58 protein-coding genes, 1 rRNA gene and 2 riboswitches (1 of these 61 running past the window's edge) are annotated in these 57,671 nt (G+C 48.5%); of the genes, 2 read left to right on the top strand and 57 right to left on the bottom strand.

The window, feature by feature from the left end; all coding sequences use genetic code 11:
• The 46 genes from folB to RQP50_RS28670 form a co-directional block, all read right to left on the bottom strand.
• Positions 1-338, bottom strand: the 5' portion of a protein-coding gene (gene folB, locus RQP50_RS28895) for a dihydroneopterin aldolase (RefSeq protein WP_072732108.1). Its footprint begins 76 nt before the window's first position; 338 of the gene's 414 nt are visible here — the first part of the coding sequence; the start codon lies at positions 336-338; its stop codon lies beyond the left edge, outside the window.
• Between the two features lie 44 nt (positions 339-382).
• Positions 383-1,249 (bottom strand): dihydropteroate synthase, encoded by an 867-nt coding sequence (gene folP, locus RQP50_RS28890; RefSeq protein WP_315747455.1) that lies wholly within the window; start codon positions 1,247-1,249, stop codon positions 383-385.
• 124 nt (positions 1,250-1,373) lie between these two features.
• Positions 1,374-2,258, bottom strand: a complete 885-nt coding sequence (locus tag RQP50_RS28885; RefSeq protein WP_072732110.1) for an aminotransferase class IV — start codon at positions 2,256-2,258, stop codon at positions 1,374-1,376.
• A complete protein-coding gene (gene pabA, locus RQP50_RS28880) occupies positions 2,258-2,833 on the bottom strand; it encodes an aminodeoxychorismate/anthranilate synthase component II (RefSeq protein WP_021260676.1) in 576 nt (191 codons plus the stop codon). Before pabA ends, RQP50_RS28885 begins: the two co-directional genes overlap by 1 nt.
• A 49-nt stretch (positions 2,834-2,882) precedes the next feature.
• The gene (locus tag RQP50_RS28875; RefSeq protein ID WP_072732111.1) at positions 2,883-4,526 is read right to left on the bottom strand and encodes an anthranilate synthase component I family protein; all 1,644 of its coding nucleotides are present in this window, start codon (positions 4,524-4,526) and stop codon (positions 2,883-2,885) included.
• 231 nt (positions 4,527-4,757) lie between these two features.
• On the bottom strand, positions 4,758-5,696 hold the full coding sequence (gene cysK / locus RQP50_RS28870; RefSeq protein ID WP_315747453.1) for a cysteine synthase A: 939 nt from the start codon (positions 5,694-5,696) through the stop codon (positions 4,758-4,760).
• 204 nt (positions 5,697-5,900) lie between these two features.
• A complete protein-coding gene (locus RQP50_RS28865) occupies positions 5,901-6,842 on the bottom strand; it encodes a SurA N-terminal domain-containing protein (protein ID WP_072732112.1) in 942 nt (313 codons plus the stop codon).
• A 57-nt stretch (positions 6,843-6,899) separates the two neighbouring features.
• Complete coding sequence (gene hslO, locus RQP50_RS28860; protein ID WP_142546946.1) at positions 6,900-7,832, bottom strand: Hsp33 family molecular chaperone HslO; 933 nt, start codon at positions 7,830-7,832, stop codon at positions 6,900-6,902.
• Between the two features lie 63 nt (positions 7,833-7,895).
• Positions 7,896-8,666: a type III pantothenate kinase gene (locus tag RQP50_RS28855; RefSeq protein ID WP_021255197.1), complete on the bottom strand. Its 771-nt coding sequence runs from the start codon at positions 8,664-8,666 to the stop codon at positions 7,896-7,898.
• 508 nt (positions 8,667-9,174) lie between these two features.
• Positions 9,175-11,328: an ATP-dependent zinc metalloprotease FtsH gene (gene ftsH / locus RQP50_RS28850; RefSeq protein ID WP_315747452.1), complete on the bottom strand. Its 2,154-nt coding sequence runs from the start codon at positions 11,326-11,328 to the stop codon at positions 9,175-9,177.
• 91 nt (positions 11,329-11,419) lie between these two features.
• Complete coding sequence (gene hpt, locus RQP50_RS28845) at positions 11,420-11,965, bottom strand: hypoxanthine phosphoribosyltransferase (protein ID WP_021255195.1); 546 nt, start codon at positions 11,963-11,965, stop codon at positions 11,420-11,422.
• A gap of 90 nt (positions 11,966-12,055) precedes the next feature.
• On the bottom strand, positions 12,056-13,648 hold the full coding sequence (gene tilS / locus RQP50_RS28840) for a tRNA lysidine(34) synthetase TilS (protein ID WP_315747451.1): 1,593 nt from the start codon (positions 13,646-13,648) through the stop codon (positions 12,056-12,058).
• Positions 13,649-13,954: 306 nt separating this feature from the next.
• The gene (locus RQP50_RS28835; RefSeq protein WP_315747450.1) at positions 13,955-15,022 is read right to left on the bottom strand and encodes a protein kinase domain-containing protein; all 1,068 of its coding nucleotides are present in this window, start codon (positions 15,020-15,022) and stop codon (positions 13,955-13,957) included.
• Positions 14,976-15,743 carry a VWA domain-containing protein gene (locus tag RQP50_RS28830; protein WP_315747458.1) on the bottom strand — a complete coding sequence of 256 codons (768 nt, stop codon included), beginning with the start codon at positions 15,741-15,743 and terminating at the stop codon, positions 14,976-14,978. The genes RQP50_RS28835 and RQP50_RS28830 overlap by 47 nt, the downstream gene beginning before the upstream one ends.
• Before the next feature lie 150 nt (positions 15,744-15,893).
• Positions 15,894-18,413 carry a stage II sporulation protein E gene (spoIIE, locus tag RQP50_RS28825; RefSeq protein ID WP_072732116.1) on the bottom strand — a complete coding sequence of 840 codons (2,520 nt, stop codon included), beginning with the start codon at positions 18,411-18,413 and terminating at the stop codon, positions 15,894-15,896.
• Positions 18,414-18,861: 448 nt separating this feature from the next.
• A complete protein-coding gene (locus RQP50_RS28820) occupies positions 18,862-19,335 on the bottom strand; it encodes a S1 domain-containing RNA-binding protein (RefSeq protein ID WP_021255190.1) in 474 nt (157 codons plus the stop codon).
• Between the two features lie 129 nt (positions 19,336-19,464).
• Entirely contained in the window at positions 19,465-19,797 is a 333-nt protein-coding gene (locus RQP50_RS28815) for an FtsB family cell division protein (protein WP_021255189.1), read from the bottom strand.
• Between the two features lie 44 nt (positions 19,798-19,841).
• The gene (yabQ, locus tag RQP50_RS28810; protein ID WP_072732117.1) at positions 19,842-20,486 is read right to left on the bottom strand and encodes a spore cortex biosynthesis protein YabQ; all 645 of its coding nucleotides are present in this window, start codon (positions 20,484-20,486) and stop codon (positions 19,842-19,844) included.
• On the bottom strand, positions 20,483-20,770 hold the full coding sequence (yabP, locus tag RQP50_RS28805; RefSeq protein WP_021255187.1) for a sporulation protein YabP: 288 nt from the start codon (positions 20,768-20,770) through the stop codon (positions 20,483-20,485). The genes yabQ and yabP overlap by 4 nt, the downstream gene beginning before the upstream one ends.
• A gap of 156 nt (positions 20,771-20,926) precedes the next feature.
• Complete coding sequence (queF, locus tag RQP50_RS28800; protein ID WP_072732118.1) at positions 20,927-21,418, bottom strand: preQ(1) synthase; 492 nt, start codon at positions 21,416-21,418, stop codon at positions 20,927-20,929.
• Between the two features lie 123 nt (positions 21,419-21,541).
• Positions 21,542-22,267 (bottom strand): 7-carboxy-7-deazaguanine synthase QueE, encoded by a 726-nt coding sequence (queE, locus tag RQP50_RS28795; RefSeq protein ID WP_072732119.1) that lies wholly within the window; start codon positions 22,265-22,267, stop codon positions 21,542-21,544.
• Positions 22,264-22,752 (bottom strand): 6-carboxytetrahydropterin synthase QueD, encoded by a 489-nt coding sequence (queD, locus tag RQP50_RS28790; RefSeq protein WP_315747449.1) that lies wholly within the window; start codon positions 22,750-22,752, stop codon positions 22,264-22,266. Before queD ends, queE begins: the two co-directional genes overlap by 4 nt.
• On the bottom strand, positions 22,749-23,516 hold the full coding sequence (gene queC / locus RQP50_RS28785; protein ID WP_315747448.1) for a 7-cyano-7-deazaguanine synthase QueC: 768 nt from the start codon (positions 23,514-23,516) through the stop codon (positions 22,749-22,751). Before queC ends, queD begins: the two co-directional genes overlap by 4 nt.
• A 164-nt stretch (positions 23,517-23,680) precedes the next feature.
• Positions 23,681-23,724, bottom strand: a riboswitch (PreQ1 riboswitch).
• A gap of 257 nt (positions 23,725-23,981) precedes the next feature.
• Entirely contained in the window at positions 23,982-24,260 is a 279-nt protein-coding gene (locus RQP50_RS28780) for an RNA-binding S4 domain-containing protein (protein ID WP_005545548.1), read from the bottom strand.
• Entirely contained in the window at positions 24,260-24,532 is a 273-nt protein-coding gene (locus RQP50_RS28775) for an HU family DNA-binding protein (protein WP_021255231.1), read from the bottom strand. The genes RQP50_RS28780 and RQP50_RS28775 overlap by 1 nt, the downstream gene beginning before the upstream one ends.
• 187 nt (positions 24,533-24,719) lie before the next feature.
• Positions 24,720-26,240: a bifunctional methyltransferase/pyrophosphohydrolase YabN gene (locus RQP50_RS28770; RefSeq protein WP_072732122.1), complete on the bottom strand. Its 1,521-nt coding sequence runs from the start codon at positions 26,238-26,240 to the stop codon at positions 24,720-24,722.
• A gap of 63 nt (positions 26,241-26,303) precedes the next feature.
• Positions 26,304-27,941, bottom strand: a complete 1,638-nt coding sequence (locus RQP50_RS28765; protein ID WP_227775207.1) for a putative polysaccharide biosynthesis protein — start codon at positions 27,939-27,941, stop codon at positions 26,304-26,306.
• A 301-nt stretch (positions 27,942-28,242) separates the two neighbouring features.
• Positions 28,243-28,785, bottom strand: a complete 543-nt coding sequence (gene spoVT / locus RQP50_RS28760; RefSeq protein ID WP_021255234.1) for a stage V sporulation protein T — start codon at positions 28,783-28,785, stop codon at positions 28,243-28,245.
• 624 nt (positions 28,786-29,409) lie between these two features.
• Entirely contained in the window at positions 29,410-30,474 is a 1,065-nt protein-coding gene (locus RQP50_RS28755) for a peptidylprolyl isomerase (RefSeq protein WP_072732124.1), read from the bottom strand.
• Positions 30,461-33,991: a transcription-repair coupling factor gene (mfd, locus tag RQP50_RS28750; protein WP_072732125.1), complete on the bottom strand. Its 3,531-nt coding sequence runs from the start codon at positions 33,989-33,991 to the stop codon at positions 30,461-30,463. The genes RQP50_RS28755 and mfd overlap by 14 nt, the downstream gene beginning before the upstream one ends.
• Positions 33,992-34,126: 135 nt before the next feature.
• Complete coding sequence (locus RQP50_RS28745) at positions 34,127-34,357, bottom strand: anti-sigma-F factor Fin (RefSeq protein ID WP_021255237.1); 231 nt, start codon at positions 34,355-34,357, stop codon at positions 34,127-34,129.
• A 308-nt stretch (positions 34,358-34,665) separates the two neighbouring features.
• Positions 34,666-35,226, bottom strand: coding sequence for an aminoacyl-tRNA hydrolase (gene pth, locus RQP50_RS28740; protein ID WP_072732127.1), 561 nt, complete (start codon positions 35,224-35,226; stop codon positions 34,666-34,668).
• A 171-nt stretch (positions 35,227-35,397) separates the two neighbouring features.
• Positions 35,398-36,351: a ribose-phosphate diphosphokinase gene (locus RQP50_RS28735; protein WP_005545532.1), complete on the bottom strand. Its 954-nt coding sequence runs from the start codon at positions 36,349-36,351 to the stop codon at positions 35,398-35,400.
• 151 nt (positions 36,352-36,502) lie between these two features.
• Positions 36,503-37,897 (bottom strand): bifunctional UDP-N-acetylglucosamine diphosphorylase/glucosamine-1-phosphate N-acetyltransferase GlmU, encoded by a 1,395-nt coding sequence (gene glmU / locus RQP50_RS28730; RefSeq protein WP_072732128.1) that lies wholly within the window; start codon positions 37,895-37,897, stop codon positions 36,503-36,505.
• Positions 37,898-38,020: 123 nt separating this feature from the next.
• Positions 38,021-38,305 (bottom strand): septation regulator SpoVG, encoded by a 285-nt coding sequence (spoVG, locus tag RQP50_RS28725; RefSeq protein WP_005545528.1) that lies wholly within the window; start codon positions 38,303-38,305, stop codon positions 38,021-38,023.
• A gap of 137 nt (positions 38,306-38,442) precedes the next feature.
• On the bottom strand, positions 38,443-38,826 hold the full coding sequence (locus tag RQP50_RS28720; protein ID WP_021255240.1) for a RidA family protein: 384 nt from the start codon (positions 38,824-38,826) through the stop codon (positions 38,443-38,445).
• Between the two features lie 37 nt (positions 38,827-38,863).
• The gene (gene purR / locus RQP50_RS28715; RefSeq protein WP_065292159.1) at positions 38,864-39,694 is read right to left on the bottom strand and encodes a pur operon repressor; all 831 of its coding nucleotides are present in this window, start codon (positions 39,692-39,694) and stop codon (positions 38,864-38,866) included.
• A 149-nt stretch (positions 39,695-39,843) separates the two neighbouring features.
• Positions 39,844-40,698, bottom strand: coding sequence for a 4-(cytidine 5'-diphospho)-2-C-methyl-D-erythritol kinase (gene ispE / locus RQP50_RS28710; RefSeq protein ID WP_072732129.1), 855 nt, complete (start codon positions 40,696-40,698; stop codon positions 39,844-39,846).
• Between the two features lie 166 nt (positions 40,699-40,864).
• Entirely contained in the window at positions 40,865-41,041 is a 177-nt protein-coding gene (locus tag RQP50_RS28705) for a protein sspF (RefSeq protein ID WP_072732130.1), read from the bottom strand.
• 214 nt (positions 41,042-41,255) lie between these two features.
• Entirely contained in the window at positions 41,256-41,531 is a 276-nt protein-coding gene (gene veg / locus RQP50_RS28700) for a biofilm formation stimulator Veg (RefSeq protein WP_021255244.1), read from the bottom strand.
• 158 nt (positions 41,532-41,689) lie between these two features.
• On the bottom strand, positions 41,690-42,595 hold the full coding sequence (gene yabG, locus RQP50_RS28695) for a sporulation peptidase YabG (RefSeq protein WP_315747447.1): 906 nt from the start codon (positions 42,593-42,595) through the stop codon (positions 41,690-41,692).
• Positions 42,596-42,667: 72 nt separating this feature from the next.
• Positions 42,668-43,579 (bottom strand): 16S rRNA (adenine(1518)-N(6)/adenine(1519)-N(6))-dimethyltransferase RsmA, encoded by a 912-nt coding sequence (gene rsmA / locus RQP50_RS28690; RefSeq protein ID WP_072732132.1) that lies wholly within the window; start codon positions 43,577-43,579, stop codon positions 42,668-42,670.
• 5 nt (positions 43,580-43,584) lie between these two features.
• A complete protein-coding gene (rnmV, locus tag RQP50_RS28685; protein ID WP_028532547.1) occupies positions 43,585-44,151 on the bottom strand; it encodes a ribonuclease M5 in 567 nt (188 codons plus the stop codon).
• 166 nt (positions 44,152-44,317) lie between these two features.
• On the bottom strand, positions 44,318-45,445 hold the full coding sequence (locus RQP50_RS28680) for a 3D domain-containing protein (protein ID WP_021255248.1): 1,128 nt from the start codon (positions 45,443-45,445) through the stop codon (positions 44,318-44,320).
• Positions 45,446-45,763: 318 nt separating this feature from the next.
• Positions 45,764-45,967, bottom strand: a riboswitch (cyclic di-AMP (ydaO/yuaA leader).
• 193 nt (positions 45,968-46,160) lie between these two features.
• Positions 46,161-46,928: a TatD family hydrolase gene (locus RQP50_RS28675; protein WP_072732133.1), complete on the bottom strand. Its 768-nt coding sequence runs from the start codon at positions 46,926-46,928 to the stop codon at positions 46,161-46,163.
• A gap of 35 nt (positions 46,929-46,963) precedes the next feature.
• The gene (locus tag RQP50_RS28670; protein WP_315747446.1) at positions 46,964-48,247 is read right to left on the bottom strand and encodes an HD domain-containing protein; all 1,284 of its coding nucleotides are present in this window, start codon (positions 48,245-48,247) and stop codon (positions 46,964-46,966) included.
• Positions 48,248-48,554: 307 nt separating this feature from the next.
• On the opposite strand from RQP50_RS28670, the gene RQP50_RS28665 reads away from it, so the two are divergent.
• The gene (locus RQP50_RS28665) at positions 48,555-48,809 is read left to right on the top strand and encodes an AbrB/MazE/SpoVT family DNA-binding domain-containing protein (protein ID WP_005545514.1); all 255 of its coding nucleotides are present in this window, start codon (positions 48,555-48,557) and stop codon (positions 48,807-48,809) included.
• A gap of 176 nt (positions 48,810-48,985) precedes the next feature.
• Here the strand turns inward: RQP50_RS28665 and rsmI are convergent, their stop codons facing one another.
• The 10 genes from rsmI to RQP50_RS28615 all read right to left on the bottom strand — a co-directional run bounded on the left by rsmI (position 48,986) and on the right by RQP50_RS28615 (position 56,648).
• Complete coding sequence (gene rsmI, locus RQP50_RS28660) at positions 48,986-49,879, bottom strand: 16S rRNA (cytidine(1402)-2'-O)-methyltransferase (protein WP_072732134.1); 894 nt, start codon at positions 49,877-49,879, stop codon at positions 48,986-48,988.
• 1 nt (position 49,880) lies between these two features.
• On the bottom strand, positions 49,881-50,654 hold the full coding sequence (locus RQP50_RS28655; protein ID WP_072732135.1) for a tRNA1(Val) (adenine(37)-N6)-methyltransferase: 774 nt from the start codon (positions 50,652-50,654) through the stop codon (positions 49,881-49,883).
• Positions 50,655-50,818: 164 nt separating this feature from the next.
• A complete protein-coding gene (gene yabA / locus RQP50_RS28650) occupies positions 50,819-51,202 on the bottom strand; it encodes a DNA replication initiation control protein YabA (RefSeq protein WP_021255898.1) in 384 nt (127 codons plus the stop codon).
• Between the two features lie 33 nt (positions 51,203-51,235).
• Positions 51,236-52,036, bottom strand: coding sequence for a PSP1 domain-containing protein (locus RQP50_RS28645; protein ID WP_021255897.1), 801 nt, complete (start codon positions 52,034-52,036; stop codon positions 51,236-51,238).
• Entirely contained in the window at positions 52,037-53,017 is a 981-nt protein-coding gene (gene holB, locus RQP50_RS28640) for a DNA polymerase III subunit delta' (RefSeq protein ID WP_315747444.1), read from the bottom strand.
• Between the two features lie 94 nt (positions 53,018-53,111).
• The gene (locus RQP50_RS28635) at positions 53,112-53,555 is read right to left on the bottom strand and encodes a YaaR family protein (RefSeq protein WP_021255895.1); all 444 of its coding nucleotides are present in this window, start codon (positions 53,553-53,555) and stop codon (positions 53,112-53,114) included.
• Between the two features lie 99 nt (positions 53,556-53,654).
• The gene (locus RQP50_RS28630) at positions 53,655-53,984 is read right to left on the bottom strand and encodes a cyclic-di-AMP receptor (RefSeq protein WP_021255894.1); all 330 of its coding nucleotides are present in this window, start codon (positions 53,982-53,984) and stop codon (positions 53,655-53,657) included.
• 57 nt (positions 53,985-54,041) lie between these two features.
• Entirely contained in the window at positions 54,042-54,716 is a 675-nt protein-coding gene (gene tmk / locus RQP50_RS28625) for a dTMP kinase (RefSeq protein ID WP_315747443.1), read from the bottom strand.
• A gap of 2 nt (positions 54,717-54,718) precedes the next feature.
• Positions 54,719-56,332, bottom strand: a complete 1,614-nt coding sequence (locus RQP50_RS28620) for an aminotransferase class I/II-fold pyridoxal phosphate-dependent enzyme (protein ID WP_315747442.1) — start codon at positions 56,330-56,332, stop codon at positions 54,719-54,721.
• A 133-nt stretch (positions 56,333-56,465) separates the two neighbouring features.
• Entirely contained in the window at positions 56,466-56,648 is a 183-nt protein-coding gene (locus RQP50_RS28615; RefSeq protein ID WP_021260716.1) for a sigma factor G inhibitor Gin, read from the bottom strand.
• Between the two features lie 255 nt (positions 56,649-56,903).
• Here RQP50_RS28615 and RQP50_RS28610 point away from each other — a divergent pair, with 255 nt between their 5' ends.
• Positions 56,904-57,440, top strand: coding sequence for a hypothetical protein (locus RQP50_RS28610; RefSeq protein WP_072732139.1), 537 nt, complete (start codon positions 56,904-56,906; stop codon positions 57,438-57,440).
• A 129-nt stretch (positions 57,441-57,569) separates the two neighbouring features.
• Here the strand turns inward: RQP50_RS28610 and rrf are convergent.
• Positions 57,570-57,671 (bottom strand): 5S ribosomal RNA (gene rrf, locus RQP50_RS28605); the annotation flags it as partial.

The following is a 57,671-nucleotide window of genomic DNA, read 5'->3' as shown; positions in this document are numbered from 1 at the left end:
TCGAACGGCGGGTTCGGCTTCGTTACGCGTACTGTTGCTTCTGAAATCAATGCATATTGCTCGAATAGGACGGCTGCAATACGTTCTGTCAATGCTTCGACAAGCTGATAGGACTCTTCTTCAACAATCTGCTTCACTGTATTATAGATTTCGGCATAATTGATCGAATGCTCAAGCTGATCAGATTCGCCAGCCGTGCGCAGATCTATTTGCAAGTCAAGATCGACAATCCAGCGCTGACCCAATCTCCGTTCCTCTTCGAATACACCATGCCGCCCGAACAATTCAATCCGATGCAACTGCATACGGTCAGGTTTCGATACTTTCGTATTCACCATGAATATACTCCCCTTCTATGACAAAATAGGGTAATGTCACACCATTACTTCTCTGCGGCTCCATTTCGTCCTCTTGGATATAGCATAGCATCACACATCCGAACGGTCTGAACGATTTCCGATACATCGTGTACCCGCACAATTTGGCAGCCTTGGGCTACTCCCAACACAACCGTAGCTGCCGTCCCTTGAATAAGAGCATCCACAGGAAGCTGCAGTGTCTCACGGATGAACCGCTTGCGTGAAGTTCCCAGCAATACTGGGTACCCAAGCTCAACAAGCTCATCCAAATGATGCATGAGTTCCAAGTTATCCTCGTAGTCCTTGGCAAAACCAATCCCCGGATCCAGCCAAATATTTCGTTCTTCGACACCCGCTACCTTGGCAATCGCCACACTCTCCAGCAAATCCCGCTTCACATCATCCACATACTGCTCATAATTCCGTTCAGTACGGTTATGCATTAGAATGATGGGACAGTCATAAGAAGCTGCGACACGTGCCATCTCCGGCTCCCGCTTGCAGCCCCAAATATCATTCAAAATATGAGCTCCCGCTTCTAACGCTTGTCTACCGACTTCCGCCTTGTACGTATCGATGGACAATGGGATATGAGGCATTGCCTCATGAAGCGCCTCTATAACGGGAATAACGCGGCGCAGCTCCTCTGCTTCTCCGACCGGTTCATGGCCAGGGCGTGTTGACTCTCCGCCTATATCGATAATGTCTACGCCTTGCGCGACCATTTCCTTGGCATGCTCGATTGCACGATCGATGCGATCATAACATCCTCCATCGGAGAAGGAGTCCGGCGTAACATTCAATATCCCTTGCACCAAGGTACGGTCGCCCAGTATTAATTCTGCTTGATTCCATTTATACGTGTGCTTCCAAAATGTTGGCTGCAACATATACGCATCCCCCTCCCTGCCATCGTAGCCGATCCAACTTAAAATTCCTTATACCGTCATCACCGGGCATAACGGAACTTACTATTCGCAAGTTTCATGCACTCTCTAAATCAATCTCGTTAACCTACATCCTGTGAACTGTAGAGGTGCGATACAGATTCAGCAGCTCGCGCGTACAAGCACCTATCCGTCCGTTGCCCACCTGTCTCTTCTCACCTTCTGCATCGACAAGAGTCGTCACCGGTACAAGTTCCTGAATGGAGGTTGTCAGGAATACTTCATCTGCCTTCCATAGCTGTCCCCAACCATACTTACCTTCCTCAACATGCATACCTGCCTGGCCCGCTAGCTCCATGACCCACTGCCTTGTAATACCAGGCAGAATGCCGGTCGATACATCTGGTGTGTACAGACGACCATCCTGAACAAAAAACACATTGCTCACGATGCCTTCGGATACATGTCCATTGCAATCCAACATGAGCCCCTCAGCTCCTAATGCGGATGAATCCATTTGTGATAACTCCCGCTTTGCAACGATATTATTCATGTATTGTCCTGACTTAAAGCGCACGTCTGTCTCGGGCCCGCTCCGCCGTGTACGAAGCAGTTGCAATGGCTTGCCGCATTCATACAGTTCTTCCTGCAAGGCAGGCAGCGACTTCACAAGCACTAACACATTCGGTTGCGTATACGCTTCCTGTGGCAGGCCAAAACCATTCTCGCCCGCACTTACGGTGTAACGAATATATGCCTCCATCAGGCCGTTCGCATCCACCACTTCTCGAATATGACGTTCAACCTGCCCCATATCCACTACATAGTCGATACCAAGCAATCTGCAAGCCGATGTCAACCGCTCCATATGCCGCTCCAACAAGAAGGGCTTCCCTCCGTAGGTGCGCATCGTTTCAAACAAGGTCATGCCGTATAAAAAGCCGTGGTCCATGACAGAAACCGCGGCTTGATCAACAGGTACTACCTTCCCATTCCAACCGATAACATCCATTATACGCTCGCCTTCGACTTTAAAAAGTTGCGCAGCATCTGATGCCCGTGATCCGTAATGATCGACTCCGGGTGGAATTGGACACCTTCAATCGGATATTCTCTATGCCGAAGCCCCATAATTTCGCCTTCTTCCGTAGAAGCCGTAATCTCGAGACATTCTGGCAGCGACTCCCGCTCCACCAATAAGGAATGATAGCGAGTTGCTGTAAACGGGCTTGGCAGCTCTTCAAACACCGACTGTCCCTCATGATAGATTGGGGATGTCTTCCCGTGCATCAATCGCTGTGCACGGACAACCTTCCCGCCGAATGCCTGTCCAATTGCCTGATGACCTAAGCATACACCGAAGATAGGGATCTTGCCCTTGAAATGTGCAATGACATCAAGTGTTATTCCTGCTTCGTTCGGTGTGCACGGCCCAGGTGACAGCAGCAGATGATCCGGTTGCAGCTTCTCAATGCCTTCAATGTCGATTTCGTCATTGCGGTATACTTCCACCTGCTCCCCAAGCTCCCCTAAATATTGAACCAAGTTATACGTAAAAGAATCATAATTGTCGATAACAAGTATCATGCTAAGCTCATCCTCTCTCGGCCATGCCTGGCGGCATGCCTTACCTAATCTAGTCTCCCCGCTCCATCATGTCGCGTTCGCTCAACTGTACTGCCTTCCACAAAGCCTTCGCCTTGTTCCAGCTCTCCTTATATTCACGCGCTGGATCGGAATCAATAACAATGCCCGCTCCCGCCTGAATATGGCCTACACCATCCTTCACGGTCATGGTGCGGATAATTATATTAAATTCCATGTCGCCATTATAGTCAATCCAGCCGAATGATCCCGTATACGGCCCTCTTCGTACTGGCTCCAATTCTTCGATGATTTCCATCGTTCTCACTTTCGGAGCTCCTGTAATCGTCCCTCCAGGGAATGTCGCTCGCAGCACGTCGAAGGCGTCTTTGCCGGCCGCCAGCTTCCCTTTCACCTCAGAAACCAAATGCATAACATGCGAGTAATATTCAATTGTCATTAACTCATCCACCCGCACGGAGCCGTATTCCGATATGCGTCCAACATCATTGCGCTCTAGATCAACGAGCATAATATGCTCGGCCCGCTCCTTCTCATTCGTACGCAGCTCTTCTGCCATGCGGGCATCCTCTTCCGGGGTATGCCCTCTCCGTCTCGTGCCTGCAATCGGACGAGTGCTCACTTCCCCATCCTTCAGGCCAACCAGAAGCTCGGGGGAACAAGAAACAAGCTGGAAGTCAGGGAAACGAAGCAGTCCCATGTATGGAGATGGGTTAAGCACCCTCAACCATTCATAGAGCCGTTCCGGAGTTTCACGCAGCGCACGCATCTGTCTCATGGACAGGTTTACTTGAAAGACATCACCTTGACCAATATATTGCTGAATCTGCCGTACAGCCTCCTCAAAATCCTCCTTCGGAAATGCCGTCTGTACACCTTCCAGCACATCCACATCGAGAAGATTGCCTTCCTCCAGACAGCGGCGACGAAGCTCAGCGGCCTGCTTCGCCTCATCTGTACGGCAAGATTCCCACCAGACATCCCAGCGCTTCTTCAACTTATCTGCACGCTGGTGAGCAAGCTCATAGTGGTTAGATACCCATTCCTCATATATGGATTCAGCGGTCTGACTGGAGGACTCATCCTCCTTCATTTGGCGCTTGTACGCCGGTGATGCGCATGGATCAACCTCCGTCATGACCGCACAGTATAGCGCTTGTTCCTCATGATCGACAATCCATAGCTCATTCATTTGCATAAACACATAATCGGGAAGATCCAAATCATCCGCCGCCAATTCGGGGAGCCGCTCAATGGATCTAGCAATGTCATAGCTTATATAGCCAACACATCCCCCAGTGAACTTCGGAAGCCCCTCTATGCGCGGCCCACGGTAAGGTGACATCCATTCCTTCACCATTTCTAACGGAGCTCCCTTGCGTACCTGTTCATTTCCGTCTGACAGGACGATGTGTGCGGAATACCCCTTCCCTCTAATCATAGATACGGGGTCTAACCCCACAATCGTATAGCGTCCACCCTTCCCGCTCTCCAGTACGAAGGTGCTCTGCCCTGCATCTGCCCATGCCGATTCCCAAGAAGGAATGTGCGTACTTCCTTCCTGCAACTCATACTTAACCACGTACGGAAGGATCGTGTATTGATTATCGATATAGCAGCGCCATTGCTCTTGTGCGATAAGCGCCTGTCCACTTAGTACTGTTGATTGAACCATATGACCACCTCTTCACCCTAGTCCATCATTCCTGCTTATCGATCCCAACTTTCCTTGGATGATAATCATTATCGGATTACTGATTAGTATAAACAATGAAACTACGGATGAAAAGATGAACCACTTACATTTTCTGCATTTTCCTTCATATAAAAATCCCCCCATCTCAGCTATCGTATAGAAGCATTATGCTTCCAAGTACACAGTTGGATGAGGGGATGTGTTCATTTCTTAATCTTCAAAATTAAATAACGGTGTGCTTAAATAACGTTCGCCGTTGCTTGGTACGACTGCAACAATACGCTTTCCGGCTCCCAATTCCTTCGCAAGCTGCAATGCAGCATAGATCGCAGCCCCCGAGGAGATGCCGACTAAGATGCCTTCTTCCTTCGCAACACGGCGCGCTATCTCAAATGCATCTTCATTCTCAACCGTAATAATTCGATCATAAATCTCACGGTTCAATATATCAGGTACGAAGTTTGCCCCGATCCCTTGGATTTTGTGGGGGCCTGGCTTGCCTCCAGACAATAATGGAGATGAGGCTGGCTCCACCGCTGCAATTTGAATGCCGGGGAAGTTCTCCTTCAGCACTTCACCAGCACCAGAGATTGTTCCCCCAGTGCCAATGCCAGCGATAAACGCATCCAGCTTGCCATCGAGCGATTGAATCGCTTCGACAATTTCTGGACCTGTCGTCTCCCGATGAATCTTGACGTTCGCTTGATTCTTGAATTGTTGCGGAATGAAATAAGTAGGGTTCTCTTGTGCCAGCTCTTCAGCCTTGCGAACCGCACCATTCATTCCTTCTGCCCCCGGAGTAAGCACAAGCTCAGCCCCATATGCGCGCAGGAGATTGCGGCGCTCAATGCTCATCGTCTCAGGCATAACCAATATGGCCTTATATCCCTTCGCAGCAGCTACCATTGCAAGTCCAATGCCCGTATTGCCGCTCGTCGGCTCTACAATGGTATCTCCCGGCTTCAATATGCCTTCCTGCTCGGCTACCTCAATCATACTTATTGCGATCCGGTCTTTGACACTGGAGCCCGGATTCTGATATTCCAGCTTCACATAAATTTCGGCGCTGTCTTCCGGTACAATTCGATTCAGGCGTACAAGTGGAGTATCCCCGATTAGTTCGGTCACGCTATTGACGATTCTTTGCATAGAGAGCCCTCCCACAGGTTAATAGGAATTGAAATATTTCCGACTAATTCACTAGGTTTTAACTTATATTAGCAAGCCAATAGTCGAATGTCAATAGACCTACTCAAAAATATTCCAAGATTTCTCGTTCTTTGTCTGAAAAATAACAAAAAGCCCGCCCGAATAAATCATCTTATTCGGACGGACTACTATTCATGTCAACACTTACTGTGATGAAAAGGCTGCATCTGCAATTGACGCGCCGTATTTCTCTCGGAGCGCTTTTCTCCATTGTACTAATGGAGGAGACTTCTCCAGCGCGATTTCTTTGCGAATACGCTCACGCATCTCATCATGTTGTTCAGGCCTTACTTCCTTCTTGCCAGTAAGCTGGATAATCGCATATCCATCCTTAATCTTAACCGGCTTCGAAGTATCGCCTACTTCCATCAAGGACACTTGGTTCAGTTCCGCGTGATCGATGAATGGATCATCCTCATCAATCCACCCTATTCTCCCACCCTGCTGTGAAGAGAAGGAGTCAAGAGAAAGCTCGCCTGCAAGGAAACCGAAAGATTCTCCTTGCTTAATGCGGCCAATAATTGCTTCCGCGTCAGCGACGTTCGATACTGTGATATGTGCCATTTGATAGGAGTTGATTGGCTCGTATTCACCCTTATGTTCACGCATGTACTCGTCAATATCAGCATCACCGATATCAATGCCGTACGTTGCGATTTTTTCCAATAGGAGTTGATTGCGCATGTCTTGGCTTAATTGTTCCGGACTCATTCCTAGTTGTTCTTTCATTGCTTGGTAATAAGCCTCTTCACTTTCATAACCCTTCATTTGACGCTTAATCTCTCGGGTGACTTCTTCAGAAGTCACCTCAACCCCCAGCGACTTCGCTTCCTGCTCAGCCGCTCGGTTCGTCAGCATCTGCTCCAGTACTAACCCACCGTACTGCTGCTCCAATTCTCTGTTCCACTCTGCACGCGTAATCTTATGCGACCCAACTGACGCAACGACTGATGAGGAATCGGATGAAGCAGGCTCGGGGGGCCCGACCGGAACATCGAGCCGTGAAATAAGTATGCCTGCAAGCACGATCACACAGGCAAACAATACAATAATACAGCCCCATAAGCTCTTGACTTCTCTCGTCATATCGCTTGCTTCCCTTACCTCATATTTCCTTGTAGCACGCCTGTGCTTACACTTACTTTACGATTGCGTCTTCTTCGTTACTGCCGCAGCAGCCAGCTTCTCAAGATCATCACGATTGAAGGCATACGCCTCGTTGCAGAAATGACATACAACTTCAGCTTTATGATCCTCATTTATAATCGCTCGCAGCTCTTCCTGTCCCAAGCTAATAAGCGTGCTTTCCACGCGTTCTCTTGAGCATTGGCATTGGAACACAAGCGGCATCTGATCCATAATGTGAACATCCTTCACGATCCATGTTACCAGCTCTTCAAGCTCCATGCCTTGATCAAGCAAGGCTGTTACCGGAGGCAATGTGCTTAACGATTGCTCAATCTCCGTTATTTCCTCATCAGACAAGCCTGGCAGCAATTGAATAATGAATCCACCTGCATGTAGTACAGAATTGTCAGTGTCTACGAGTACGCCAAGCCCGACTGCGGATGGCGTCTGCTCCGAGGTTGCAAAGTAATACGTAAAGTCCTCACCCAGTTCACCCGAAATAATCGGAGAGCTTCCACGGTAAGGCTCCTTCAAGCCCAGATCCTTCGTTATGTGAATGAAGCCGCTGCGGCCTACTGCTCCCGCAACATCCAGCTTGCCTTCTGAGTTGCTTGCCAAATGAACTTGGGGATGTGTCACATAGCCGCGAATCTCTCCACGCGCGTTGGCATCCGCAACGACCTGACCAATGGGGCCATCACCCTTCACCTGTACCGTAAGCTTCTCTTCACCCTTCAGCATCGCACCCATCATTGCAGCAGCCGTTACTGTACGCCCTAATGCAGCTGTTGCTGTTGGGTATGTACCGTGGCGACGTTGCAGCTCATTAACCAAGTTAGTCGTGCGCGCAGCAAAAATCCGTACCTTTCCACCTAATCCAGTCCCACGGATAAGCATATCCTGCACGGTATCTTGAGTGATGTTCTGTTGTTGCTTACTCTCTTCCATGAGTGCCTCCTGTTGCCTTACATATTTAAAATACGAATGACAGTTTACAACGATTTCTCTATATTATTGGTTACGATTGTAAATGAGACGCAGTCCTTCAAGGGTCAGCAAGGGATTCGTCGTATCAATTGTACGCGATTCGCTTGCAATGAGCTCCGCCAAGCCACCCGTTGCAACGACCTTAGGTTGTGCGCCTAGTTCTTGGCTTATGCGATCCACGATCCCATCAACTTGTCCGGCGTATCCGAATATGATGCCTGCCTGCATGGAATGAACCGTATTGCGGCCAATAACGGACTTCGGCTTCGTCAGTTCAATACGAGGGAGCTTCGCTGCACGCTGATAGAGCGCCTCCGTAGAGATGCCAATCCCCGGAACGATTGCCCCGCCCAAGTAATTGCCTTGCACATCAATCACATCAAAAGTTGTCGCTGTACCGAAATCGACAACTACAAGCGGCATCTCACCACCGTATTGGTCGATGGCAGCAACCGCGTTCACGATGCGGTCTGCACCAACCTCACGCGGGTTTTCATATCGGATATTCAACCCTGTCTTCACGCCTGGCCCTACGATAAGCGGAGTCTTGTACAAGTACGTCTCACACAAGAGTTCCATCGTAGACATAATCGGAGGAACGACAGACGAGATAATAACTCCGTCGATATCCTTAACCGAAAGCCCTGCCAGTGAGAATAAGTTGTGGATCATGACACCATATTCATCCGCTGTCGCTTGACGATTCGTAGACAGCCTCCAAAAATGCTGCAGCGTCTCCTGCTGATATACACCTAGAACAATATTTGTATTTCCTACATCGATAACGAGAATCACAGTTCTATCCCTCTTTCTTCGCATTCAAGTCAAGATTGATGTCGACCGTTATAATCATGGAAACGCTTATACGGAATTGACATCGACACCGATCAACGCTTTGCCGCGAACGGTAGAGCGTGGACTCGCCCGTTGCTTCAATCTTGATGTATTCTTTACGCAACTAGCAGGACAGTAGAACACCTGCATGACGCATCATCAACGGTGGCAACGTTGTACGATGACAGGTTATAGTATCGCTCGTACCAACAGAACTTCCATCATTCCATCAGACACGAGCTCCCACATCCAAGTGAAAAATCTATCATGCAGAACGGCACAAAAACCGTGATTATGATCTGCACGTATGGACTCCCGCTTGTTGTAGTCATTAACACTTAATTTACACAACGCCTATGGCTGTGTCAATTCACAATCGAGACTGCGCCAATATTTCAATAGGCATAAAAAAAGAGTGCACGCTATGGTGCACTCTTTACAATCGCCGAATCGGCGAATGAGGGCTATTCTATTGGTTGTTGTTCTTGTTGTCATCTGGATTGCCTGTGGCATCTGTATTCGTCTCTGACTGCTCGGAAGGAGCATCTGGACGTTCAACCGCCTGTGGCTCATTGCTGCGGAAGTCCTCTGGAGAGGTTCCGTTCGGAATGTCGCCTTCCGGCTTAGCATCAGCTGGGGAATCCCACTGCGTAGGGCCAAGCTTCTCTGGCTTGCCAACAAGGTTCACCTTCACATCGCCAGTTGTCTCAATAATTGGCGTACTGGAAGATGTGCCGCCTGTCACCGATGTGCTGGCAGAATCATCTCCATCCGACTTCTTATCGGAGATATGGCCATTCTCGATCAATTGCTTGATTTGATCAAGTTCGAGTGTCTCCAACTCAAGCAATGTATTGGCGATGAGGTTCATTTCGCGAGTATGCTTCGTCAGCAATGTCTTCGCACGCTCGTAGCACTCGTTCATGATACGCTGCATCTCCTGATCGATTTCGTATGCAATCGCATCAGAGTAGTTCTGTTCATGACCAAGGTCACGACCAAGGAATACTTCTCCTTGACGGTTGCCGAACTGCATTGGGCCGAGCTTCTCGCTCATACCGTACTCCATAATCATGCTGCGCACAATACGTGTTGCTTGCTGGAAGTCACTATAAGCGCCTGTGCCGATTTCGCCGATGAACAATTCCTCAGCAACCCGACCACCAAGCAAACCTGTAACTCTGTCCAGAAGCTCTTGCTTTGTTGTAAGCATACGATCTTCCTTCGGCAGCATGATGACGTATCCGCCAGCACGTCCGCGAGGAATAATCGTAACCTTGTGCACCATATCTGCATGTTCCAAGAAGTATCCGATAATGGTATGACCGGCTTCATGGAACGCGACAATACGTTTTTCTCGATCGCTGATCATGCGGCTGCGCTTCTCTGTCCCTACGATAACGCGGTCGATTGCTTCGTCCACATCTGTCATCGTAATGTCTTTATGGTTTTTGCGCGCTGCAAGCAATGCTGCTTCGTTCAGCAAGTTCTCCAAGTCGGCACCCGTAAATCCAGTTGTACGCTTGGCAATTGTATTCAACTTCACGTCCTTGTTCAGCGGCTTGTTGCGCGCGTGAACCTTCAATACAGCTTCCCGGCCCTTCAAGTCAGGGCGATCCACTGTGATTTGACGGTCGAAACGACCTGGACGGAGCAATGCTGGATCGAGAATATCCGGTCGGTTCGTTGCTGCGACAATGATGATTCCTTCATTGGCGCCGAAGCCGTCCATCTCGACGAGCAATTGGTTAAGCGTCTGCTCCCGCTCGTCATGACCGCCGCCAAGACCGGCGCCGCGCTGACGACCAACAGCATCGATTTCATCAATAAAGATAATACAAGGTGCATTTTTCTTAGCATTTTCGAACAGGTCACGCACACGGGATGCACCGACACCGACGAACATTTCAACGAAGTCAGAACCTGAAATGCTGAAGAAAGGAACTCCTGCTTCGCCTGCAACAGCACGTGCAAGCAATGTCTTACCTGTACCTGGAGGACCGTTCAGAAGAACGCCTTTCGGTATGCGTGCGCCGAGTGCTGCGAACTTGCGCGGATCCTTAAGGAATTCGACGACCTCGACCAATTCCTGCTTCTCTTCATCCGCCCCTGCGACATCCTCGAAGGTAACACGCTTCTTCTCTTCATTATACAACCGAGCACGGCTCTTGCCGAAATTCATGACCTTGCCGCCGCCACCCTGGGCTTGATTAAAGAAGACAAAGAACAGGATGAACATGATCACAAATGGAATGAATGAAGTCAGGACCGTCAGCCATAGGCTTTGCTCCTCCATCTTCTTCCACGTAAGCTTGAGGGATTGCTGTGCCGTATCGGCCTTCATAATCTCCTCAATAGCTGGTGAGCTATCTGGAATATACGTTACGAACTGCTGAGATTTCTGTCCATCTGGAATTTTCTTATATTTACCGATGACCAAATATGCCCGACCTTCATATTGAATCGTCATTTCGTCTATATTGTTGGCCGCTAACTCTTTGCGAAACTGGTCATATCTCGGGGTTTCCGTGGCTTCTCCGCCGTTGCCAATGAATTGGACAATGCCGACCACGACTAGAAAAAGAATCAGATAAAAACCAGAGTTCTTAAAAAAGCGATTCATCCCCAACCTCCTCTCAAAGACACGAAATTATTGTATCATAGCACGTATTGCCATCACAACTTGACCATCTAAGCGATGAGAATGAATGATTCTACACCTCGTCGGAATAAATCTCACGCTTCAATACGCCAATGTATGGAAGGTTGCGATACTTCTCTGCAAAATCAAGTCCGTATCCAACGATGAACTCATCCGGCAGAACGAAGCCTTTGTAGTCTGCTTCCATATTAGTGGTGCGACGCGCCGGCTTATCGAACAGAGTAACTACACGGATCGAGTTCGCCTTGCGACCCTGAAGCACCTCAATTAAGTAACTGAGGGTCAGCCCTGTATCAATAATGTCCTCCACAATGAGAACGTCGCGGCCTTCAACCGATACATCCAAATCCTTCATAATACGCACAACGCCCGAAGACTTCGTCGATGCGCCATAGCTGGATACCGCCATGAAGTCCAATTCCAACGGTACTGTAACATTCTTGACCAAATCGGCCATAAAAATGAACGCGCCCTTGAGCACGCAAATAACGAGTGGACATTTACCAGCGTAATCGCGGCTAATCTGTTCACCCAATTCCTGTACTTTTGCTTGAAGCTGTTCCTCGCTAAATACTACCTTCTCAATGTCGTTATGCAATGATGGGCCCTCCTATTGTGAATACTCAATCTTATGTGAACGTTAATCGTTCCATGCGGCAAGCCAATGACCGGCTATGTCTTCGTTACCTCATGGATGGACAGATCGCTCATGGGCTCCGCCCTCCAGTGCAAAATGAACGACCGCTTGTGTCGAAGGCTTCACATATGCCGCATTAGAACGCCGCACTCCAGGTATCCACACAATGTGTCCGTTCGCGTCCGCAACAAGAGGAATCGTGTCACGCAATGACGGCGCGATTTTCAAGTCAACGAACATATCTTGCACTTTTTTGCTGCCATTTAGTCCTTGCACCCGCATCCGATCTCCCGGCTGCCGAGTACGAACAACAAGCGGCCAGCACAGCTCTTCAGCATCGAATGTAGCTTCCCAAGCCTGTCCGTGATGATGTTGACCCGCTGAAAAGCTCTCGCTCCTTCCGGCATCGCTGCCAGCCTTCACTTCTGCCACAGCCGTCCACCGCAGTGTGCTGTTGTTATTCGGTAATGACAATTGCCCCATTGCATCGGTTCTATGTATCGTAAAGCCAGTCTTGCAGTCTGCACCTTCTGTAGAATCATGGTGTATCCGAAGCCATAGCAAACGCTCATATTCACGCGCAAATACAATGTCTTGAGCAACATCCACCCTCCACGTAGTCGAACACTCGCCTGCTGCTCTCACTCTTGCTGAGTCAACGGCTTCAAAATCAATCTGATCCGAACCTCGTGTAAGATAATTTAATATTAGTTTAATCAACCTGCGTTGTAAAGCAACATGTAATCCTAGAAAGGTGTTCCGATCAAGAATATATCCTGCCTGCACATGCGGAATAAATAATGCGGCATTGCTGTCACCAGACCTACCATCGTTTACCGCCTTTACGTGACATTGAAACAACCTGCGGGTCTCCGCTTCCATATAATCATCTTCATCACGCAGTGAGTCCGCCATCCTGCAGAGCGCTTCAACTAGTCTTGGATTCTCCTCCTCAAGCTGAGGGATAATATCCAGCCGCATCCGATTGCGAAAATAACTGCGCTTGGTGTTGCTGCTGTCGTTCACATATGGAATGTCCCGCACTGAGCACCAATGGAGCACCTCCATTTTACGCAGCATTAGCAATGGCCGAACAAAGAGCAGCCCTTCTTCTTCGCGGCTCCACGCCATACCAGCTAACCCAGTGCTGCCTGATCCTCTTATTAAGCGCATAAGTACGGTCTCGGCTTGGTCATCCGCATGATGGGCCAGTGCAACATGAGTAGCTCCATAATGACTGGCAGTACGGATGAGGAACTCATATCGAAGCTGCCTTGCTGCCGCCTGAGGATTAAGTCCTTCCCGCTTCGCTAAGCCAGGAGCATCGACCCGGATCATCTCAAATGGCAGCCCCAATCTTGTCGCTTCCTGCTCGACGAATCTGGCCTCTTCATCTGATTCTTGCCCGCGAAATCCGTGATGAACATGGGCAACAATGAGCCTGCCCGGCTTGCAGTCACTTCGTTCGTTCAATGCAGCCAGTGCATGTAGAAGCAGCATCGAATCCGGACCGCCTGATACAGCTACTACCATTACAGCACCTGCACCCCAGAGACCTCTCTTACACCAATCGGCTTCCAATTGCTCTATCCATTTGTCCCAAGCATTGAATTGTTCACCGTCCGCTGATTGTCCTGCTGTCATTATTCATCCCCGATTCCCGGCATTCATTCAAGCACCTGCATGCTTCCGCAGTAAAGCTCCACTCACGTGCAGGTTCATGTCCCGTCTTGCTATGTATGAAGCATATCAAATCGATGAAGCACGTTCAAAATCTGCGTGCTACCAATCGAGCCCGTGAAGCCTGCACTGCATCCATCGGAAGTCGATTGAGTTCACCCGCTACCATTCTGAAATATCTTCTTAATAAGTATGTATGTATAACTACGTTGTTCCTACGGATAAGATGCATATGATTGTTACCAATATACCACAATTTAGGCTATAAAATTAATAGGGGATTCCTGTCCACCATGCGATACTAATTGCAAACAAAATAACAGATACAGCAAAAAACCACTTCATCCATAGCGGAGTTGGCCGATATGGCCGCATCCCCGATCGATGCAAGCGGCGACTTAATTCATCCCACATCCGGCATGCTTCTTCCGAATTTGAAAATGTCCCCTTTAACGCATGGACTAGCCATGACTCATAATGCCGCAGGACAGGATGGGTATGAACAAGTTCCAGTACTTCCTTTACTTCCCGCGTTTGGGGCAATGCCCGTTTCATGCGCTCACGGAGCTCCTTTCCCCCGAGCACCTGAATCGTCAGTATGGCAAATGAGAACAGATCATATCCATCATCTGCGGTACGCGAGCCCGCATGCCAATACCCCCGATCATACATTTCAGTGAATTGCTTTACGCTCTTCCCTCTGCTCGTTAATCCTCCATAATCAACAAGCTCAACCTCTCCGCCATTACCTACAATGACATTTTCCGCCTTAAGATCGCCGAATACCCATCCATGCCGATGTACATTATGCAGCTTCGCCAGCAGTTTGCTCCCCACTATACCGTACCACCTGGGGCCCTTCTTCCGGATGTAAGCTTTAATACTTTCACCTGGAACATAGCGCATTACATAAAAGGATATACGCTCCCCATTCATATCTGCATCATCTACATCAACAAGGAAGGGGCGATTGTCTTGGTGAGCTGATGATCGGGAGGATGTTCGCCGCTGCTTCTCCAGACTGCCAAGGGCATTCACTTCCGATTGGAGATCAACGGCGTTGGTGCTTATTTTCAACGCAAAGGTGCCTATCGCTCCCCCACGTCCATCATTAGGGGCCGACAGCAGCGTCACCAGATAGACTACCCCATTGGCGCCACTTCCAAGAAGACGCTCAATCCGATAGGCACGGTGATTCCATACCCCATGCAGCACCATGCCTGCCCGCAACTGGTTGTGGGAGTCTCCCTTTTGGGGCTTTTGGGATGCTCTATTGAGTTGTCGCCTTTCCTTAAACGATGTAGTCACTCCATACCCCGTCCATTTCCATTCTTTCATGATGATTGATAGGCACCACTTCTGCTTCCTTGTCCACAGTGCGAGGTACCGTTCGATAATAATCTATGACTTTCAGCAAAGCTGGGCCAGTCGGTGTTGTCCCACGCATATTCAGTCGCTGGAACAACTTCTTCGCACGCGTAATCTCATCCGTCCACTCCAAGTCCTGGACTGCTTCCTCTCCCCCATATGGGCCAGGAAAATGAAATACACACAGCTCACTCTTGCCGCTTCGAGCTTGCAGGCTAAGCATTAAATCTCGTATCGCTTCCTCGACTGCGGCCAGCTTCGGCTTCATGCTTGCACTAGCATCAATAAGCAGCGCCACCTTGAGCGCTGACTGTTCCGTCATATCGTCCATGACACGAACCACTTCAGAACGCTTCTCCAGTGGAAGTGCTTGCACGCCATCAGTTGTAGCATCACCCAGAATTAGCTTCAATTCCTTATTCACAGCCTGCTGTATCGTCTGCACTACTGTCTTACGTGTCATCATCTGAATGGTCTGTGACAGCTCATGCGATTGCACGATGCGGCTTACACCACCGCCTGCACCAGCAATCTCCTCAATCTCGCAAGCACCCAATTGTCCAATTGTACCATAATCAACAATGCCGACTACATTGACCGTTATTCCGTTCTCCCTTGCCTCCGCGGCGGCAATGGCGGGCTGAATGCCTACATTGGAGCATCCATCCGTAATGAGAAGAATTTGCTTCATCATCCTTCATTCATCTCCCTATGGTCACTATGAATCTAGTTCTAGTGTGCCCCATAATAGGAGAGTTTAACCATAGTGTAAGTCCTCCCCTCTCGGGAGAAGTCTTAGAAGCAAATGAGGAATAATCATTCATTGTCTGTTTATGGTTAATCAACTGACAGGCATCGGCCGTTCGATTCGATCACCCCCACTCCAGTGCAAAGTCGCCCATTGTGGTCGATGTCTCGTTACACGCGTGACAACAATGGTCATATCATCATCAATACGTCCTCCCGAATGCCGGATGACAGTCTCTAGCAGGAGATCAGCAATTTCCTGCGGGTCGTCCGTCTCGAGCTCCTGGATGAGCCGCTTCATCCATAATTCCTTATTAACGGCCGAGCCAGGCGCATCAAATACCCCGTCTGTCATCATTACCACGATATCACCCGGTGATAGAGAGGCGTCAACCAGTTCAATTTCAATATCCTGTAATATACCTATCGGCAAATTGTTCGAGGAAACTAAATGAACCTCTTCGCCTCGCTTAATGAAGCTTGGCGTTGAACCACTCTTAATCAACATCGTCTTGGCAGAAAATAAATCAATAATTGCTAAATCTAACGTAGCGTACACTTCATCAGGAGATCGAAGGGTCAGCACCGAATTGACGGACTTGATCGCCAACTGCTCCTCAATTCCTGCCTGAAGCAGCTGAGCAAGCAAGTGAAGTGCCGTGCTGCTCTCTAAACGCGCCCTCTCTCCATTCCCCATTCCGTCACTTAAGGCAACAGCGAACTTGCCGCTGCCCAGCTCGAGCGCACTAAAGCTATCTCCCGACAGCATTCCACCTCCCTTGGCAGTACCCGCCATCCCTGTATCAACCTCGAAGGCCTTCGCGGTTACGAAGGAGACAACACCCTGCCCTTCCGATCTGGTAATGGATTCGTCCCGTACGGCAATATGCTCGCCCAATATATCTGACAGCAGCGGAGCGATCAGCTTGCGGCATTCATCATATCCTTCCGTGAAGGAATGCACCATTTCAATCTCTACACGCCCAGGATCCAGTGACATGATATCTACACGGTGAACCGACAATCCTAGATCTTCTACGGCCTGACGGATCTGCTCCTCCTGCATGAACAGTTCTCTGCCCTCGCGCTGAATTTCCTTCGCTAAGTCGTCCATGACCTGTGAAACCCCTGATAATTGCTCAGCTACAAACTGGCGACTGTCCTGCAGCTGCCTGCGCCAATGTTCCTCATGCATGTGCCGAATATGCTGATCTCGCAGCACTGTAAGCATCTGATGCGCCCGCAGACAATGTGTCTTCCAAGAGTGAGGGAGCGGCTTGTCCTTCCATGCGAACTCCGGGTTCCCCTCCACCTTCACGAGCATTTGCTTCATCATCGTCATCGTCTGGATCGACTTGCGGCCCCAACATGCCTGCCTTCGCGGACATGCCCCGCATGTAACCACGGATGCAGCCTCAATAACTCCATCCGATATCTCTTCCTCACCTGCCTGCGCAGGTGCATCGCCAGCCGTCGTAGGTGCAGCCTGCTTGAAGCTGTGTGACAGCTGATCGAATACCTTGGAGAACTGCTGTACACGCTCTGCCGTCATGTCGCGCATGCGCTTCGCATATTCATGCTGTGAATTCGTATGCTCACTCGTCCCTGGGACATACTTAGCCAATGTGCGGCATATGGATTTGGGAGTAAGCAGAAATAGGGCGGCTGCGGCTATCGTCTCCCATGTTGATACCATGACCTGCTCAGGAGGACCAATATAGACCGATAAGATTGCCGTACCTAGCAGCATACCGAAGGCAACTGCCCAGCGCTTCCCTTCCCGCAGCAGTCCTGCAAGCAGACCAGAGAAGGCTAGTACGCTCATTTGCGATAATGAGCTCGGCTCTGCAAGACCAAGGATTAGTCCTAGCACAACGCCTACTGATGCGCCTAACGGCGCTCCGCCAACTAGGGCAAACAGAAGAACGAAATAGCGTGATAAAATATGATCCAGCTGCATGCCCTGTACACTCCAGCCGACAGCACCTGTCATCATAGAAGCAAGCAGAATCATTAGGCAAATCATTTCATCCACACGAAGCGTATAATTGCGTTTACTCATCGTTAGTACGGGTAGGGCTTGAACAAATACGAGCGTTAAGACGAAGCCAAGCGCCGCATCTGTAACATCCATTGCTAGGGCATACCAAGTAAAAGAGTGTGATAGAAAAGTGACGAGCAGCTTCACAATAAGACTAGCCGCAAACACCATCAATGGTGCGATGTTCATATCTGAACGTCTATCATAAGCCTTCCATCCACGATACATGAGGACAATGAGCAGTAGCTGCATCCCCATCATTATTGTAATTTGCTCTGGAGCGAACAAGCTTCCGGCTAACAATGCAGTTCCCACCCACGTAGCCAGCTCCCGGCGCGAGAAATATACAACCGCAAAAAAGGCAGCCGCAAACGGGAATAATTCATTCAAGATCATGGCACGACCAAGAAGGAAGCCGATCAGGACGAACATAATCGTCCATTTGCGCGTACCTAGCATACGTTGGAATCCGTCCAGACGCCATTTGCTAGGCGCATTCATCCATCCGGTTCCTTCTTCCTTGATATCCTGCCAGCCTCTTTTTGGAAATGGAATGATCTTTGTCTTACTCATCATTTGGCACCACCTATTCTATGAATTGTGTGCCTCTCATTATAGAAAAGGTGATAGAAATAGTTTGTCATAAAAAGGAAAGGGGTCAAAAAAACTTTCCGACAAGCGTCGCGAGCGCTTCCCAGTGCGGAATATGTGCGGCGTATCAGGGGTTTGGCCGATTTCCATTTAAGCAGCTTTGAAGAGAAGATGTCATATTTTTGTCGTTCATCCGCTAGGGTCGACGGTCATTTGACAATAAAGCATACGGAAAGGCGTAAGAACCTGTCGTACAGGCAGGCCGACACGACAAAAAAAGTTTTTCCAGCAATTGTGCGGCAAGGAAACGACGATCCCGTCAGATCATGGCGTCCGGATGTCTACATGTTTTGCTTATCTGCACACGCAAAAAAACCGCAAAGACCGGTTGCCCGGCTTGCGGCTTTAATTACGTTGTCGTCATGGACGATTACATGCGGCGTGCTCCACGGCCTCCACGCTTGGATTCCGTATTCTTCTTCAAAGAAGAAATGCGTTCTTCACTATCCTTAAGGAAGCGCGACATCTTATCCTCAAAAGAAGCGAAACTAGGCGACTTGCGTCCCCCTCGATCCCGGTTCCCGTGTCCATACCTGCTATTGCCCCCGTCTCTTCCTGGAGGACGGTCCGGACGAGGTCCTCTTGGAGGTCTCTGTTCCGTTACAGGTTTATCGACTGCTTGCTTAATAGACAAGCCGATCTTGCCGTCCTTGTCGACGTTAATAACTTTGACCGTGACTGTATCGTCAATCTTCAAATGGTCATTCACGTCCTTGACATAGTTATCGGCAATTTCAGAGATGTGAACCAGTCCCGTGACACCTCCCGACAGATCAACGAACGCTCCAAAATGCGTAATCCCTGTCACCTTGCCTTCTAACTTGGTGCCCACTTCAATTGTCATAGAATAAAATGTTCCTCCCTTAAAATGTTAAACGGAACATTGCTCAAAAGCAAAAAAGCAATGCTTATGTCGTGATTATACTGTAATGGCGCAACATTGGTCAACCGACGGTTGTCCTGATTTTACGCTCTATTCGTCGTGTTTGCGGATGAGGAGTTCGTCCGGAAGCACCATACCTCGGCTTCGCGCCAATTGCAGTATGTATTCCGTTGTATTGAGCCGATCGACCTCTTGTCGCAGATCGTTGCGAACCTGTTCGACTTCGCCCTTCTCCTTCTCACGCGCCTTCAAATCTGAGCGAAGCTCTTCCATCGTGTTCAATTGACTGAAGTACGTATACGTGCCCCACCCTATAAACAACGCCATGAAGATCAGCCACATGCGCAATCTGCGCTTGGCTCCCGCTATTTTGTTATCTTGGTTGCGGCTTGGAGTATGTCTTCGGGATTTAGACACCGACATACGTGCACCCCCTTGTATCAGTAGCTCACGATACACCTTACCCGCTAGCGCTTGCGTCTAAACAGGTCAAGGAACCGCCTCATCTGGCAACGTACACCAATGAGCCACGCGGAAATGCGCTTGCCGGCTGATATCACCCCTTGCCATATGCCCTTGCACCGTTCCGTCATTCTGAATCGGTTCCATAGCGGCATGACAAGCGGCTTGAACAACCATGCGATGAGCAGCCAGAGCGGTCGTAAACATTGTAGCACAATTTTGAGGAGGAACATAGCAGACGATATGAAAAATAATGTAAGTGCTTTTATTCCTGCCCATATCCCTTTAAACGGCAGTACAATAAGCACATACACACACCGCATTGCGAAGCGCCATATGGCCTTAATGGCGGCAACTACCCATTTCACAATCAAAACGGTTATTCTGCTAAGGAAGACAGCATACAGCCATGCGCCTGCTGCTAGACCAAGCAGCACATAAAATCTTAATTCTCCCTGATTGCCCTTCACGAGCATTTGGAACACGAATAGCGTCGCTGCCAGCCAATAGAGCAGATCAAATACAGGCAGCGTCCACCGTGGAAACTTGAATTGGCCTGCGACGACACGGTAGCTGTCGAACACCAGACCAAGCGCAAGTCCGCTCATCATCATGAGCATCACGGTCATCCATTGAGTGTGGAGGTTCACTTGAATAACTTACCGAAAAAGCCCTTCGACTTGTCCTGCGCATTCGCATCCAAATAGGTCAGGGAGTTGACCGTACCTTCGATGGCAACCAAGCCTTGTTCCAGGCTCAAATTTTTAATATGCAAATTGTGGCCGCGTATCGTCAAGAAGCCGCATTCTGTATCAAGCAGGAACTCCTCACTGTCGAAGCTCTCTACCTTGCTCACTCCGCTAATCTCGAGGAGCTTGCGGTTCATCATCTTCACTTCTTGACGCTTGGCCGCTGGCTTATTGAAATCAACCATGGCATGTACCCCTCCTTCTCAACACTAGCTTATGAAGGAGATTGAAGATTAGAACTGCGACTATAGCAAAGAGAGAGGATTATGCTATGAACATATACTCTCTCTCTTTGCTTGCTCTATTTGTAATTGCTCAGTCGCTTACCAGCATTCATATATTTAGCGATTGTCTACCTTCTCTGGATACATATCATGGTTCATCAGTCGGTGAGCAGCCATGTCTTCAAACTTCGTACCCGGCTGGCCATAGTTGCAGTACGGGTCAATCGAGATGCCGCCACGCGGGGTAAATTTGCCCCATACCTCGATATATCTCGGATCAAGCAGCTTAATCAGATCATTCATTATGATGTTCACGCAATCCTCATGGAAGTCGCCATGGTTGCGGAAACTGAACAAATACAGCTTGAGCGACTTGCTCTCCACACATTTCACACCCGGGATATAGCTGATGTAAATGGTCGCAAAGTCTGGCTGTCCCGTAATCGGACATAGACTTGTAAATTCCGGACAATTGAATTTGACGAAATAATCCCGGTTAGGATGTTTGTTGTCGAATGACTCCAAAATGTCTGGTGCATAGTCTGACGGGTACTCCGTCTTTAATCCAAGCTGCTTCAAATGCAATTCTGCTTCATTTCTTCCTGCCATCGTCATTGAATCTCCTTCGGTATCATTTTTCGTAGGATAACCTGTAAATCCTGTACGAGTTGAACGAGCCATACTTGTATTTAGAACACAATTCCACCTGTGTGGGTAGAGATAGCCATCGCGCTAGACACCACGCTTGTTGCCCCACACCAATGTGTGCAGCTGAGGCAGCACGCGTATCTGGTTCAAGCGTGGTTCTAAGGCAACCTTATCGATCAACCATTCATATTGTCGGAGCAGCTTCTGTATCAACTCCTCGTCATCTCCACTATGGACATCCTCATTCCCTGTCTGCATAACGAATGGAATATCGGGATAGCGTTCATGAACCTCTATCGCATATTCCATGTCATCCTCATTGAACACAACGACCTTCAGGCATAGTCCCTTGCGTGCAGACCGATTCCATAGCTTGCCTACGATCTCATCCAAGCGTGCGAAGTTCGTACCCATCCCAGAGCTTGGCGGCTTCGGAGACAGCGTGACATCATCAATCTCCAAGAGCCAGTCCTGCCAGCGTGATCCCTGTGTCTCTACAGCCGTGCGAACCCCGCGTTCGCCGAGACGTTGAACCAACTCGCCCATACCTTCCAGCAAGGCTGGGTTGCCGCCAGATATCGTAACATGCCCATAGCGCCCCTCAGCCAGACGATCCAGCTCTTCAATAACAGCATCTGCCGTCAACTGACGGATGTCATCTTTGGCAGAACCATCCCATGTAAAGGCGGAGTCGCACCAAGAGCAGCGGTAATCACAGCCAGCTGTACGGACGAACATCGTCTTCTGGCCGACTAAAAGCCCTTCTCCCTGCACGGTAGGTCCAAATATTTCGAGAACAGGAATCGTCATTGCTCCATCCACTCCCGTCGTGCTTCCGCATAGCTGGTTGGAGTCTCATAGAGCCGCACAAATTCTACTCTTCCCCCTTCGCATCGCTCTGCGTAGGGTTTAGTTTGCAATGCAACTTGCATTTGTTCATACAACCACGCGACCATGTTCTCTGCCGTTGTATTCATCGGTGGGAGTGTTTCATTCAAGTAACGATGATCGAGATAAGGCTCGATTCTATCCTTCCAAATCTCCTTTATATATCCAAAGTCGAGCGCCAGCCCGATTTCATTTACAAATCCGCTTAACCCAAAAACAACCTTGTACGTATGCCCATGAAGGTTTTTACATTTGCCTTCATAAGCATGTAAATGGTGGGCAGCATCGAAGGTAAACTCTTTGCTCACAAGTACCCGGTGACGGTGATAACGCAGCGAATCCTGTGAAATGTCGGCGCCCAGCACTTGCAGCTTATCGACGATACGGAATGGCCCAGGAGTACTCATCGGCTTGCCCCCTCCTCTTGCTTACGTTCCATCAGGTAACGTTCAAGTCCTGCCTTGCGCAGCTTGCAGGACGGGCATTCTCCGCATCCATCTCCCGGAAGTCCGTTGTAGCAAGTTACCGTCTCGGTACGAACGAAGTCGAAGGCACCAAGTTCGTCAGCAAGACGCCACGTATCTGCCTTATCCAGCCACATCAGCGGGGTATGCAGTACGAATCCATAATCCATCGCCAGATTCAGCGTAACATTGAGTGATTTGACGAATACGTCGCGGCAGTCTGGATAACCACTGAAGTCCGTCTCACATACACCTGTAACAATATGACGTGCTCCAATCTGCTTCGCATAGACAGCGGCGAAGGAAAAGAACAATAAATTCCGTCCTTCCACAAAGGTGCTCGGAAGTTCGCCTTCTTCCTGTTCAATTGCGATGTCGTCTCGCGTCAACGCATTGGGAGCCAGTTGATTGAGCAAGGACATATCGAGGATCCGGTGCGGTACACCCAACTTGCCGGCAATCGCCTTCGCATGCTCTAGCTCTGACTTATGGCGTTGTCCATAGTCAAAGGTGATCGTCTCGACTTCCTCAAATCGCTGCAGTGCCCAAAACAGACAGGTTGTGCTGTCTTGCCCGCCACTAAAGACGACGACAGCCTTGCCTTGCTTCCGTCCTGCATGCGCTTGGCTATGGGAATCTGCATTCCAAGCCGCTTCGCCGGCTGAGGAAATGTGGTTGTTGCATAGTTGTTCATTTACTTGCTTCATGTGTTCTTCATCCTTTCCTGTCCCCTCACAACCCTATAGAAGGGTCTCCTAAGACAGAAGGCCTGTGCTTGCTCAGGTTGACTGTTCGTTGGCTTAGCCGATATACAGCTCCTGTAAGCACAAAAAAAGACAGCACTAAGGAAAGATAGCCCTGTAGAATGCTGTCAGCCTTAGTTTTTTATAGAGGGAGATTGCGAACCTCTCCCGTGCTGAAGCACGGAATGTTATGATGTTGAATCCCACCTCAGTGGGATTGCTTATTCCATTATAGCGCGTATGTCCTCCGCATGATAGTACCGTCACTGAATACCCATAATGCTCTATATCAAGGAGAGACCTATATACAACTGCTCAACAACGCTGAATGATTCCTTGCAAATCAAAAAGAAGCGGTTCCGTCTTCTCAGACGGATAACCGCTTCCTTGCTCGTTGGAATATGCATTTCTATCGCAATGGACTGGCTGTTACCAGTTCAATCCGTTGTCTCTTGGAATTGCTTCTTCCTTCAGCAGCGTATACATGCCCGCCGCCTCTTCCTTCTTCGTCGTCTCTTGGAGACGCTCTACTCGGACGGTGACGAGCTTCTGCCCGAATTGTACCGTAATCTCGTCGCCGACCTTCACTGTCGTGCTCGGCTTCGCTTCACGGCCATTCAGTTCAACACGCCCCTGCTCGGACACATCCTTCGCGACAGTACGCCGCTTGATGAGCCGCGATACTTTCAGGAACTTGTCTAGACGCATTATTTTACAGCTTCTTTAAGCTTGTTGCCCGCTTTGAATGCAGGAACTGTAGATTCAGGAATCTCGATTGTGTTACCTGTTTGCGGGTTGCGACCTGTGCGGCCAGCGCGCTTGCGTGTTTCGAATGTGCCGAAGCCGATCAATTGAACTTTGTCGCCGCTAGCCAAAGCGTCTGTTACTTCACCGAAGAAGCCGTTCAGTACGGATTCAACGTCCTTCTTAGTCAAACCGCTTTTTGTGGAAATGTTGTTGATCAAATCTGTTTTGTTCATGTGTATTGTCCTCCCAATTCCTCTTTTTCATAGTTGAAATGAATAATGGTCTACAGGCGCTTGCCCGAGCCTTGGAATGTTGATGCTTGTATGTATTCTTGCTTCATCACCAAATTCCTTCCCGGGTGCGGCATTTTTTCATATTTTGACGAAAAATAGAGAGCAGTAGTCCGCTGCACCCCAAGCATTATGGCTCTAAGCGCTTCGCTTCCTGCCACCATTGCTCCATTTCTAGTAAATCAGTTTGGTCAAAAGATTTACCCTTTATACGAAGTTGTTCTTCGATGTATTGAAATCGGCGTACAAATTTACGGTTCGTATATGTTAACGACTCTTCTGGATCGGCGTCAATGAACCGAGATACATTCACGACAGCGAATAATAGATCGCCGAGTTCCTCGCGCGCATGATCCAGCTCTTCATCCTTCACGGCATCGTCTTGATCCGATCCCGCATCTCGTATCGCCTCTCGCAATTCTTGCAATTCTTCGGCCACTTTGTCAAGTACATCCTTGGCATTGTCCCAGTCAAATCCGACTTTAGCCGCCTTTTTCTGCAGCTTATAGGCCTTCATGAGCGCAGGCAAATCACGCGGCACACCGTCCAGTACGGAAGGTCTCGCGTCCGCAATTCCCTTGATCTGCTGCTCCTCTGCCTTCATCTGTTCCCATGTTCCAAGCGCGGATTCGACATCTTCTGCATGCTGATTACCAAATACATGCGGGTGGCGGAAAATAAGCTTCTCATTCAACGATTGGATGACATCGTATACACTGAATGCCCCCACTTCTTCCTCCATTTGGGAATGCAGCATAATTTGCAACAGCAAATCGCCGAGCTCCTCCTGCATCGCAGTTGGATCATCGTCATCAATCGTTTCGAGTACTTCATACGTCTCCTCGATCAGATTTTTGCGAATCGATTCATGTGTCTGCTCTTGATCCCATGGACATCCTCCAGGGCTTCGCAAGATCGAGACAATCTCATGCAGGCGACCGAATGTGCGCTTGCGCACTTCATCACTGTCGGTGCGTGGAACCCAAATTAAGGATAGGTTGCCGTAGCCTTCAATACGATCCAGCTCATACAACGGAATGCGCTGCATGTGCTCCATGCCTTCTACGCCAAGCGCATGGCCTACTACGACTTCATAGTCTTCCGGATATACTTCCATCAGTCCCAGCTTCACATCAGACGCTGTAAACGTATCATACACTTGTCCAATCACGGTGTGCAACCTTGGGTTCAAGCCATCAGCCTGCAGTCCGGCCGCATCAAGCAGTTGGAACCCTTCAATCGGATCGAATCCGAAACGTAGGAACGCCTGATCCAGGAAGCTCTCTCCCCCGATAATTCGCAGCTCAATGCCCTGTTCCGAGCATTGATCCCGCAGCAAGCGAACCGTTGACTCTGCGACCATCGGATGCCCAGGAACCGCGTATACAATTGGATTCTCGGGACTGACAGCAGCAGCTGCCATCAATTGGCGAACAATTTCTTTGTACACCGATGGGAAATCGTCTTGCATTTCATATACGGAATCGAATGAGCGAAATGCGACATCATTCTGTTGCAAATATGCGATTACCGGATGGTCAGCCGTGCGTACGTACAATTGCTTCGCCTCGCGCAGCAAGTTCCATACGGCTAACGTCAATTGGCTTTCATCGCCGGAGCCGAGCCCGACGACAGTAATGGTTCCAGGCATGAATGAATCTCCCTTCGATTGTTGCATCACTGTGTATTATTCCCCACACTTCTGCCCACAGAATCACAAGCGGGGCGAGAATCGCGCAGCGAATGAAGCAAGCTTCGGTCCGATGCGCGGCAGCTCGGCCAGTTCCTGCGGCCGAACTGCACCGAGTGCGATGGCTAGCAGGGTGAATATAGCCGCGCCAAGCGGCACGCCTACGGCTACGGCGAGCACGGCCGCTAAGCGGCCAGTAGCGCCGAGCCAAGCTGGAACGGCCGCGGCCAGGCTGACGCCAGCAGCCATGCCGCCAAGCGCCAGCGCAAGGCGCGCGCTGCGAGCGCCCCAGGCGGCGAAGTGCACGCCGCTTGCGACGGCGAGCGCATGCGCGTTCAATGCTGCGGCCAGACCAAGCGAGGCCGCTGCGGAGATAGCTGCCCCGGCAATGCCGTAGGCCGGGATCAGCCATACATTCAGCGCCGCCTTCACGATTGCGGCGCATACAAGATGCACGGCTGGCGCACGCACCGCGCCCATGCCCTGCAGCAGCGCGGCTGACACGGCGTGGAATACGCCGCTTACAGCCGTGGATGCCACCAGCACGAACGTCAGCGTTCCCGCGCTGTCCGTGTATAACGCCACATTGAGCGGCTCCGCCAAGGCGACGAGCCCGACGGTAGCAGCAAGACCAAGCATCCACGACCAGCGAAGAGCTATCTTAATAGTCGGCGCAAGACCGACAGTACCCTCTCTGCGCATGAGCGACGCCACCATCGGGACGACCCCCACAGCAAGTGAGCTCGCCACCATTGTGACAAGTTGCACAAGAGGATACGCCCGGCTGTACACGCCGAACTGTGCGAGTGCCTCTGCCTCACTCCACCCTTGTTGCAGCAGAAACCGAGGCACCGTAAATACATCCACTACATTTACCGCTGGCAGCACAATTGCACCTAAACAAATTGGCAGGGCAGTCCATGTCAGCTTCCGAATCCAGCTCCAGATGGTGCCTGCCTGCTGCCTCATCCCTAATTGCGGTTTTTTCCGCAGTCGACTGTAGCTTCTACGCTTCTCCCTCCAGCGGAAGATCATCATAGTTAGCAACCCGCATAGACCACCCGCAAATGATCCAAACGTAGCTCCTGCAGCGATTGTCTCATCCGCTGCGCCCAGATGACTATAGTACAGCAGAAGCCCAATCATGACCGCTACGCGTCCTGTCTGCTCGATAACCTGCGATACAGCTGTTGACGTCATCCGTCCACTGCCCTGATCGTAGCCTCTGAGAGCAGCGGCAAGCGGCATTACAAGCAGCGCATAGGCAGCACTCTGGATAGCGGCCACCGTATGTTGATTGCCAATCCAACTGGCGATCTGTTCTGCGCCAGCCAGCATAGCGAAGAACCCGGCAATCCCAGTAACCGTCATGAGCAGACTGGATGCTAGAAGCACCTGTTCAGAGCCTACCTCATCCCCAGCTGCCTCGCATTCTGCCACGAGCCGTGCTACCGCAACTGGAATACCCGCACTAGCTATCGCTACTAGCAGCACATAGAATGGGTATACCGCGTTATATATGCCGAATACACCGTCTCCCCCGATATTTTGCAGCGGGATTTTCTGCAGTGTTCCGATTACCTTCGACACTATCGTCGCCATGCCTAGCAATAAAGCGCCGGACATAACTTGCCCCGCAACTCGGGGGGTTCGTTTGTTCAACCGTCATCCCCGCCCATCTCTAACATTCGTAACGTATTATAGCATATCAAGACAGGCCAATTCCTCCTTGCCTGGGCAAGCTCCATGCATAGAAGCTGCAGCACCGTCCATGATGTCTGCAATCTCGTATTTTCAGCGCTCCTGCCCAACAAGAAAAAAATGCGGCTAATCAATATGCCTCTGCAACGGCGTAGGGATGACTCGATATTAGAGCTCAGAGCACAAAAAAAGCCCCTGCATCGCTCAAGCTGCGTATACACGCATCCTGTATGAGCAGGGACTTTCGTTAGCAAATTTCGGATTACTGCTCCATTTGCTTACCAAGGAAGCCAGCAGCCGTTTCCGACATTTTCACTTCCATTTGGCTCATTTTCACGCTGTCGTCTTTGTTAAGCATAACAACTGTACCGATAGGATCTCCACCAGCAACGATTGGAGCAACAACGAAAGAAGAGAAAGCTTCTTGGCTGTCTTTTACGATTTCATAATTGCCTGCGTTCGTTTCGATCATTGTCTTGCGGTTTTCCATACAGTTCTCAAGCAACATCCCGATTTGCTTGTCCATGTATTCTTTCTTCGATCCGCCAGCAACTGCGATTACAGTATCACGGTCAGAGATCATTGTGATATGTCCTGTGCTCTCATACAAGGATTCCGCATATTCCTTAGCGAAGTCGCCCAATTCACCAATTGGGGAATATTTCTTAAGGATAACCTCTCCATCACGATCAACGAAAATTTCAAGAGGATCTCCCTCGCGAATGCGCAAAGTGCGACGAATTTCTTTAGGGATTACAACACGTCCGAGGTCATCGATACGACGTACAATTCCAGTAGCTTTCATTATGAGTTGCCCCGCTTTCAGTAAGTATTTTCGATTTACTGTATTATTGTTAATTAGGAGGGATGCGGAATGGTTTGTAATACTGACCATAGTATTCATCTGCTCCCAAGTTCTTATACATACACATCATACGTAGGTAATGCCATCCAAGTTGCAAAAAAAATCACATTTTTCGACACTAACCGACATTTTTTTAGAACGAATTCTTAAAATTTTCACATTTTACATCAATATACCGGAATTTTTTAGTTTTTTCCTCTGATTTTGTCGAAACAAAGCTTATCTTTTTCGACATCAATGCGAAATGTTGGATTTGCTTTAGTATCAAACTTTATTATCGTACTTTTGGATTTTACTTCTGTGTACACAGTGAAAAGATCACACCATCCAAATTACGACCGGTAGTAATTTGAATAGCCGCTAACATAGTATGTCTAATTTTCCCCAAGCCATGACAAATGTAAATAAACGTATTTTTAGAGGATGAAACCGGAAATGAAAACTTTTTATTGTTTTTATGAATATTTCATTCCGTTTCCATACCTTCCGCGAAAAATAGCCCCTTCCCCTTGAGGGGAAAGGGCTACGGCACGAGATGATGACATATCATCTCGCGGCATGCCTTTACTTGCCTGATTCTGCTTTTGTATCTTTAGGAGCTTCTGTATTCTGATCTTTTTTCTCGTCCTTCTTCTCTTCCGGCTTTGTCTCCGTCTTAGGAAGGTCGATTTTCTTGATCAGCTTATCCAGATCCTTCTGCATGAAGTTGTTCATCAGCTCAGAAGCTGCACGCGTACGCAATGCTTCCTTCTCTTCTTCTGTCAACTTGCTGTATTCCTTCTCTTTACGATCTTCCACGCGCATAACGTGGTAGCCGTAGTCTGTCTCAACTGGATCGCTCACTTGGTTAAGCGGCAATGTCAAGGCAGCTTCCTTAAATTGCGGTACCCATTGACTTACAGCAGCGTCCTTGTACAGACCACCAGTCTTAGCGGAACCTGGATCATCAGACGTTGTCTCAGCCAACTTCGCGAAGTCTTCACCCTTCTTCAGACGGGCTTGTACATCCTTCGCCTTCTTCAGAGCATCTTCTTTTTTGCGCTCTTTGCCTTCTTTGTCCTTGAATCCAATCAGAATATGGCGAACCGAAGCGGTTGTCATATCCTTCTTATTCTTCTCGAACTCAGCCTTGAGCTGATCTTCCGTTACCTTGCCGTTGTAATCCTGTACAACCGTCAAGATGCGCGACATATACTCCGTAATTTCCTCTTCCGTGAGCTTGCGCTTGTCCAACATTTCTTTGAACTGCTTGTCTCCGACTTGCTTCTTCATCAAGCCAATTTGTTCTTTGGCTTTATCTTTACCGGTTTGCTTTGCTTTCTCCGGTGCTTTGCCATCCAAATAGCGATACGCGATTTGCTGCTTCACGAAGTAGTCGCGGAATTGATCCATGCTAATAATCTGCTCGTATTCCGGATAGAAGAACAGCATGTTCGAGATTTCTTTGTCGAAATCATTCTGTGTAATCTGTCCTCCCTCATACGTAGCAACGACTTTACTGTTGTCGGTTGCCTTGCCCGCTGACTTCTCGTCTTTGTTGCCGCATCCGGCTAATACGGATATTGCGAGTACCGCAGACAATGCCAGCAACAACCACTTCTTGGAACGCGTCTTGTTATTTTGCAACATTCTGCAATTCTCCCTTCGATTTGATGGCACCCTTAGCTTCCTGCATGAATTGCTCTAGTATCATTAACAGCTGCAGCGCATCAACGCCTCGTGCATTGAACTTCACAGCACCGCAAGCCTCTTGATCGACATTAATCCGTCTGTCGAGTTTAGATGCAACAGCAGCCATCTTCTTGCGGTCTAACCACGGATCCGCCGAAGAATGGACCTTGATCGTGACCACATCTCCACGCTGTACAATTGACTCCCATCCATACTGCTTCGCATGAAGCTTCAGCCTAGCGACAGCGAGTAATTGAAGGACAGCAAGAGGTGGTTCACCAAAGCGGTCGATGAGTTCATCCCGCAGTTCTTCGACTTCATCCAATGTAGCAAGTCCCGCTACCTTTTTATAAATCTCAATCTTCTGAATACTATCATAAATATAATTCGGCGGCAAATACGCATCTACGTTCAGGTCGATGAGGGTTGTAAGCTCCTGCTGATCCTCAATAGCGACACCATCGATCTCCGCCTTGCGCTTGTTCACCTCATCTGCAAGCATCTGCGAGTATAGATCAAATCCAACAGATGCAATAAATCCATGCTGCTCCGCACCTAGCAGATTACCCGCCCCTCGGATGGATAAGTCGCGCATCGCAATTTTGAATCCGGAACCAAGCTCGGTGAACTCCTTAATCGCCTGAAGCCGCTTCTCTGCCACCTCGTTCAGTACCTTGTCGCGCTGATAAGTGAAGTAAGCATAAGCAATCCGGTTCGAGCGGCCCACTCGCCCACGCAACTGATACAGCTGCGACAGACCCATCTTGTCCGCATCATGAACGATGAGCGTGTTCACGTTCGGAATGTCAACGCCTGTCTCGATAATACTGGTGCTGACGAGCACATCGTATTCCCCATCCAAGAAGTCGAGAATTGTCTTCTCCAGCTCTGCCTCGGACATTTGCCCATGGCTTACCGTCACACGGGCATCCGGCACGAGCATTTTAATATGGTCGGCCATCTGATGAATCCCCTGCACTCGGTTGAACAGGAAGTAGACCTGCCCGCCTCTTGCCAGCTCTCGTTCTATTGCCTCGCGAACTAAATTATCGCTGTATTCAAGCACGTAGGTCTGAACAGGGAATCGATTTTCTGGCGGTGTCTCGATAACCGACAAATCCCGGACGCCGAGCATGGACATATGCAGGGTACGCGGAATAGGTGTTGCCGTCAGTGTCAGCACGTCGACATTCATCTTCAGCTTTTTCAACTTCTCCTTGTGCGTTACGCCAAAACGTTGCTCTTCATCGACAATCAGCAATCCTAAATCTTTGAAAACAACATCCTGAGAGAGCAGGCGGTGAGTGCCGATAATGACGTCGACAACACCCGACTTTAGCCCTTTCATGGATTCGTTCTGTTCCTTGCGGGAACGGAATCGGCTAAGAACCTGAATATTAAATGGATAATCGGCAAATCGCTCACGGAACGTCTCATAGTGCTGCTGTGCCAAGATGGTTGTTGGTACGAGTATCGCCACCTGCTTGCCTTCGATTGCAGCCTTGAAGGCAGCTCGAACCGCAACTTCCGTCTTGCCATACCCTACGTCACCGCACAATAGACGATCCATCGGACTCGCCTTCTCCATATCCTGCTTAATTTCTTCGATGGCACGCAGTTGATCTCGCGTCTCATCATATGGGAACATATCCTCGAATTCCCGCTGCTCTGGTGTATCCTTCTCGAAGGCATAACCGCTAGATGCTTGTCTTGCTGCGTACAGCTTGATCAAGTCGTCAGCAATGTCCTTCACGGAGGAACGAACTTTACTCTTAACCTTCGTCCACTCGGTGCCACCCAGCTTATAGATCTTCGGCTCCTTCTCTTCCGAGCTCACATAACGCTGGATGAGATGAAGCTGATCCACTGGGACAGATAGTTTATCCCCACCCGCATACAAAATATGCAGATAGTCCTTATGGATACCGTTAATCTCCAGCGTCCCAATTCCGATATACTTACCAATGCCATGATTCTGATGGACGACATAATCGCCGACCTTCAGTTCCGTATAGCTGCGAATCCGTTCCGCATTGTCCACCTTCGCGTTCAGTTCCGTTCGGCGTGTCTTCCGCTGCTTGCCGGAGAACATCTCACCCTCAGTTATAACTACAAGGTGAATGGACGGGAGCTCAAAGCCTGTCTGTAGGTTTCCCTTTAAAATCGTAGGCTCAGGTATTGCGTAATCCTGAAGCACACGACGCATCCGTTCAATTCGTTCATCACCGTTCGCCAGCATAATGACGTTGGCGCCTGACTTCTTCCACCGTTCCATTTCTGCTTTCAAGACATTCATTTGTCCATGGAAGTTCTGCATGGAGCGGCACATGACGTTCACGATATTTTGCGGCTGCGTATGAGGAACCTGTCTGAGGAACAGCGCCATAAATACGGTCTGGAATGGGCGCTTGCCCATTGCGACGTCAGATGTCACTCCTAGAGGAAGCGCCGGCAATGTCTTGCCATTCGACAACAAGTGTGTGCTCCACTCCAGTTCATCTCGTTCAAGCTGTTTAGCTGTCTCCATGACTCTAGCAGGCTCATCTACGACAAGCAGCGTGTCCTTCGGCATATAATCATATAATGTGTGCTTCTCTGGATAGAGCAGCGCCACGTATTTATAGAGCTCTGTAAAATATACAGAACCTCTCATTCGTTCGATATCATGCCCGATTTCCCGCTCAAGCTTCTCCTTTACTTGGCGATCGGACATCTTGCCCAGCTGTTCTTCGAGACGTGCAAAAGTCGCCTCAGCCGCAGCGGCGAAGCGTGTCTCGTCTGCAATTAAGTCTTTGCAAGGCAGTATTGTCAATTGCTTCAACTTATCGATAGAACGTTGATCCTGGGTGTCGAATGAGCGAATGGAGTCAATTTCATCATCGAACCATTCAATTCGATACGGATAAGGAGCTGTGATTGGATAAATATCTACAATCCCACCACGGACGCTCATCTCTCCCTTGGCCTCGACCCGTTCTGTACGCTCATAGCCGCACGCAACCATCTCTGCAAGGAAGGTTTCCAGTGGAAGCTCATCGCCAAGCGACAGAGATATGCCAGCCTCAGCCATCATCTCGCGGGCAGGCAAAAAGCGCCGCAATCCCGCATACGGCGTTACGATTATCCCACGGAAGCCACGTGCACACCGGGTAAGCACTTCGATGCGCTGCGCAATCACTTCTGGACTTGATATCGCTGCTTCTGCAGCTACCAACTCATTGGCCGGGTATAAGAGCACTTGATCCGCCGACAAACATTCCTGCAGGTCATCAGCTACTTTTTGTGCAGAGAACATGTTGTGTGTGACGACGAGTACTGGACGATCCAACTGCATCTGAAGTGCCGCCATCATCACCTGACGAGCTGAACCGGACAAGCCGGATACCAATTGCTCCTTCATTCCTGCACGGACACCCGCAGCAATCGATTCAATGTCACGTTCTTCTGATAAAGCTTGCATGAGTGCATTCAACAAAAGATAGGCACCTCTTTCTCACCCACAATAAATACTACAAGGTATAACTAGTAAGGTTATATACGTTACCCTCATCCAAAATAAGCCTCGGCTGACAAGCCAAGGCTGACGCTAACTCCCATTGCCCATCCACCCTCATTGCAAGGGAGAGGAAAGCAAAGACAACTCGGGATGCATCTGAATCGCTTCTGTACAATATTCACATGTCATCCTCACGGTTACATCTCCATTGGAATGAACGACAATATATTGTTGGCGCTCGTCTGGGGTAAGACGGTGGAAGCCGAGGCGTTCCTCATCAATCCCGTTCCCGTCGATGCGCCCAATCATTGTATGACAATGTTTGCACACGTAATTCACAGACATGTATATGCCTCCCATTCTTGGATTATACCGTTCAGTATGTCCAAAAGAAAGGCACATTAGCCCAGTATCGGTTTTGATCACGAAGTTTCTCAGGAAGTAATTCGACGGCGAATCTTGCACTCACTCTCGAACAGCGTATGCTTCCGAAGTATGTTTCCTGCAGAAACATTTCAGCTGCTCATGTAGTCCCGCCTACACTCCGCTGCTCCTTACAAGTTTTGCGGAGCAAAACTCGCTACGAAAGCATGTGCTTCGAGTTCACGCAACCTTCTTGGTGCTGAAAACCGATATTTTTTGATCAAACCATATTATCCATTGAATTTCGCCATCGTCTGCTCGAACGAATGCTTAAGCGAGAATTCGACAGCGTCGCAAGTGCGCTCGACTGTCTGCTTCAAGTCTTCCATACCCGCTTTAGGGAACGTAGACAGCACATAATCTACAATAGACCGACCAGGTTCCGGACGAGATATCCCCATCCGAACTCGATTGAAGGATTGCGTTCCTAGATGCTGGATGAGCGATTTAATTCCGTTGTGACCACCCGCACTCCCTTGATAGCGCAAGCGAATCTTCCCAAGCTCTGTATCCATATCATCATATAGAACGATAAAATCCTCAATATCCGCCTTATAGTAATCCATATATGCGCGAACAGCCTCTCCAGACAGATTCATATACGTCATGGGTTTGATAAGAACAACCTTCTCTGTTCCAACGCGTCCCTCTCCGATTAACGCCTTGCATTTGCTCTCACGTACCTGAATGCCGAAGCGATCCGCAAGAGAGTCAATTGCCATAAAGCCGATATTGTGGCGGGTTGCGGCATATTCGGTTCCCGGGTTACCTAATCCTACAATCCACTTCAAGAGCGCTACATCCTTCCTTATTGATCATCGATATGATGATTGAACTGCTTTTGGCATGCATCCGTACCTGATTCGCAGACACATTCAAATGCCGATAAGGGTTACTTCTCCGGCGAAGACCGAAGACGTAACCCTTCCGTAATGTGCAGCTCAGGTCACTCGACCCACGCTTTATTCAATCTCAAACAATTTACTGATAGACAATTCTTCGTGAACACGAATAATCGCTTCACCCATTAACGGTGCAACCGACAGTACGTGTAACTTGCTAGATGGGTTTTCATGTGTAATCGGAATTGTATCCGTTACAACAACCTCTTTAAATGGCGATTTCTCCAAACGATCCATCGCAGGTCCGGACAATACTGGATGCGTGCAGCAAGCGTAGACTTCCTTCACCCCTGCTTCAACCAATGCGTTCGCACCAAGCACAATCGTACCAGCCGTGTCGATAATGTCATCGATAATGATCGCTGTCTTGCCTTTAATATCCCCGATAATATTCATAACTTCACTAACGTTCGGCTCTGGACGACGCTTGTCGATAATGGCAAGCGGTGCATTCAGGAAGTCAGCCAATTTGCGCGCACGTACCACACCACCATGGTCAGGAGATACGACAACAACGTTTTCGAGTTGCTTCGAGCGGAAATATTGTGCCAAAATTGGAACACCCAGCATATGATCCACAGGAATATCAAAGAATCCTTGAATTTGTGTGGCATGCAAGTCCATCGTAATGACACGATGAGCTCCTGCTGTCTCGATCAAATTCGCTACAAGCTTCGCCGTAATCGGATCACGCGAACGCGCTTTACGGTCTTGGCGAGCGTAGCCATAGTAAGGGATAACTACGTTAATGCTCTTTGCCGATGCACGCTTCAATGCGTCCACCATTACAAGCAACTCCATCAGATTGTCATTGACCGGGTCGCATGTCGATTGAACGACGTAAACGTCACAACCGCGTACACTTTCAGACAACTTAACTTGGATTTCTCCATCACTAAAGCTCTTCGTTTCTGCATCTCCCATCGGAATTCCGATGTATTCTGCAATCTTGTTCGCCAAATTAGGATTGGAGTTGCAAGTGAAAATTTTCAACTTGGAATCACAATACGTCATGATATTAAAAACCCTCCGTGCCGGTTCTTGTTCATCGTTGTTTTATACTGTCCGTTAATGGTGCTGCTTAGTCTATCCCTACATGGTCTCAACTAAAAAGGCTCTCAATACCATGCTAAACGATATTGAATGAAAAGTGCAACCTTATCGATCACTTTTCTCGTTCTTTTTTTGCTTTTGCACGGGCACGAATCTTCTCCGCATACCCCGGCTTGTTTACTTGACGCTCACGAGCGATAGCCAAGTCATTATCTGGTACAGGATGTGTAATCGTTGATCCGGCAACGACGTAAGCGCCAGTGCCCACTTGGATAGGTGCAATCAAGTTGACATTGCTGCCAATGAACGCGTCATCGCCAATTTGAGTGAGCGACTTATTGAAGCCGTCATAGTTGACCGTAATCGCGCCACATCCAATATTTACATTCTTCCCTACTTCGGCATCGCCAATATAACTGAGGTGCGATACTTTCGTTTGATCATCAAGCGACGCATTTTTAATTTCCACGAAGTCGCCGACTTTCACCTGCTTGCCAAGACGTGCGCCTGGACGCAAATAAGCGAATGGACCAACTGAACTCTCGTCGCCTACAATCGCTTCACAGAGTACAGATTGCTTAATATGCACTTGATCGCCGATTGTTGAATCAACAATCTCGCTGTTCGGCCCAATAACGCATTCGCCGCCAACCGTCGTGTTGCCACGCAGGCTTGTCCCTGGTTCAATGATCGTATCCGCTCCGATGACAACACCAGACTCAATATACGTATTGGCAGGATCAATAATCGTTACACCATTCAGCATATGGCGCTTGTTGATACGCTCACGCATGAAGCGTTCCGCTTCAGACAACACCAAGCGATCATTAACGCCGATTGCCTCACTGTTATCCGGCGTACAATATGCTTGCACCGTATCTCCTTGTGCCTTCATGATGCCGATTACGTCAGTCAAATAATACTCTTGCTGGGCATTATCATTTCTGATCTGCTCCAGCGCCGCGAACAACTTCACATTGTCGAAGCAATACGTGCCCGTATTGATCTCCTTCACGAGCTGTTCTTCGGTCGTACAATCCTTTTGTTCGACAATTTTCAAGACCGAACCGTCTTCTGCGCGAATGACGCGACCGTAACCTGTCGGATCATTCAGTTCAGCCGTCAAAATCGTCGCTGACGCCTGAGCGCGGTTATGCAGTTCCATCAACTGAGCCAACGTTTCTGGTGTCACTAGCGGTGTATCGCCGCAAATGACAAGTGTCGTTCCTTCCTCACCATCAAGAAGCGCCTTCGCTTGCTTAACCGCATGTCCTGTACCAAGCTGTTCCGCTTGCAAGGCGTACTCGGCACGGTTCCCCAGGAATTGCTGTACTGCTTCTGCTCCATGTCCTACAATGACGACGGTGCGCTCACAATCCACACTTTCGACAGCATCAAGAACATGCCCTACCATTGGTTTCCCGCATACGGGATGAAGCACTTTGTACAATTTTGACTTCATGCGTTTGCCTTGTCCGGCAGCAAGCACAATGGCCATTCTTTTCAAAGCGTCCGACCTCCTGCTCTACCTTTACTCCATAGAAGAATATATCTCATTATGGAGAAAAAGAAAAGAGAGCCCCTATGATTGGCTCTCTTTCTTTGCAACCCCAATTATAAAATCATAAAACTACGCGCCCTCTTCGATAACTTCCTCTTCCGTAGCAGCGCGTTCGTATTCAGCCAATACAGCAGCTTGAATCTTCTCGCGAGTCGCCGAAGAAATCGGATGAGCAATATCGCGGAATTCGCCATCTGGAGTCCGCTTGCTCGGCATCGCTACAAACATGCCATTGTTGCCGTCGATTACACGAATGTCATGAACGACAAACTCGTTATCGATCGTAATCGATGCGATTGCCTTCATTCTCCCCTCTGTGTTGACGCGGCGGAGTCTTACATCAGTAATTTGCACGTGTGTTCACCACCTTTTTCCATCGAGACTTGGTGTATAATTCCACACGCGCATGAAAAATCCTTCTTAAATTTGCCAATAATTTAACTTTTTTTAAAAATTTATGCCTGTCTTTAACGGATTCGACAAGCTTCGATTTATATCGCTGCGATCAGTTCAATTTCGACAAGTACGTCCTTCGGGAGTCTCGCTACCTCTACACAGGAGCGTGCAGGCTTGTGATTACCGAAGTACGATTCATAGATAGCATTGATTTGAGCAAATTGATTCATGTCCTTGATAAAAACAGTAGCCTTAATTACCTTATCGAAAGAAGTACCTGCTTCTGCAAGCACAGCCCTCAAGTTGGAGAACACTTGGTGTGTCTGCTCCTCAATTCCGCCTTCCACGAGCACACCTTGTGCAGTCAACGGAATTTGACCCGAAGTGAACAAGAGGTTGCCCAGCTTCATTGCTTGTGAGTATGGGCCAATGGCCGCAGGCGCTTGATTCGTTGCAATTGCTTCTAATTCATGAGACATTTGAATACCCTCCCGAATCAATGTTGTTCTCTATCGCTTATTCCTTATCGAAGTAGTTCCCCGGCTTCACCATAATATGACGAGTCCGCGCATCTACAGTCCCAACGCGAATGAGAGACACATAATCTGTCAACAGCCGTTCTTCGTTCGATACATCCTCCGATTCTACCAATACACCAACACCCGCTACTGTGGCATCGAATTCCTTCAGCAGATCCATCATGCCGTGAATCGTTCCACCAGCACGCATGAAGTCGTCCACGATTAATACACGTGAGCGCTCCTTCAAGGCACGCCGTGCGAGTGTCATCGTATGGATGCTCTTCTGCGATCCTGATACATAGTTAATGCTAACGGCCGATCCCTCTGTCACAACATGGTCGCGACGTACTAGCACCACTGGCAGGTTCAGATGAGCAGCAGTCGCATAGGCAATTGGAATCCCCTTCGTCTCTACCGTCATCACGACGTCAATATTGCAGCCTGCAAAGGCAGATGCGAACATTCGACCTACATCGTTCATCAAGGCTGGTTGGCCTAAAATATCAGTAATATAGAAATATCCCCCAGGAAGCACCCGGTCTGGATGCCCCATTGATGCGCATAAAGACTCAATGACAGGAAGTGCGATATCAGGCGTGCATTTCGGAATAAACTTCACTCCGCCTGCAGCACCAGCCAGCGTCAGTAAATCTCCCGTCCCTTCGCTCTCGAACACCTCTTTAATAATAGCCAAATCCTCGCTAATGGAAGACTTGGCTGCACCGTAACGTTCTGCAAATGTCGTGAGCGGTATGAGCGTATGCGGCTTAGACATCAGATATTGGGTCATCTCAACCAGACGGGCGCTTCGCTTCAATTTTTTCATGATTACTCCTCGCTCAAAACCGAATATTATATTGTAGATATTACATGAATGTACGCTAGTTAGCAAGATGATGGCCGCTTGTCAAGTCAAACAATCCTTGAATTGTAACCATATCGCCTTCTTGATACACGTTAATTTATTTAAGCCTGTTATCCCAACAAGCGTACCGCGTACACTTCCTTGCAAAAACCGCGCAGTCCATTATAGATCCTTGCGATCTTAGATTCTTTAGACACGAGGCCGAATACCGTCGGACCGCTGCCCGACATCAGCACTCCTTCAGCCCCGAGCCGAAGCATAGCATCCTTCAACTGCTGCACCTCCGGATGGAGCGGCAGCGTGACATCCTCCAGCACATTGCCAAGCGATTCACACACCCCTTGGAAGCTTTGGATCTGTATCGCTCTGCGCATTTGATCCAGCGATGGATGCTCCGTAATCTGACTCGCCCTAAGGCGCCCATAGACATCAGCCGTCGATACATTAATCGGCGGCTTGGCAAGCACAACCCAGCATTGAGGTGGCTGCTCAATCATCTCAAGTGCCTCTCCGCGGCCGCGAGCTATTGCAGTCCCTCCCGTCACGCAGAACGGGACGTCTGACCCAAGTTCCGCACCAAGCACCTGCAGCTCCTCATCAGGAATCCCTAACTTCCATAATCGATTCAAGCCTCGCAGTGTAGCAGCAGCATCGCTGCTTCCACCGGCTAGTCCGGCAGCTACTGGTATTTTTTTATCTAAATGAATATATACGCCTTGCTTCACTTCATAACGTTCTTTAATTAGTTTTGCCGCTTGGAACGCCAAGTTCTTCTCATCTAACGGTATGTAACCTGCTTGGCTGGAGATGATAATCGTATCTCGAGGAAGTTCCTCCATCTCGAGACGGTCCGCTAAGTCTACCATCGTCATGACCATTTCGACGTCATGATACCCATCCTCGCGCTTACGCAGCACATCCAACAGCAAATTTATTTTGGCAGGCGCCTTCTCGTACACTTTCACTCGCGTTCACCCTTCTTTATCCTACGGATCGCTTACGTTATTATAACAGACTCTATGGTGCAAGTCATATGTGTACGTATACAGGCAATGAACATGATTTCGTAATAAAAAAAGCGAACAGAGCGGAATAGATCCGATGCTCGCTGGATAGGAGGTTCTTGACTCGTTATTTTTTCGAGGCTGCCTCTTCGGCAAGTTGAATGGCCCGCTTGACCATATCGCCAGCATCCTTCGCACGGATAGCACCCCATCCGTATTTGGACACCGTATCGTAGAAGCCAAGATCTTTAGCCAATTCCACCTTCAGCTCTTCAGACATGAAGCTGCGCTTTCTTCGGCTCATCACTGCACCTCCCACGCTTACCTTAATGTTCATATCATCAGCAAGCACGACATAATCATCGGCCTACCGTTAATGTGAGTAGAAGCCGTCTCCATTATACGTACACTCCAGTTCCGATTTATGGGGGAATATCCGGGTGAACCATGACCGTAAGTAATATGTTATTCCTTCAAAACAAACAAAAGGCAGCCCTCACAGGCTGCCGTCATGTCGCTTAACCGCGAACATATTCAATCTTCAACTCGCCGTTATCGGCGCATACGGTCACTTGGACCGATTCTGTTAATATATCTGCATAGCTATAGGATACCCGCTTAAACGCGTTCTGATCCTGGTCCAACTTAACAATAAATACAGAAGGGTAGGTTTCTTCCAACACGCCCGTACGCTCAATCGTTTTCCGACGACCGCCATTGGCGCGGAGCAGAATCTTCTGACCGACATGTGCTTCAAGACAACGACGAATTTCAAACAGCGCGTTTTTCGCCATTACAGCTACCACCTCTTTCCTTGTCCATTATAACCAATTCAGGAGGTGTTGTCAAATAAACGAATAATTATAACAATAACACCGTTTTCGTGTCAATGTGTTTTTTTGTCCAAATTTATTAAAATGGTTCTTTTTTCTGTATTTTATACATAGGCCGCTTATATTACGGTTGGTGTAACGTTCAATGTCGATAAATCCTTCAACTTCGGCATGCCCACGCGATAACTTCCCTTTGTCTCAATGCCTCCCACCCCGTCAATGCCACTGACCATATGAGGCGCAATATCCCCAATCTGTACGGTATCACGAATTGAGGTATATGAGGCCTTAACCGCTACGTAAGCTGGATCAAGGGCATGAATCATAATTCGGCCCGGTGAACTTGCAAAGTTGGCTCCTGCTTGCAGAAGCGCCTCGAAGTGAGATTGGCATGCCCCGGCAATTATAGTCAATAAATCAAGATGGCGCTCATACTGCCTTGCCGTCTGTACTGCATTAACGAAGTTCTGGGAGTTCTTATAATTCTGCAAATTTAACAGATCACGGTACCTGCCGTTCTTCAATACACCATCATGTCCCGTAATGACGATTATATTCGGCTTCACTCGCGGCAGCAGCCGATACAACGTATCTGCCATATTGCGTTCATTCACATAATGGCCTTCTGCCGGCACGTTGAGCTGATTATATATCGCCATGCTTTTCTGTAAATACCCGGGATCCCCATCCAGATGGAGTACCGTTCCCGGCATATCAAAGGTTGAAATGGAATTCGGCGTCTCTGCAAATGGAAGCTCCGTCCGCCTGCGCTCTTGCAGCTGCCTACGCTGCTGTTCAAGCACCTCGACAGACTCCAACATCTTGATATGAGCCTGTTCCGTGCGGCGCGCAATCGTTGCCTTCGGTACACTAACTAAATCTTCAACATGGGAATCCGCCAGTAAGCGATAATCCGTCCCCTTAATAACCGCAATCTGTCGGAAGATCTCCTCCACACGGAATGTAATATCGCCACCGTACGACTTGCGTACGACCAAATCTCCTTGCTTCACTTGTTCGTTCATAGGATCAATCACCTCTCCGACTATCCTATGGGCAAACGCATAAATTGGTGATGCCTAAGCCTTAAAATTATGTTACTCCGCTTGATCCTCTTCTTCTGCACGTGCAATGGCTTGGCCGATCGCATCGGACAGAGCAGCGAACTCCTCAATCGAGAGTGTTTCCCCTCGGCGACTCGGTTCAATATGTGCTGAAGCAAGCGCTTCTGTCAGCCTGTCTGTCCCACACTTGCTGGCATAGCGAGCCTTTAGGTTATTCCAAATCGTCTTGCGACGCTGAGCGAACGAAGCCTGTACAACATCGAATAACAGCGACTCATCCTTCACCTGCACAGATGGAGTCTGTCTCACACGTAGACGGATTACTGCAGACTCTACATTTGGCTGCGGGATGAACACCGTATGCGGTACGGTGCATACAAGCTCCGGCTCTGCAAAATATTGAACAGCCACACTTAAGCTGCCGTAATCCTTGCCTCCTGGCTTCGCTGCCATTCGCTCTGCGACTTCCTTCTGAATCATGACGACGATGTTCTTGAGCGGCAGACGCTCCTCCAGAAGCTTCATCATAATCGGGGTCGTCACATAATACGGCAAGTTAGCCACAACACTTACCCGCTCGACATCTTGGAACTGTTCGCGGAACAATTCATGCAAATCCACCTTCAATACATCCCCATGTACAACATGGACATGTTCATAGGGCTCCAGCACTTCCCCTAATATCGGAAGCAAGCGCTGATCGATCTCGACTGCTGTTACACGACGAGCGCGCTTAGCGAGCTGCTCCGTAAGCGCACCGATCCCAGGCCCAATCTCCAGGGCACCTGTCACATCATCCAGCTCTGCAGCATCCACAATACGGCGCAAAATGTTCATATCAATTAGAAAGTTCTGTCCTAAGCTTTTCTTAAATGAAAACCCATGCTTGCGTATAATGTCTTTCGTGCGATTCGGTGTTGCAATATCTATTCTCGTCTGCGTCATTCCATCTATTCTCCTTCTGCACATTGTTCCTGCTCGAATTGGTTCAGCTTCCGCAAGGCGTTCTCAAATTCCTCTCGTCCGATCTGGAACACACCGCAGCGCTTGAGCATCTGCTTCGCGTTGCAGTATCCAATGCCCAATATTTCACCTAACTGCCGTCTGCGTTCTGCAGAGCCTGCATGCGTCGTTAATCCCGCTTCGACGAGATCCGTCCACGTCAGCTCTGACGTCATGCTTGGCATCTCGGAGCGAACCTGCTCTAAGGCACGGCGAATCGCTTCTGGCTTTGCATTCTCCACACCAAGATCCCCTTTGGCTATCGCCTCATGTCTAGGCAGGAAAGCGTGTTTGCACCCAGGTACACGTTCTGCTATCGTCTTCCGAATTTTCTCCCCCGCATGATCTGGATCCGTGAAAATAATAACCCCTCGGCGCTCTTGGGCCAATGCGATGCGTTTTATCGTTGTATCATTAATCGCCGATCCACCTGTCTCAATTGTATCCGCCTCAACGGCACGGTGAATGGCAACGGTATCATCTTTGCCTTCTACAACTATCACTTCGCGTATCAATATGCTTGCTCCTCTCACCACAAGGCTGCTTCCTAATTCCGCATCCTTCTCTTGCTCTCCATTCATAAATAAACAACAAAAGAAGAGGGTGTCCCCTCTTCTTAGCATGACATAAATCATTATTCATTACTATATCCTAATTACACATGGCTGCATACCTTGTGCGTTAGTTCGATTCCGGCTTGACTGGGCCAACCACGTATACGGTGTACCCCTTCTTGCGTCCGAATTTGCTGACCGCCTTCTTGCTGTCGAAGTATACATCGATAATTTTCCCCTTGACCGCGCCACCTGTATCTTCAGCACGTCTGAATCCAATCCCTTCGATATATACCCACCAGCCGAGCGGAATGACCTTCGGATCAACCGCGATAGTACGACCTTCTGATACTATTGCGCCAGATGCCGTCTTCGCACCAGCCGATCCCTCAGATTCCGTATACGCCGTCAGTTGAACGTTCTTCAGCACTTTTTTATAGTTAAAATCTTTGTCGCCACTGGAAACATTGTCAGAATCGTCTTCCTGCGCGTTCACTGACAGAACAGCAACTTCCGGTTCCTTCTTCGTTCCATAGGCTATCACTTGATTCACTTGTTTTGTATGAACGGATTTGTCGACCATCTGCGCATATACGAGCTTACCATCCTCGTACGTTTTCTGTACTTTCTGGACAACCAAGCCTTCTTTTCCATCTTGAACCGTCTTGGTCTTCCCCTTAAGGAGAGTAGCATCTGCCTGCTTCACCACTTGATAAGGAACCTTCACTTTACGCTCTTCCATCTTCTTGCTGACACGGACGATGCGAATATCCATGTTCTTCGAAATAGAGGCACGCTTAGAAGGGAATACCTTATCTTCAGGGTTCACTTGGATTTGCAGCGAACTCAGTGCATCATGCACCGACTTCTTCGTCGTAAATTGTGTTTCTTTCTTCCCATCCGCTGTAATTTGGATAGGCAAAGCGCGTTCAATAATAACTCGATCTCCATCAGCAATTTCTGCATCAAGCGGCTTCGATACTACATCGTATGCCCCAAGCGCTATCGCATGCTCATCCAAAACATTGCGAAGCGTATCTAGGCGAGTTTCGACTGAACGCTCTTGTCCATCAACGAGCACAGCCACTGTCTTCTTCGTTACATTATACCAAGTCAAGACTGCTATTAATGTGATCACGATTGCTACAGCTGCAATAACGGTGATAACACGCACATTTTCATGCTTCCATCGCAATGCGAGTGACATGCTGGATGATCGGGGTTCATGGGTTTCGTTGTTCACGATCTGTCCCATTTCTCGGTCCTCCTTACATAGTCCCGCCGTCGAGTGCTCTGCATGATTCCATCTGACGCGACTATTTCAAGAATGTTTACGAGAGACTTCACTTGCCATAAACGAGCATGTAATCGTTCAAGACAATGCCGAAATCTCCGTACCAACGTTTCAGTATTGGCTGCTCCCACCTCCTATTTCTTACACCCTATGACGTCTTTATTCTCATTATTCAAAAAAAAGAATGTTTGAGAGTAAACAAAAGAAGCCCTTCGTAAGAGGAGACTCTTTCGCGGCTTCCGTAATAGAAACCCAAACGTCAACAGTGTAGGACGCGAGGAACCCTCTCTCGGTACGCTGACGAGGTTAGCTGTCGGGTTCGGGCTTGAGAGTCGCCCTATCGGAACCAACCGGCTCATGGCTCGGTCGTCCCTAATTCACCCCAAGGAATTAATCCGTGTGATTGAACATGTACTCATGTCATGTCGTTCACACTCTGGTTCCCCCGCTCTCCACTTCATGGAGATTAAGCGATACTGAATTAGTTGGAACAATATTGAATTGTGTAATAACATCTGTGAGAAATCATATCGTGTTTGCAATCTTCTTGTAAAGACAGTAGCAATTCCGTTTTTCGCGAAAAATGGTTAAAAAAATGTAACTTAATCCGTTTTTCATTATGAAATCCACTTATTTTATGGCCGATGTCTTTTTTTCACTTGTTTTTGGCCCGTTTTCATGCGATGTCAAAACATGTCATTGCATTTTGAGTCGTCATTCTGCAAAATTCTTCAAATTCCATACCTTTCAGCTCTGCTGCAACCTCTGCAACAAGACGAACATATGCGGACTCATTGCGCTTGCCTCGGAACGGATGAGGAGTCAAATAGGGGGAATCCGTCTCCACAAGCAATCGATCATTCGGAACCTTAACAAGTACTTCTTTCGGCTGTTTTGCATTTTTGAAAGTAACAGGTCCTCCAAATGAAAGGTAGAAGCCCATATCCAGGCACATCTTCGCTGTTTCCCAGCTACCTGAGAAGGAGTGCATGATGCCCCCTACTTCGTGAGCCTTCTCCTCGCGCAAGATGCGGATTACATCTTCGTGCGCTTCACGATTATGAATAATGATCGGCATCTTCAATTCTCGCGCCAACCCAATTTGCTCGCGGAATACACGGTGCTGAACATCCTTCGGAGACGTATCCCAGTGATAGTCCAGTCCGATCTCGCCAATCGCCACAACCTTTTCATGCTCCGTTAGCTTGGCGATCCAGTCTATATCCTCCGGCTTCATCGTTATGGCATCTACCGGATGCCAGCCCACGGCTGCATAGATAAAATCATATTTCTCTGCCAACGCCATCGTCGTCGGGATCGTCTCTCGATTGAACCCGATGTTAACCATACGGGTCACCCCTTGTTCAACGGCCCGTGCGATAACCTGATCGCGATCCTCGTTAAAATTGCTGCTGTCTAAATGCGTATGTGTATCAAATAACACGTTTATGCGCTCCTTTTTCTTTCTTGTAAATCGATCTAATGATTGCGGCGTATAAACATACGCCTTGTATCTTCCGTAAGGTGATTCGAGACTTCCAGAAGCTTGTCCATTGGGAAATAGATATAGTGTTTTCCACGGCGAATGCCGCTAATGGAACGTACAATATCCGATTTCTTGGACAGCTCTACAATTTGCTGATCCCGCCCCCATAGCATAATATGTTGCTGTGAACGGGCATCTCCCTTTCGATATACATCATAGGGCTTATCGAAGGGAGAATCGAACATAAGTTCATAGTCCGGATCAAGCCCAATCTGCGACCACTCTGCCCGCAATCGTCCCTGTAAATCTTCATCCATCTGTTCAACTTCAATATATTTATATAGTTTACGCTCCATGAATCGTTGGCACAAGTCAACGAGACGCTCATCCTTCTCCCTTGTCCACTGCATAAATGCGGTCTGTACAAATGCCTCATCCATTTGGATATATTGTTCCGTCGTAATCGTTCCTTCAAATAAAGCATCTAGAGGAGAGAGGAAATATTGAAAAGTGTATCCACCCAAATATAATTCTTTGGCTCGTTTGAAAATCAGGCGAAGTAACATCTCCGAGCTTCGGGTTACCGGATGGAAGTAAACTTGCCAGTACATCTCATATCGAGCTAGCAAGTAATGCTCTACTGCGTGCATACCGCTCTCTTTGACTACAATCCGATCCTTAAGCGGTCGCAGCACCCTTAGAATACGATCAATATCGAATGTACCGTAATTAACACCGGTAAAGTATGCATCCCGCAGCAAATAGTCCATACGATCCGCATCAAGGGAGCCGGATACCAAATTCACGACAATCGGCCGCTCATATGTCCTGCGAATCACTGATGCCACCTTGGTTGGGAGCTGGGGGTCTACTTGTCTCAGCACGCGATTGATATCGGTATCTTCTATTATAATGCGGTATGTCCAATCTTCATGAAACATATCGAAGGCCTCTTCAATGGAATGAGAGAACGGTCCATGGCCCACATCATGAAGCAGTGCAGCACATAAGGCAACCAGCCTCTCTTCTTGCGGCCAGTCCTCGTATTGGTTTCGTTCAAATTGAGAAATAATCCGCCGAGTAATCTCGTATACGCCCAGAGAATGAGAAAAGCGGCTATGCTCTGCCCCATGGAATGTTAAATAGGAAGTTCCTAATTGGCGAATGCGGCGGAGCCGCTGGAATTCCCTTGTGTTAATCAAATCCCAAATTGTTCGATCTTGAACATGCACATAATTGTGAACCGGATCCTTGAACACTTTTTCCTCTAATAACATTGAAAATCACTCCTTTCGATTCGAACCTTTTCGACATAGTCTGCCTTATTGTCGAAAAGATTTGGTTTATTCTTGTTTCTGTTTATTTTTGCATAAAAAATACCATACGAGTGTAAAAGTGTACGCTACGTCGTTAAAAACAGCTTAATATAAGCTAAAAAAAACCTAAAATCCATAAATTAGCACGCCAAGTATACATTTTTTAGGTTGACTAATTTGGGAATGGTTGGTACGATAAGAATCAGCCAAAAAGAATTTTGTCGAAATATGACATTTCATGCTAAAGCAAAGAGGAGAGCGTTGAACTATGATGAAGTCCACTGGTATCGTCCGTAAAGTAGATGAACTAGGTCGTGTCGTCATTCCGATCGAGCTTCGCCGCACCCTTGGTATCGGTGAAAAGGATGCGCTAGAAATTTACGTTGACGGAGAGCGCATCATGCTTAAGAAATATGAGCCAGCATGCATCTTCTGCGGCAATGCAGAGAACGTTACATACTTTAAAGGAAAAATTGTTTGTCACGAATGTATATCAGAAATACCACAACCTGTGACAAAATAAAAAAAATAGGTTATAATAGCTCTAATCACATATGTTAATTCTAACCTTTTTATATCTTCCTTGATGCCTCCATGGTTTTGAACCCAACCATGGAGGTCTTTTTTTTGTTTTACAGCAAGGGTTTTCCCTCTATATTCTGCATGTTTCGCTTATGATCCATTGTATCCATTCTTGTTCTATAACAATGCCTGATAGATATCCCGTTTGGATACACCACGATCCTTGGCTGCCAGTTTCATTGCATCCTTGCGTGATACTCCCTGTTCACGTTCATAATGCGCAACATGCTCTTCTTCCGTCAGTTCCTGCCACCATGCTTGTCCCGCATCTTGAGAAGTTCCATTCTCATCAGCGCCCTCGACGACGATACAACATTCTCCTAATGGAGGATTCTCGCTTACAAAGTCAATGCATTCACCAACCGTACCCCGGATGAAGTGTTCGTAACGCTTCGTCAGTTCGCGGGCAATCGTAATCCGGCGGCTGTCTCCGTATGCGGAAGCAAGCCGATCGAGCGTCTTCGCAATACGATGTGGTGACTCATAGAATAACAGCGTTCCCGCTTCCATTCGGAGTGAGGCAAGCACAGCATCTGCATGCTTCTTCTCCCGCGGAAGGAAACCTACGAATGTGAAACGATTCGTTGGCAGGCCAGACGCAATTAAGGCAGATAAAGCCGCATTTGGTCCAGGAATCGGAATAACAGGAATGCCCGCTTCTACAGCCAGTTGAACAAGATCTGCACCCGGATCTGATATCGCGGGTAACCCGGCGTCGCTCACAAGGGCGATACGCTTGCCTTCTTCCATGATACGCACAAGTTCAGGTCCGCTTGCCTGCTTGTTATGCTCATGATAGCTGTACAGCGTCTTCCCTGTAATTTCGAAATGACTCAACAGCTTCCTTGTCTCACGTGTATCTTCCGCCGCAATAATATCAGCTTCCCGCAGTATGCGTACAGCCCGGAATGTCATATCTTCCAGATTTCCAATCGGCGTCCCTACAAGATATAATGCCCCTACATTTTCCTTGTTTTGTTGCTGGTAGCTATATTGTTCCGTCAATTGCATATTACCCATCCTTCAGCTGCGAGGCTTTCCCATAATAGATATCCATTAATTCCTCACGATATTCATTTCCATCATTATATACGATAAGCGGCGGCAATAGCCGTACATCCGGCTTGCCGTCTCGCGCGGCCTCAATCAGTACCATATTGGCCTCTACTTCCTCGCGTGGATGAACGAAGCGAATGCGCTTCGGCTCCAATCGATATGTCCGCATAAGCGCTATGATATCCGTTAATCGGGTAGGACGGTGAACCATGGCAAGCTTCCCGCCCGTTCGCAGCAGCTTAGCACTCGTGCGAATCACATCCTCCAATGTGCAGGCGACCTCACTGCGAGCTAGCGCATAATGCTCGTTCTCTTTCACATCACCCGCCGTCAACGGCATATAGGGAGGATTTACTGTAATCATTTCGTAAAAGGGACGCTCTGCATCTGGTGTAAATGCCTTCAAATCCCCTTCGATAATGCGTATTCGCTCTTCCAAGCCATTTAGCCGAACGCTGCGGCTGGCCATATCCGCAAGTCTTGGCTGTATTTCCAATCCATCGATTTGCGCATTAGTCCGTGTGGACAGCAGCAGTGGGATTACCCCATTGCCTGTACACAGATCCATAATCCGGCCACGCGTTGGCACGGAAGCGAATCGAGCCAGCAGGACAGCATCCATGGAGAAGCTGAACACCTCTGAGCTCTGTATGATTCGTAATTGATGAGTGAGCAAATCGTCGAGCCTCTCAGATGGATACAGCCCGATCACATCGTTTCTATTCTCCATAACGCCCCTGCCTTTATCATCTTCATTTAAGTACTACTTACACCTATATCTTTAACGTTTCATAAGGGACTTCCTCATCAGCTATGCTGTAAATTGCCCCTAATATGATGAAAAGCCGTAGGTGGGGAACCCTCTTATCGGTTCCCACTGACCTACGGCCGCGGTTATTTATTGAGGAAGGACAGACAGAACAAACAGTCACCTTCCGTCCGCAAATGTCCATAATACACGTTGCAAATGTGAAACCCTTCATGATACAGCCGCGCCAAATTATCATACCCTTCGCCAACCACGTTCTCTTTGGAATCTCCATTTGGATCAGGATTTACTGCGGGTGCCGAGTCTCCCTTCACCTCAGGTTCAACTTCCAAGTGCTCGTGATGCTCGTGGTGCAGTACTTTGCGCAGCTGCTGATTCTCCATCCACAAGCGTTGATTCTCTTCCAGCAGCTCTTTGACGACGAGTTTCAGCGCACCAAGCTCTTGATGAAGGTCTCCCATATGCGTTTCCAATTCATGAATCTGCGCAAAAATGTCTTTCTTCTCCAAGTTCCCACCCCAGAGCGTGAAAATGTCCGCTATTTATTTTACGACAACGTCGTCGAAAGCAAAATCTTTCACCTTGCCGATATCCGCTAATTGGACGTGCACTTTACGTTCACCGGCATTAATACCGACGACCTTGCCCTCTCCTATCGAGGTAACAACCCACTTGCCGACTGTAGGAAGCTCTTCTTTCACGCTTTCATAATTGTCATGCTCGTATTTCAGGCAGCACATCAAGCGACCGCACAAACCGGATATTTTCGTAGGATTCAGCGATAAGTTCTGGTCTTTTGCCATTTTAATAGATACCGGTTCAAAATCACCTAACCATGAGGAACAGCATAACACGCGCCCGCAAGGCCCAATGCCGCCAAGCATCTTCGCCTCGTCCCGTACACCAATCTGCCGGAGCTCAATCCGTGTCCGGAATACGCTGGCCAAGTCTTTCACCAGCTCGCGGAAGTCCACGCGTCCTTCTGCCGTAAAGTAAAAGATGATTTTGTTCCGATCAAACGTATATTCAACATCTACAAGTTTCATCTTCAATTGATGCGCCTTAATCTTGTCCATACAGGTTGCGAACGCATCCTTCGCAGCTTGCCGATTCGCATCCACCAATGTAGCGTCCGCTTCATTAGCGATGCGAATGACTTTCTTCAAGGGAAGCACCACATCGTTCTCACCGACGGTCTTCGGACCAATCACGACTTTGCCGTACTCAATGCCGCGCGCCGTTTCGACGATCACATGCTGGTCCCTCTGGACCGGCCATTCGACCGGGTCGAAATAGTATATTTTGCCCGCTCTCTTAAAACGGACGCCGACTACATTATACAATCAAGTACCTCCTTGGATTCCAACCAGAAACTGCTCGCAAGCAAGTTGCGGGCTTACATTGGCGCGCACCCGCTTCTGCGCCTCCGTCGCCGCATCCATGCACCGAATCCATCCTTCAGCCGACTTCGTCCAGGCCAGCTTGCTGATTGTATCAAGCTGATCGATAAAGACGAGACTCTCCTGCCGGTTGTATTGGTAATTCAACATATCTCGAAACCAGAGATGGAACAAACGGAACAACATGTCCGTATGTTCAGCAAGCTCGGTCTTAAACAACTTCTGCTGTGCGGTTAGAAGTGCGGAAGGAAGTCTTGCTTCGCACTCCTTTCCTAATTGTAACATTACGTTTCTCACTTCTGCAAACCAATTCTGTCCACATAGCTCACGTCCAGCTTCTAGGCCGTTTACAAGATAGACAGCTGCACGAGCTAATATAGCAGGACTACCCTCTGCTACTAACGTTTGACAGATAAGGTTCGGATCCTGCGGTGTAAATGGCACCATCTGTGAACGGGATTGAATGGTTGGCAGCATCGCTTGTCCATTCTCTGTAATCAGAATAGCCACTGCAGGACTTGTTGGCTCCTCCAAAAATTTAAGCAGGCTGTTGGCCGCTTGCACGGTCATCTTCTCCGCCTGCTCCATAATGTACACTTTCCGGCCTGTAGCTTGGGTTCGGTAGGAAAATTCGCGCTGCAGCTCGCGAATTTGATCGATCTTAATCGACTGTCCCTCTGGTAGAATAATATGCACATCAGGATGGTTGCCGTGCTCAATTTTCCGACAAGAAAGACATTCCCCACAAGCATCATCTGTCATGCGTTCACAGAATAACGCCTTGGTGAAGGTTAGCGCAGCAGCCATCCGGCCCGTACCCTTCGGTCCACTGAATAAGTAGGCATGGGATACCTTGTCTGTGCGCAGACCATTTTGCAATATTTTCTTAGCTCGATCCTGTCCGAGAATTTGTTCAAACGACATGTTATGCGTATTCCTTCCATATATAACCAGAATGCGATACGGAGCAAGAAGCTCTGCTCTAGTCATGGGATATGGGGAAATTCCCCTAGCTTGACTAGAAGCACAGGTTAATCAGCATCCCGCGAATTTCCCCTACTTTATGAAGCAGATCAATTTTACCTTGCTCCGTCTCCAGCAGATGATCCGCTAATTCAATGAGAGCACTGTCAATCTCATCGACAATCTGATATCGTTTGCTTCTGCCGCGTCGATCCCATCCACGCGTTTCCCGAATTTTCAGGTTTCGCCGTACTGTATCCTCCAAAAAACGCTTCACCATCATTCGGTACATGCGAAGCTCACGAATCGTCATGGACTTCGACAGTCGTTCCCCTTGCTGATAAATATCCTGCAGCCTCTGCTGCAGCTCATCATTGCTCGCTTGATCATGACGATTGTTCATCATGTCCGCAAAAGACTTGTGCTGGACAGGCTTGGTTACAGATTCACCCATACGCACATCCGTGCCGAAGGGGCGAAATCCAGGGTTAATTTTCACTCCATATCACCTGCAATCGTTCGCTTCATAGTATGATTCGATTGAAATCCATCCATCTGCGGATTACTTCTATTATATCGTAATATTACGGACGAAATGTTAAAAATGCTCGAACCGCTCTACTGGGAGCACAAACACGGTCGCTCCCCCTACCTGTACTTCAACAGGCAGCGGCATATAAGAATCCGAAGTACCACTGAGCGGGGTCACTGGGGTGACAAGCTGATCTCTCACCTTACAGTTGCTGCGGATGACATTCAGGACGGTGCTCACTTGATCATCCTCCACACCTATCATGAACGTCGTATTGCCTGCACGCAAAAATCCACCCGTACTCGCCAGCTTGGTCGCTCTAAAATTCGCCTTTACTAATGCACCGGAAAGCCGATTGCTGTCTTTGTCTTGTACAATGGCCACAACCATCTTCATGCCTGGTCATCCTCCTTAAAATAAAGTTCTTGGCATCCCTATTTGGAATGATGTTACTTATTTATACATCCGACCTGCAAAATCCTGCGTTCGCTCACATAAAATGTCGAACATTTGCCCACTTATTTGTGTTAGCGACTGTGTAGCATCCAATTTCACAATCCGTTCCGGCTGCTGCTTAGCAATTCGTTCGTACCCTTCGCGCACTGCTTCGTGGAATGCAAGCTTCTCTTTATCGAGTCGGTTCACTTCACGAGCCTGATTAGCCGCAATCCGATCCAATCCAGCCTGTGGATCAATATCTAACCAGAACGTAATATCCGGCATTGTATCGTGAATCGCGAATCGATTGATTTCCCATACATCTTCCATCCCGAGTCCTCGTGCGTAGCCTTGGTAGGCAAGCGAACTGTCAACAAATCGGTCACATAAGACGATTGCTCCCTGCTTTAAGGCTGGAATAACAACTTCCACAAGATGCTGTCTGCGGGCAGCTGCATAAAGCAATGCTTCTGTTCGAGCATCCATCTCTGTATGCTCAGGATCGAGGATAATGCTGCGAATCTTCTCGGCAATGCGAACTCCTCCCGGCTCCCGAGTGACTACGACGTTCACTCCTTGCTGCCGCAACTTATCCGTCAGCAGTTCAATCGCGGATGACTTGCCTGCTCCTTCTCCACCTTCCAGTGTAATGAACCACCCGGGACGTTCTGCTCGTTGCTGCTTACTCATATCTATTCCTCAATTCCCTTCTCTTCTTCAGTATCCACAATACGAATCGTTCGCAAGGATTCATCTTCTGCGTCATGGCACTTAGCTCCGGCATATGCAAGCATGATCAGCTGTTGTGCTGCATCCTCTGTAATAATCTCACCCGGATAAAGTAATGGAATGCCCGGCGGATAAGGAATCACCGACTCTGCTGCCTTGTGCCCAATTGCCTCCTGCACAAGTACTTGCTTCGTTCGTACATGCTCTTGTTCATATATCGAGAAGGATACAGGCTCAGAGAACAATCGATGCCCGTCAGCCATCACAATCGGATGTGCAGACGCATCAGTAATCTCCATATAGGTACCCGCCTGTATCTTAGTATATGGAGTGTTATTGTCCAACGTCACAGCAACCGCTTGCAATGCCCTAATTAATCGCTTCGCATCCTCTAATGTACTGCCTAGACTGAATACAAGCACCGTATGCCGCAAATCGGCCATCTCGGCAATACACCCGTGCAGAGCAAGCTGATCTAACAGCTTATAACCGCTGCACAGTCCCTCCCTGCATCGAATCGTCACCTTGAATGGATCAAGACTGCAATAGGCGGACTGTGAATGAGTGCTTTGTATCTCTATAACCTCAAATGCGTCCAGGTTAGCCAGTGCAGCTCGTACGAGCTGCACCGCCTTTAGACCCTCCTCAAACGCCTCTTGCCCGTTTCGCGCTATATAATAGCGGCTGATATCAAGCGATGCCATTAAAGGATAGGAAGGGCTAGAACTTTGCAACATCGTAAGCAGTTTCTTCAGCCTTGCTCGATTAAGCATAGCTCCTTGAACGTGAAGCATCGCACTCATCGTCATGCCGCCAAGCATTTTATGCGTTGACTGGACAACACCGTCCGCACCTGCCTGCAGAGCGGATTCTGGAAATGCGGGATGGAGCCCATAATGAGCTCCGTGTGCCTCATCCACCAGCAGTGGGATATTATAACGATGAGTAATAGCCGCAAGTTGACGGAGATCAATCCCCATTCCATAATAATTTGGATTCGTCACGAATACAGCCTTCGCTTCTGGGTATGCCTGAAGTGCCTTCTCTACCGCTTCACTGGTCGGTGCAGTAGCAAGACCGCTTGTCATATCCATCTGTGGTGTAAGGAATACAGCTCTTGCACCTGCCATCATAAGCCCGTGTAATACAGACTTATGAACGTTGCGCTGTACGAGCACAATATCGTTCGGCTGAAAACAACAGCTCATAAGGAGTGCAATATTGCCAACCGTACTGCCCCCTACAAGAAAGTGCGTCTCTTCAGAACCGAACAACTTCGCAGCTAGCTGCTGTGCCTCTGCAATCGCTCCTGTCGGATGATGCAAATCATCTGTACCTTCTACTTCCGTCACATCAATCGATAACAGCTGTGACATCCTCTGAAGCAGCATACTCCATTCTCCCTGCTCAGATAAGGAAAGCCCCGCTTGCTCATACCAATGTCCATCCTTATGACCTGGTACATGGAAAGATGCGTGCCGGTTTCTATTATATTGAAGTAAAGCTTCCACAAGTGGCGCCCGCAGTTGCTCTTGTACATCAAGCGCCAAGTGAGAAGTCCCCTTACGTATATTCATCAAGGTTGCCCCTTTATTATTGCTTCATTTATTGTAACGTAAATTGTGCGCTTCTTCATCTGTTGTTCAATAAAAAGCAAAAAGAGCCCACTGAATCGGGCCCTAACGAGTAAGCAAATCGAGGGGAGCAATCTTACACATTCGTGTGCAGCCATAATCGCTTTAGCTTATGAATGAAGAATGAATATTTCAGATCCTGCACATCGGTCTTAACCATTTCTTGCTCACATGCTGTACAAATAAACTGATTGACGACCATTATGCCGTCATTCGTCGCTTCACCGCACACAATGCAGTGTGTATCCTGACGTTCCATGTCAATCCCACCTTTAGCGGTTATATGATAAGTATGCCCGTAACTCTATGGATATATACCAGTTTCATAGCCGGTTTCAAATGTTTTTATATATGTATGATGGATTGATGGTATTGGTGTTTGTACGGTTTGAACCCTTTTTCAACATTTTTGATCTTTATTACATTCTTCTTCAATTTCTATCCCTTCTACATTTTCATAGAATAAATACCGATATATAAATTATTGTTCAACTTGAAAAGGAGGGTTCGCTCAATGTCAACCATACGCAATGAACAAATGGAGCGAACATTTTATCATTATCAGCTGCTGAAGAGAGTTCGTCTAGCGAAGCCTTTCATCATTGCCTTTTCCACGTTAGCTGCACTGTGTATCGCAGTCGCACTATACCAACATAGCCTCCTCGGTATCGGCTATGTCGCTGCTTCTTGTGTGCTCATTGCATGGCTCCATTATGTAATAGGCCGATCCATCTTCATCGTAGATCGGTACACATATAAAGGGAGATGGGCATGGCGGTGGCGTATGCCATGGATTGGTTACTTGCCACTCCCACAGCAATTCATCAGCCTAAGATATCTCACTAAAATTATGCTGCATACGACATCCATTACGTTTTTAGTCATTCTTATTTTATGCCCATGGCTTCCATTGGAGCTCACTTTGTTGAATGTGTTCTGGCACTTATGGCTGCTGTCTCCACGTTGGTATTGCCTATTGACGATGCGCGCTGTCGACTCAAGTGGACTCGTTAAAGTCAACGAAATGGACATATGCCTGTACAAAGCGTAAGCATTTAAGAAAAAAAGCCGATTGCTGTTAAACCTAAATTAGGCGCAAGCATTCGGCTTTTTTACATACCTATATTAGGTATAGATAAAAAAGACCACCGTCGAGATGTCTCAACAGTGGTCTTTAATTGCTTGGCGACGTCCTACTCTCCCGGGACCCTGCGGTCCAAGTACCATCGGCGCTGGAGGGCTTAACGGTCGTGTTCGGGATGGGTACGCGTGGAACCCCTCC

This window comes from Paenibacillus suaedae (assembly GCF_032337355.1).
GTDB classification, from domain to species: Bacteria; Bacillota; Bacilli; order Paenibacillales; family Paenibacillaceae; genus Paenibacillus_B; species Paenibacillus_B suaedae.
The sequence above is the reverse complement of the archived record's forward strand: the minus strand, read 5'-3'. Positions and strand labels throughout refer to the sequence as shown.

Coding starts and splice junctions, on each gene's coding strand:
- folP (WP_315747455.1), bottom strand. CDS start 1,249: ATGTTGCAGCCAACATTTTGGAAGCACACGTATAAATGGAATCAAGCA.
- RQP50_RS28885 (WP_072732110.1), bottom strand. CDS start 2,258: ATGGATGTTATCGGTTGGAATGGGAAGGTAGTACCTGTTGATCAAGCC.
- pabA (WP_021260676.1), bottom strand. CDS start 2,833: ATGATACTTGTTATCGACAATTATGATTCTTTTACGTATAACTTGGTT.
- RQP50_RS28875 (WP_072732111.1), bottom strand. CDS start 4,526: ATGGTTCAATCAACAGTACTAAGTGGACAGGCGCTTATCGCACAAGAG.
- cysK (WP_315747453.1), bottom strand. CDS start 5,696: ATGCAAAGAATCGTCAATAGCGTGACCGAACTAATCGGGGATACTCCA.
- RQP50_RS28865 (WP_072732112.1), bottom strand. CDS start 6,842: ATGACGAGAGAAGTCAAGAGCTTATGGGGCTGTATTATTGTATTGTTT.
- hslO (WP_142546946.1), bottom strand. CDS start 7,832: ATGGAAGAGAGTAAGCAACAACAGAACATCACTCAAGATACCGTGCAG.
- ftsH (WP_315747452.1), bottom strand. CDS start 11,328: ATGAATCGCTTTTTTAAGAACTCTGGTTTTTATCTGATTCTTTTTCTA.
- tilS (WP_315747451.1), bottom strand. CDS start 13,648: ATGACAGCAGGACAATCAGCGGACGGTGAACAATTCAATGCTTGGGAC.
- RQP50_RS28835 (WP_315747450.1), bottom strand. CDS start 15,022: ATGAAAGAATGGAAATGGACGGGGTATGGAGTGACTACATCGTTTAAG.
- RQP50_RS28830 (WP_315747458.1), bottom strand. CDS start 15,743: ATGAAGCAAATTCTTCTCATTACGGATGGATGCTCCAATGTAGGCATT.
- spoIIE (WP_072732116.1), bottom strand. CDS start 18,413: ATGAGTAAGACAAAGATCATTCCATTTCCAAAAAGAGGCTGGCAGGAT.
- RQP50_RS28820 (WP_021255190.1), bottom strand. CDS start 19,335: ATGACAATTGAAGTGGGCACCAAGTTAGAAGGCAAGGTGACAGGGATT.
- RQP50_RS28815 (WP_021255189.1), bottom strand. CDS start 19,797: ATGTCGGTGTCTAAATCCCGAAGACATACTCCAAGCCGCAACCAAGAT.
- yabP (WP_021255187.1), bottom strand. CDS start 20,770: ATGGTTGATTTCAATAAGCCAGCGGCCAAGCGTCAAGAAGTGAAGATG.
- queF (WP_072732118.1), bottom strand. CDS start 21,418: ATGGCAGGAAGAAATGAAGCAGAATTGCATTTGAAGCAGCTTGGATTA.
- queE (WP_072732119.1), bottom strand. CDS start 22,267: ATGACGATTCCTGTTCTCGAAATATTTGGACCTACCGTGCAGGGAGAA.
- queD (WP_315747449.1), bottom strand. CDS start 22,752: ATGAGTACTCCTGGGCCATTCCGTATCGTCGATAAGCTGCAAGTGCTG.
- queC (WP_315747448.1), bottom strand. CDS start 23,516: ATGAAGCAAGTAAATGAACAACTATGCAACAACCACATTTCCTCAGCC.
- RQP50_RS28780 (WP_005545548.1), bottom strand. CDS start 24,260: ATGCGTCTAGACAAGTTCCTGAAAGTATCGCGGCTCATCAAGCGGCGT.
- RQP50_RS28775 (WP_021255231.1), bottom strand. CDS start 24,532: ATGAACAAAACAGATTTGATCAACAACATTTCCACAAAAAGCGGTTTG.
- RQP50_RS28770 (WP_072732122.1), bottom strand. CDS start 26,240: ATGCCTGGAACCATTACTGTCGTCGGGCTCGGCTCCGGCGATGAAAGC.
- spoVT (WP_021255234.1), bottom strand. CDS start 28,785: ATGAAAGCTACTGGAATTGTACGTCGTATCGATGACCTCGGACGTGTT.
- RQP50_RS28755 (WP_072732124.1), bottom strand. CDS start 30,474: ATGTTGCAAAATAACAAGACGCGTTCCAAGAAGTGGTTGTTGCTGGCA.
- RQP50_RS28745 (WP_021255237.1), bottom strand. CDS start 34,357: ATGTCTGTGAATTACGTGTGCAAACATTGTCATACAATGATTGGGCGC.
- RQP50_RS28735 (WP_005545532.1), bottom strand. CDS start 36,351: ATGACGTATTGTGATTCCAAGTTGAAAATTTTCACTTGCAACTCCAAT.
- RQP50_RS28720 (WP_021255240.1), bottom strand. CDS start 38,826: ATGTCTCATGAATTAGAAGCAATTGCAACGAATCAAGCGCCTGCGGCC.
- purR (WP_065292159.1), bottom strand. CDS start 39,694: ATGAAAAAATTGAAGCGAAGCGCCCGTCTGGTTGAGATGACCCAATAT.
- RQP50_RS28705 (WP_072732130.1), bottom strand. CDS start 41,041: ATGAGCCGAAGAAAGCGCAGCTTCATGTCTGAAGAGCTGAAGGTGGAA.
- veg (WP_021255244.1), bottom strand. CDS start 41,531: ATGGCGAAAAACGCGCTGTTTGAAATTCGTCGTTGTCTTGAAGCACAT.
- yabG (WP_315747447.1), bottom strand. CDS start 42,595: ATGAACGAACAAGTGAAGCAAGGAGATTTGGTCGTACGCAAGTCGTAC.
- rsmA (WP_072732132.1), bottom strand. CDS start 43,579: ATGACGCAGACGAGAATAGATATTGCAACACCGAATCGCACGAAAGAC.
- RQP50_RS28680 (WP_021255248.1), bottom strand. CDS start 45,445: ATGGGACAGATCGTGAACAACGAAACCCATGAACCCCGATCATCCAGC.
- RQP50_RS28670 (WP_315747446.1), bottom strand. CDS start 48,247: ATGTTATTAGAGGAAAAAGTGTTCAAGGATCCGGTTCACAATTATGTG.
- RQP50_RS28665 (WP_005545514.1), top strand. CDS start 48,555: ATGATGAAGTCCACTGGTATCGTCCGTAAAGTAGATGAACTAGGTCGT.
- rsmI (WP_072732134.1), bottom strand. CDS start 49,879: ATGCAATTGACGGAACAATATAGCTACCAGCAACAAAACAAGGAAAAT.
- RQP50_RS28655 (WP_072732135.1), bottom strand. CDS start 50,654: ATGGAGAATAGAAACGATGTGATCGGGCTGTATCCATCTGAGAGGCTC.
- holB (WP_315747444.1), bottom strand. CDS start 53,017: ATGTCGTTTGAACAAATTCTCGGACAGGATCGAGCTAAGAAAATATTG.
- RQP50_RS28630 (WP_021255894.1), bottom strand. CDS start 53,984: ATGAAGATGGTTGTGGCCATTGTACAAGACAAAGACAGCAATCGGCTT.
- tmk (WP_315747443.1), bottom strand. CDS start 54,716: ATGAGTAAGCAGCAACGAGCAGAACGTCCCGGGTGGTTCATTACACTG.
- RQP50_RS28620 (WP_315747442.1), bottom strand. CDS start 56,332: ATGAATATACGTAAGGGGACTTCTCACTTGGCGCTTGATGTACAAGAG.
- RQP50_RS28615 (WP_021260716.1), bottom strand. CDS start 56,648: ATGGAACGTCAGGATACACACTGCATTGTGTGCGGTGAAGCGACGAAT.
- RQP50_RS28610 (WP_072732139.1), top strand. CDS start 56,904: ATGTCAACCATACGCAATGAACAAATGGAGCGAACATTTTATCATTAT.